The sequence below is a fragment of the Nevskia ramosa DSM 11499 genome, assembly GCF_000420645.1.
In the GTDB taxonomy this organism is placed as follows: Bacteria; Pseudomonadota; Gammaproteobacteria; order Nevskiales; family Nevskiaceae; genus Nevskia; species Nevskia ramosa.
In genome coordinates, this window is the sequence record NZ_ATVI01000011.1 from 1 (window position 1) to 55862 (window position 55862).

58 protein-coding genes and 1 pseudogene (1 of these 59 running past the window's edge) are annotated in these 55862 nt (G+C 64.6%); 28 read left to right on the top strand and 31 right to left on the bottom strand.

What is annotated here, in order from left to right; all coding sequences use genetic code 11:
• Positions 1-250, bottom strand: a 250-nt coding sequence (locus tag G513_RS0117785; protein WP_169560474.1) for a transposase, incomplete at its 3' end; no start/stop codon positions are given.
• A gap of 344 nt (positions 251-594) precedes the next feature.
• On the opposite strand from G513_RS0117785, the gene G513_RS0117790 reads away from it, so the two are divergent.
• A complete protein-coding gene (locus G513_RS0117790; protein ID WP_022978216.1) occupies positions 595-1830 on the top strand; it encodes an acetyl-CoA C-acetyltransferase in 1236 nt (411 codons plus the stop codon).
• A gap of 26 nt (positions 1831-1856) precedes the next feature.
• On the opposite strand, the pseudogene G513_RS26495 reads toward G513_RS0117790, so the two are convergent.
• The 8 genes and pseudogenes from G513_RS26495 to G513_RS0117825 form a co-directional block, all read right to left on the bottom strand.
• Positions 1857-1910, bottom strand: a pseudogene (locus G513_RS26495) (DUF924 family protein); the annotation flags it as partial.
• Positions 1911-2006: 96 nt separating this feature from the next.
• Complete coding sequence (locus G513_RS0117795) at positions 2007-2309, bottom strand: type II toxin-antitoxin system RelE/ParE family toxin (RefSeq protein ID WP_022978217.1); 303 nt, start codon at positions 2307-2309, stop codon at positions 2007-2009.
• Entirely contained in the window at positions 2306-2497 is a 192-nt protein-coding gene (locus G513_RS0117800; RefSeq protein WP_022978218.1) for a hypothetical protein, read from the bottom strand. The genes G513_RS0117795 and G513_RS0117800 overlap by 4 nt, the downstream gene beginning before the upstream one ends.
• A 103-nt stretch (positions 2498-2600) precedes the next feature.
• Positions 2601-3197: a DUF924 family protein gene (locus tag G513_RS0117805; protein ID WP_022978219.1), complete on the bottom strand. Its 597-nt coding sequence runs from the start codon at positions 3195-3197 to the stop codon at positions 2601-2603.
• 41 nt (positions 3198-3238) lie between these two features.
• A complete protein-coding gene (locus G513_RS23905) occupies positions 3239-4078 on the bottom strand; it encodes a hypothetical protein (protein WP_211219707.1) in 840 nt (279 codons plus the stop codon).
• A 46-nt stretch (positions 4079-4124) separates the two neighbouring features.
• Positions 4125-4898: an SDR family NAD(P)-dependent oxidoreductase gene (locus tag G513_RS0117815; protein ID WP_022978221.1), complete on the bottom strand. Its 774-nt coding sequence runs from the start codon at positions 4896-4898 to the stop codon at positions 4125-4127.
• A gap of 24 nt (positions 4899-4922) precedes the next feature.
• Positions 4923-6110, bottom strand: a complete 1188-nt coding sequence (locus G513_RS0117820) for a DUF1214 domain-containing protein (RefSeq protein ID WP_022978222.1) — start codon at positions 6108-6110, stop codon at positions 4923-4925.
• Positions 6107-7312, bottom strand: coding sequence for a sulfotransferase family protein (locus G513_RS0117825; protein WP_022978223.1), 1206 nt, complete (start codon positions 7310-7312; stop codon positions 6107-6109). The genes G513_RS0117820 and G513_RS0117825 overlap by 4 nt, the downstream gene beginning before the upstream one ends.
• Positions 7313-7554: 242 nt before the next feature.
• On the opposite strand from G513_RS0117825, the gene G513_RS25165 reads away from it, so the two are divergent.
• Positions 7555-8472 carry a helix-turn-helix domain-containing protein gene (locus G513_RS25165; RefSeq protein WP_022978224.1) on the top strand — a complete coding sequence of 306 codons (918 nt, stop codon included), beginning with the start codon at positions 7555-7557 and terminating at the stop codon, positions 8470-8472.
• Between the two features lie 15 nt (positions 8473-8487).
• Here the strand turns inward: G513_RS25165 and G513_RS0117835 are convergent, their stop codons facing one another.
• Together G513_RS0117835 and G513_RS0117840 are read right to left on the bottom strand one after the other, a co-directional pair.
• On the bottom strand, positions 8488-9792 hold the full coding sequence (locus G513_RS0117835) for an NADH:flavin oxidoreductase/NADH oxidase family protein (RefSeq protein WP_022978225.1): 1305 nt from the start codon (positions 9790-9792) through the stop codon (positions 8488-8490).
• A gap of 7 nt (positions 9793-9799) precedes the next feature.
• Positions 9800-10201 carry a nuclear transport factor 2 family protein gene (locus G513_RS0117840; RefSeq protein ID WP_028475715.1) on the bottom strand — a complete coding sequence of 134 codons (402 nt, stop codon included), beginning with the start codon at positions 10199-10201 and terminating at the stop codon, positions 9800-9802.
• A gap of 197 nt (positions 10202-10398) precedes the next feature.
• On the opposite strand from G513_RS0117840, the gene G513_RS0117845 reads away from it, so the two are divergent.
• Positions 10399-11298: an alpha/beta hydrolase gene (locus tag G513_RS0117845; RefSeq protein ID WP_022978227.1), complete on the top strand. Its 900-nt coding sequence runs from the start codon at positions 10399-10401 to the stop codon at positions 11296-11298.
• A gap of 4 nt (positions 11299-11302) precedes the next feature.
• Here G513_RS0117845 and G513_RS0117850 read toward each other — a convergent pair whose 3' ends face one another.
• Complete coding sequence (locus tag G513_RS0117850) at positions 11303-12550, bottom strand: acyl-CoA dehydrogenase family protein (RefSeq protein ID WP_022978228.1); 1248 nt, start codon at positions 12548-12550, stop codon at positions 11303-11305.
• A gap of 174 nt (positions 12551-12724) precedes the next feature.
• Here G513_RS0117850 and G513_RS0117855 point away from each other — a divergent pair, with 174 nt between their 5' ends.
• Entirely contained in the window at positions 12725-13681 is a 957-nt protein-coding gene (locus G513_RS0117855) for a helix-turn-helix domain-containing protein (protein ID WP_022978229.1), read from the top strand.
• Positions 13682-13691: 10 nt separating this feature from the next.
• Here G513_RS0117855 and G513_RS0117860 read toward each other — a convergent pair whose 3' ends face one another.
• Both G513_RS0117860 and G513_RS23915 read right to left on the bottom strand, forming a co-directional pair.
• Positions 13692-14102, bottom strand: coding sequence for a GlcG/HbpS family heme-binding protein (locus G513_RS0117860; protein ID WP_022978230.1), 411 nt, complete (start codon positions 14100-14102; stop codon positions 13692-13694).
• 100 nt (positions 14103-14202) lie between these two features.
• Positions 14203-15099 carry a LysR family transcriptional regulator gene (locus G513_RS23915; protein ID WP_022978231.1) on the bottom strand — a complete coding sequence of 299 codons (897 nt, stop codon included), beginning with the start codon at positions 15097-15099 and terminating at the stop codon, positions 14203-14205.
• A 103-nt stretch (positions 15100-15202) separates the two neighbouring features.
• On the opposite strand from G513_RS23915, the gene G513_RS0117870 reads away from it, so the two are divergent.
• The 8 genes from G513_RS0117870 to G513_RS0117905 all read left to right on the top strand — a co-directional run bounded on the left by G513_RS0117870 (position 15203) and on the right by G513_RS0117905 (position 22396).
• Positions 15203-15919 (top strand): pirin family protein, encoded by a 717-nt coding sequence (locus tag G513_RS0117870; RefSeq protein ID WP_022978232.1) that lies wholly within the window; start codon positions 15203-15205, stop codon positions 15917-15919.
• A 105-nt stretch (positions 15920-16024) separates the two neighbouring features.
• Positions 16025-16726: a hydrolase gene (locus tag G513_RS23920; protein WP_022978233.1), complete on the top strand. Its 702-nt coding sequence runs from the start codon at positions 16025-16027 to the stop codon at positions 16724-16726.
• A gap of 96 nt (positions 16727-16822) precedes the next feature.
• Complete coding sequence (locus G513_RS23925) at positions 16823-17098, top strand: XapX domain-containing protein (protein WP_022978234.1); 276 nt, start codon at positions 16823-16825, stop codon at positions 17096-17098.
• The gene (locus G513_RS0117885) at positions 17095-18951 is read left to right on the top strand and encodes an amidohydrolase (protein ID WP_022978235.1); all 1857 of its coding nucleotides are present in this window, start codon (positions 17095-17097) and stop codon (positions 18949-18951) included. Before G513_RS23925 ends, G513_RS0117885 begins: the two co-directional genes overlap by 4 nt.
• Positions 18952-18953: 2 nt before the next feature.
• Entirely contained in the window at positions 18954-19673 is a 720-nt protein-coding gene (locus tag G513_RS0117890) for a YoaK family protein (protein WP_028475717.1), read from the top strand.
• The gene (locus tag G513_RS23930; protein WP_022978237.1) at positions 19670-20077 is read left to right on the top strand and encodes a DoxX family protein; all 408 of its coding nucleotides are present in this window, start codon (positions 19670-19672) and stop codon (positions 20075-20077) included. Before G513_RS0117890 ends, G513_RS23930 begins: the two co-directional genes overlap by 4 nt.
• The gene (locus tag G513_RS23935) at positions 20059-21519 is read left to right on the top strand and encodes an alginate export family protein (protein WP_022978238.1); all 1461 of its coding nucleotides are present in this window, start codon (positions 20059-20061) and stop codon (positions 21517-21519) included. The genes G513_RS23930 and G513_RS23935 overlap by 19 nt, the downstream gene beginning before the upstream one ends.
• A 55-nt stretch (positions 21520-21574) precedes the next feature.
• The gene (locus tag G513_RS0117905) at positions 21575-22396 is read left to right on the top strand and encodes an alpha/beta fold hydrolase (protein WP_022978239.1); all 822 of its coding nucleotides are present in this window, start codon (positions 21575-21577) and stop codon (positions 22394-22396) included.
• A gap of 54 nt (positions 22397-22450) precedes the next feature.
• On the opposite strand, the gene G513_RS0117910 is transcribed toward G513_RS0117905, so the two are convergent.
• Positions 22451-23152 carry an SDR family NAD(P)-dependent oxidoreductase gene (locus G513_RS0117910; protein ID WP_022978240.1) on the bottom strand — a complete coding sequence of 234 codons (702 nt, stop codon included), beginning with the start codon at positions 23150-23152 and terminating at the stop codon, positions 22451-22453.
• Positions 23153-23175: 23 nt separating this feature from the next.
• Positions 23176-23775 (bottom strand): TetR/AcrR family transcriptional regulator, encoded by a 600-nt coding sequence (locus G513_RS0117915; protein ID WP_022978241.1) that lies wholly within the window; start codon positions 23773-23775, stop codon positions 23176-23178.
• Positions 23776-23920: 145 nt separating this feature from the next.
• Here G513_RS0117915 and G513_RS0117920 point away from each other — a divergent pair, with 145 nt between their 5' ends.
• From G513_RS0117920 to G513_RS23940, 3 genes are read left to right on the top strand one after another with little or no spacing between them, the layout of a single operon-like run.
• A complete protein-coding gene (locus G513_RS0117920) occupies positions 23921-24484 on the top strand; it encodes a flavodoxin family protein (protein WP_022978242.1) in 564 nt (187 codons plus the stop codon).
• A 36-nt stretch (positions 24485-24520) separates the two neighbouring features.
• On the top strand, positions 24521-25315 hold the full coding sequence (locus G513_RS0117925; RefSeq protein WP_022978243.1) for a glutathione S-transferase family protein: 795 nt from the start codon (positions 24521-24523) through the stop codon (positions 25313-25315).
• A 52-nt stretch (positions 25316-25367) separates the two neighbouring features.
• Positions 25368-26018, top strand: a complete 651-nt coding sequence (locus tag G513_RS23940; RefSeq protein WP_022978244.1) for a glutathione S-transferase family protein — start codon at positions 25368-25370, stop codon at positions 26016-26018.
• 42 nt (positions 26019-26060) lie between these two features.
• Here the strand turns inward: G513_RS23940 and G513_RS0117935 are convergent, their stop codons facing one another.
• Positions 26061-26966, bottom strand: a complete 906-nt coding sequence (locus G513_RS0117935; protein ID WP_022978245.1) for a LysR family transcriptional regulator — start codon at positions 26964-26966, stop codon at positions 26061-26063.
• Positions 26967-27075: 109 nt separating this feature from the next.
• On the opposite strand from G513_RS0117935, the gene G513_RS0117940 reads away from it, so the two are divergent.
• From G513_RS0117940 to G513_RS0117980, 8 genes are all read left to right on the top strand, one after another.
• Positions 27076-27738 carry a peroxiredoxin-like family protein gene (locus G513_RS0117940; RefSeq protein ID WP_022978246.1) on the top strand — a complete coding sequence of 221 codons (663 nt, stop codon included), beginning with the start codon at positions 27076-27078 and terminating at the stop codon, positions 27736-27738.
• A 31-nt stretch (positions 27739-27769) separates the two neighbouring features.
• Complete coding sequence (locus G513_RS0117945; RefSeq protein WP_022978247.1) at positions 27770-28300, top strand: peroxiredoxin-like family protein; 531 nt, start codon at positions 27770-27772, stop codon at positions 28298-28300.
• A 232-nt stretch (positions 28301-28532) separates the two neighbouring features.
• Positions 28533-29849, top strand: coding sequence for an OmpP1/FadL family transporter (locus tag G513_RS0117950; RefSeq protein ID WP_084711613.1), 1317 nt, complete (start codon positions 28533-28535; stop codon positions 29847-29849).
• Between the two features lie 91 nt (positions 29850-29940).
• Positions 29941-30522 carry a TetR/AcrR family transcriptional regulator gene (locus G513_RS0117955; protein WP_022978249.1) on the top strand — a complete coding sequence of 194 codons (582 nt, stop codon included), beginning with the start codon at positions 29941-29943 and terminating at the stop codon, positions 30520-30522.
• 112 nt (positions 30523-30634) lie between these two features.
• Positions 30635-31486, top strand: coding sequence for an oxidoreductase (locus G513_RS0117960; RefSeq protein WP_022978251.1), 852 nt, complete (start codon positions 30635-30637; stop codon positions 31484-31486).
• 25 nt (positions 31487-31511) lie between these two features.
• Entirely contained in the window at positions 31512-32780 is a 1269-nt protein-coding gene (locus G513_RS0117965) for an NADH:flavin oxidoreductase/NADH oxidase family protein (RefSeq protein ID WP_022978252.1), read from the top strand.
• Positions 32781-32983: 203 nt separating this feature from the next.
• On the top strand, positions 32984-33766 hold the full coding sequence (locus G513_RS0117975) for an SDR family oxidoreductase (RefSeq protein ID WP_022978254.1): 783 nt from the start codon (positions 32984-32986) through the stop codon (positions 33764-33766).
• Between the two features lie 79 nt (positions 33767-33845).
• On the top strand, positions 33846-34298 hold the full coding sequence (locus G513_RS0117980; RefSeq protein WP_022978255.1) for a PaaI family thioesterase: 453 nt from the start codon (positions 33846-33848) through the stop codon (positions 34296-34298).
• 17 nt (positions 34299-34315) lie between these two features.
• On the opposite strand, the gene pcaF is transcribed toward G513_RS0117980, so the two are convergent.
• The 13 genes from pcaF to paaA form a co-directional block, all read right to left on the bottom strand.
• Complete coding sequence (gene pcaF / locus G513_RS0117985) at positions 34316-35521, bottom strand: 3-oxoadipyl-CoA thiolase (protein WP_022978256.1); 1206 nt, start codon at positions 35519-35521, stop codon at positions 34316-34318.
• Positions 35522-35654: 133 nt separating this feature from the next.
• Entirely contained in the window at positions 35655-37004 is a 1350-nt protein-coding gene (paaK, locus tag G513_RS0117990; RefSeq protein ID WP_022978257.1) for a phenylacetate--CoA ligase PaaK, read from the bottom strand.
• Between the two features lie 127 nt (positions 37005-37131).
• The gene (gene paaI, locus G513_RS0117995; RefSeq protein ID WP_022978258.1) at positions 37132-37593 is read right to left on the bottom strand and encodes a hydroxyphenylacetyl-CoA thioesterase PaaI; all 462 of its coding nucleotides are present in this window, start codon (positions 37591-37593) and stop codon (positions 37132-37134) included.
• On the bottom strand, positions 37590-38060 hold the full coding sequence (locus G513_RS0118000) for an acyl-CoA thioesterase (protein WP_022978259.1): 471 nt from the start codon (positions 38058-38060) through the stop codon (positions 37590-37592). The genes paaI and G513_RS0118000 overlap by 4 nt, the downstream gene beginning before the upstream one ends.
• Positions 38053-39618: a 3-hydroxyacyl-CoA dehydrogenase gene (locus G513_RS23945; RefSeq protein ID WP_022978260.1), complete on the bottom strand. Its 1566-nt coding sequence runs from the start codon at positions 39616-39618 to the stop codon at positions 38053-38055. The genes G513_RS0118000 and G513_RS23945 overlap by 8 nt, the downstream gene beginning before the upstream one ends.
• Positions 39615-40406 carry a 2-(1,2-epoxy-1,2-dihydrophenyl)acetyl-CoA isomerase PaaG gene (gene paaG / locus G513_RS0118010; protein ID WP_022978261.1) on the bottom strand — a complete coding sequence of 264 codons (792 nt, stop codon included), beginning with the start codon at positions 40404-40406 and terminating at the stop codon, positions 39615-39617. Before paaG ends, G513_RS23945 begins: the two co-directional genes overlap by 4 nt.
• Before the next feature lie 64 nt (positions 40407-40470).
• Positions 40471-42501, bottom strand: coding sequence for a phenylacetic acid degradation bifunctional protein PaaZ (gene paaZ, locus G513_RS0118015; protein ID WP_022978262.1), 2031 nt, complete (start codon positions 42499-42501; stop codon positions 40471-40473).
• A gap of 42 nt (positions 42502-42543) precedes the next feature.
• The gene (locus tag G513_RS0118020) at positions 42544-43332 is read right to left on the bottom strand and encodes an enoyl-CoA hydratase-related protein (RefSeq protein WP_022978263.1); all 789 of its coding nucleotides are present in this window, start codon (positions 43330-43332) and stop codon (positions 42544-42546) included.
• Between the two features lie 3 nt (positions 43333-43335).
• On the bottom strand, positions 43336-44412 hold the full coding sequence (paaE, locus tag G513_RS0118025) for a 1,2-phenylacetyl-CoA epoxidase subunit PaaE (RefSeq protein WP_022978264.1): 1077 nt from the start codon (positions 44410-44412) through the stop codon (positions 43336-43338).
• 196 nt (positions 44413-44608) lie between these two features.
• Positions 44609-45139, bottom strand: coding sequence for a 1,2-phenylacetyl-CoA epoxidase subunit PaaD (gene paaD, locus G513_RS0118030; RefSeq protein WP_022978265.1), 531 nt, complete (start codon positions 45137-45139; stop codon positions 44609-44611).
• Between the two features lie 12 nt (positions 45140-45151).
• Complete coding sequence (gene paaC, locus G513_RS0118035; RefSeq protein WP_022978266.1) at positions 45152-45907, bottom strand: 1,2-phenylacetyl-CoA epoxidase subunit PaaC; 756 nt, start codon at positions 45905-45907, stop codon at positions 45152-45154.
• On the bottom strand, positions 45904-46188 hold the full coding sequence (gene paaB, locus G513_RS0118040) for a 1,2-phenylacetyl-CoA epoxidase subunit PaaB (RefSeq protein WP_156891794.1): 285 nt from the start codon (positions 46186-46188) through the stop codon (positions 45904-45906). Before paaB ends, paaC begins: the two co-directional genes overlap by 4 nt.
• An 82-nt stretch (positions 46189-46270) precedes the next feature.
• Entirely contained in the window at positions 46271-47257 is a 987-nt protein-coding gene (gene paaA / locus G513_RS0118045) for a 1,2-phenylacetyl-CoA epoxidase subunit PaaA (RefSeq protein WP_022978268.1), read from the bottom strand.
• A 124-nt stretch (positions 47258-47381) separates the two neighbouring features.
• Here paaA and paaX point away from each other — a divergent pair, with 124 nt between their 5' ends.
• Complete coding sequence (gene paaX, locus G513_RS0118050) at positions 47382-48314, top strand: phenylacetic acid degradation operon negative regulatory protein PaaX (RefSeq protein WP_022978269.1); 933 nt, start codon at positions 47382-47384, stop codon at positions 48312-48314.
• Here paaX and G513_RS0118055 read toward each other — a convergent pair.
• Positions 48301-50445, bottom strand: coding sequence for a glycoside hydrolase family 3 N-terminal domain-containing protein (locus G513_RS0118055; protein WP_028475722.1), 2145 nt, complete (start codon positions 50443-50445; stop codon positions 48301-48303). The genes paaX and G513_RS0118055 overlap by 14 nt on opposite strands.
• 405 nt (positions 50446-50850) lie before the next feature.
• On the opposite strand from G513_RS0118055, the gene G513_RS23950 reads away from it, so the two are divergent.
• The 4 genes in view from G513_RS23950 to G513_RS0118075 are tightly spaced (each overlapping or abutting the next) and all read left to right on the top strand, a layout consistent with a single transcriptional unit that may run on beyond the window.
• A complete protein-coding gene (locus G513_RS23950; RefSeq protein ID WP_022978271.1) occupies positions 50851-52194 on the top strand; it encodes a glucoamylase family protein in 1344 nt (447 codons plus the stop codon).
• Entirely contained in the window at positions 52191-53519 is a 1329-nt protein-coding gene (locus G513_RS0118065; RefSeq protein ID WP_022978272.1) for a glycoside hydrolase family 15 protein, read from the top strand. Before G513_RS23950 ends, G513_RS0118065 begins: the two co-directional genes overlap by 4 nt.
• Positions 53494-55305 (top strand): ABC transporter ATP-binding protein/permease, encoded by a 1812-nt coding sequence (locus tag G513_RS0118070; RefSeq protein ID WP_022978273.1) that lies wholly within the window; start codon positions 53494-53496, stop codon positions 55303-55305. Before G513_RS0118065 ends, G513_RS0118070 begins: the two co-directional genes overlap by 26 nt.
• Positions 55302-55862 carry the 5' end (the start) of a CocE/NonD family hydrolase gene (locus G513_RS0118075; RefSeq protein ID WP_022978274.1) on the top strand. 1707 nt of this gene lie beyond the right edge of the window, so 561 of the gene's 2268 nt are visible here — the first part of the coding sequence; the start codon lies at positions 55302-55304; its stop codon lies off the right edge, out of view. The genes G513_RS0118070 and G513_RS0118075 overlap by 4 nt, the downstream gene beginning before the upstream one ends.

Below are 55862 nucleotides of genomic sequence, written 5' to 3' on the forward strand. Positions count from 1 at the left end.
CCAGACGCCGGCTCGACTGGATGCGGTTCATGTATCCGTAGATGTAGATCCGCAGCAGCGTCGACGGGTGGTAACCGGGTCTGCCAGTCTCCTCGGCGTGTACGCCCTCGAAGCCGAGAGCGGCGAGATCGAGCTCTTCAACGAATGCATCGATAGCGCGAACCGGGTTGTCCTCGCCAATGTAGTCATCGAGTCGCTCAGGAAACAGCACACTCTGAGACCGATCCTCACCTTCGATGAATCGCTTCATCGGCAACTCCATCACGACAATGACGGAATAACAATCAGCAAACTTCACACCACGTTTTCACACAGTCTCGGCTAATACCGGCCTTTGGAATGTGTTCTGTGCGCGCCAGCAGCAGACGCGTCTCCCACATCCACTCTCGGGAACCCTAATCGATGTTCATACAGGAGTTTCGCTTTTCGGCACACCCGAAATCGGGCTCGCCCGATCTGCCCTCATCCCACGGCACGGTCCCTCTGAAGCACGCGGACCGGCGCGGTGAACGTGTCCCCAGAGCAGCCAACCTTAGGATGGGGCGTGCTGGCCGAGTAGCAGCCATGCTTTTCCTTTGATCAGGAGAGAGTGGAATGAGCGAAGCGTGGATCATCGATGCCTGCCGCACCCCGCGGGCGATCGGCAAGGCGGGCAAGGGCGCGTACACCGGCATTCATCCGCAGCGCCTGGGCGCAACGGTGCTCAAGGCACTGGCCGAGCGCAACGGCCTCAATACTGCGGAGGTCGACGACATCATCTGGGCCACCAGTTCCCAGCGTGGCCAGCAGAGCGGCGATCTGGGGCGCATGTCTGCGCTGGATGCCGGCTACGACGTTCGCGCCAGCGCCGTGACGCTGGACCGCTTTTGCGGCTCGGGCATCACCAGCGTCAATCTCGCCGCGGCGTCGGTCCTTTCCGGCATGGAAGACTGCGTCATCGCCGGCGGCACCGAGATGATGTCCAACTACGGCTTCGGCGGAAATGATCTGCCGGCGTTTCTGGACAACGGCAATCTCCATCTGCGCCAGCTGCACCCGCAGCCGCATCAGGGTGTCTGCGCCGATGCGATCGCCGCGATGGAAGGCATCAGCCGCGAAGACTGCGATCGGGTCGGCCTGGTCAGTCAGGAACGCGCGGCGCGCGCCATCGCCGAAGGACGTTTCGCGAAGAGCCTGATCCCGGTGTTTCGCGATGACGGCTCGCTGGCGCTCGACCGCGATGAGTACCCGCGCGCCGGCACCACGCTGGAAAGCCTGGGCCAGCTCAAGGCAGCGTTCGGGCAGTTTGCCGATCGCCCGCTTGATGAAACCGGCACGACCTATCGCCAGCTGATTCAGACCGTGTACCCGGATCTGGCCTTCGACGCAGTCCACCATGCCGGCAATTCGTCGGGTGTGGTCGATGGCGCGGCCGCACTGCTGCTGGCGTCGCCTCAGTACGCCCGTGCGCAGGGATGGAAGCCGCGCGGGCGCATCGTCGCCACCGCGAACATCGGCGACTCGCCTACCCTGATGCTCAACGCACCGGTACCGGCCGCGCGCAAGGTGCTCGCGAAGGCAGGCCTGAAGATCGAAGACATCGATCTGTTCGAGATCAACGAAGCTTTCGCGGTGGTGGCGGAGAAGTTCATCCGCGATCTGAACCTCGACCGCGACAAGGTCAACGTCAACGGCGGCTCGATCGCGCTGGGCCACCCGATCGGCGCCACCGGCGCGATGCTGATCGGCACCGTGCTCGACGAACTGGAGCGCCGCGGACTTCGCCACGGCCTGGTGACGATGTGTGCGGCCGGCGGCATGGCACCGGCGATCATCATCGAGCGCCTTTGATCAGCGGCTTTCGATAAGCCCAGATACGCCCGCTCCTCCGCCGTGTTTTCACGGCCGAGGAGCGCATTGCGGTGTGGGAAGCGTCCGAGGAGGGGAGCGGGCGGTAAAGCTGAATTCCACGAGGCGCAAGTTTCTCGAAGTCACTCGGCAGACTCGTCACCATCCATGACCCCGGATTACAACTCCGTCAAATCGCTCGACAGAAGCTGGCGGTAATGCCGCACGGTAAGGACATCGACGCGCCCTTGATCTGGTAGAACGACATAGATGATCGGGTAGGGTCGCTCAAGCAGTTCCCGAAGATCGTCTTGCTGGTACTCGGGCACCGATCGCCCCGACCACGGCAGTTCAGCCAGCTGACGCGAACGCTGGACAAGACGCCGCACGACTTTGGGTGCCGCCAGCGGAGCATCCTGAGCGATGTAATCGTGGATTTCCCGCAGACGCGCCTTGGCGCGATCGGTCCAGAAGACCTTCATTCGTCGGTCAGGCCGAGTTCCTTGAGAACGTCCTCGACCGGGGTGACCCGACTCGCACGGCTATCGGCCAAGCCCGCCTCAATATCGGCGCGCACTGCGGCACGGTAGGCCACGTCACGCCAGGTCGCGTCGTCAGGCAAATGATCGATGAGCTGATGCGCTTGCTGCTTCAGCGTTTGAGGTTGCATCGTCTATCTCCGATCCGTCGCGGACCCTATAGATTTACGGGTTTTACAGTGACAGCTTACAAACTCCCCGCCCGATCGATGCAATCTTCGGTCATTTGAGCGCTCAGACTGCCGGCGAGCCCAAGTAATCCCGCTCCTCAGCCGTGTTTTCACGGCCGAGGAGCGCATTGCGATGCGGGAAACGCCCGAAGCGCTCGATCACTTGCTGATGCTGCAGCGCATGGCCGAGATAGTTCTCGAGCTGGTTGCGGAGCGGCTCTGAGGCTTCGGCAACCAGCTGCCGGTTGAGGCTGACTGAGCGCGCCTGCTCGTCGAGCGATTCCGCATGTTCGAGCGGCAGGTAGAAGAAGGCGCGTCGGACCGGCGACAGCTGGAGATCGTCGCCGACGGCGATGCCGTCCGAGCACAGCTGCTGCCCCAGCGTCTGCCAGGCATAGGACTGCCCGTCGCCGCGAAACAGATGGCGGGAGAACTGGTCGACGACGATGATCGCCGCCAGCCGGCCTTCGGGCGCCGCCAGCCAGCCGTCCCGTTCGCCATTGACCACCGCACTATGCAGCGCGCCGAAACGGTCGCGGATCTGCTCGTCGATCGCCGGCTCGGCGTTCCACCACAGATCGGACTGGGTGCGGATCGCTTCCAGATCGTCATCGCCCGGCCCAAACCAGAATTCGAGCACTGCCTGTACTTCTGTCGTCATCGGTGTGCTGCCTGCCAAGAGCCTGTGAACAAGGCTTGGGCCTAGCTCGGGCGGAACAAGATGCTGCCGACGACGTGGTCTTCACCCAGCGTCAGCAGCACGTCGGCGCGCGCCGGCAGCACTCGCAGCGCGTGCGTGGTGAGCCGCTCGTAGTGCTGGATGAAGCGGTCGAGCTGGGTTCGGGACTGCAGGCCGATGGCCGAGCTACTCGCTGCGCTGGCGGTGTCCTGCTCCTGCTGCCATCGCCAGCGGCGGACGCAGTCGATGTCGGGAACGCGCAGGAACACCAGGGCATCGAGCCGCGAGAACCATTCGGCGTAAGTCGTGCGCAGTTGCTCGTTGACGATGCTGCGCCAGCGGCCGTCGGCGTCCTCGCGGCCCTCGAGATCGTTGACGGGTTCAGTCAGCTCCGCCGATGTCTGCGGCGGCGTGCCGACGCACCAGCCTTCGAACAGCACGATGTCGACCGGGCCGGAGACGCTGGGCCAACGGCTTGCCGGCATCCGATCGTCTTCGGCTTTCGAGAACTGTGGCAGTGCTAGAGAATCTTCCGTGCGAAGCACGCGCAGCTTGTCGAGCGTGTCGATCCCCAGCTGCACATCGTGCGTGCCGGGCACGCCGCGCGTCGCGAACAGCGGATGGACGTCGCGGGCGAGACGTTCGCGGTCCGCGCGCGGCAGATAGAAATCGTCGAGCGATAGCACCACGGCGCGCAGCCCGTGAGCGGATAGCAGCTCGTCCTTCAGGAAAGCGGCAGCCGTGCTCTTGCCAGAGCCTTGTCCGCCGTTGATCCCGATAATCGAACCGCGTTGGCCACGCCCGCGTCCGGCCATCCAGGGGGCCAGTTGGCGATAGAACGCTAGTGTCCGCTGGTCTAGCATGAAAGGGCTCCGTACCTGGGGGAGTCCAGGCACGGAGCCCCGCGATTCAGTAGAGCTGAATCGAATGCCCGGCGTCGACCGTGACGATCGAACCATTCATGTGCCGGGAGGCCTCGCTTGCCAGTAGCAGTAGCGGCCCGTCCAGCTCCTCGACCTGACCGAGGCGCTGCAGCGGGTGGCGTTCGACATAGCTCTTGCCGATGTCGGAATCGAACAGCGGCCCCGCCATCTCGGTTTCGAAATAACCCGGCGCGATCGCGTTGACGCGGATGTTGTGGCCGAACATGTCACGCGCCATCGACTTGGTCAGCTGGTTGGCAGCGGCCTTGAGCGTGCAGTAGGTCGGCACGCCGGCCATCACCTGGGTACCGATGATCGAGGTGATGTTGACGATCACACCGGGCTCGCCAGCGGCGATCAGGCGCGTCGAAAAGCTGCGGCAGGTGCGCATCATTCCGGACAGATTGACGTTGATGAGGTTTTCCCAGTTCTCGTCCTTCAGATCCGGAAACAGGCCGAAATCCACTTGCGCCGCGCAGTTGACCAGCAGATTGACTCGGCCGAACGCCTTCTCCGCGGCATCGAAGATCGCTTCCACCGACGCGCTGCTGCCGACATCACCGGCAACGGCCACCGCGTCCGCGCCGTTCTTGCGCAGGTCGGCGACGACCTTTTCCAGCCGCTCCTGATTGCGGGCGACGCAGACCACCTTGGCACCTGCCGCCGCCAGCGTCCCGGCAAAGCGCTTGCCCATGCCGGTGCCGGCACCGGTTACCAGCGCAACCTTGCCCTTCAGCGAAAACAGACTCTCGATATTCATCGACGAAGCTCCAGGAGTCATGGATCAGATCCGGCCGAGACGCGGCATCGACCAGGCCCGCTCGCGCAGGATCTTCTGGCGTTCTTCGGCCGACAGGCGCGGTGTCGACGCCGGCAGCAGGGCATCGAGCTGCGAGCGCTTGACCTTGCGGATCGTCGGCAGCGGCAGGGTGTCGGCCTCGTAGTAGCGAATGGTGATCAGGCCCGAAGGATGACCGCCGGCATCGAGCCAGTTGGCGATGCCTGGATCATCGTGCGAGATCACCGCGCGAAAGATGCCGCCTTCGTCGACTCTCGCCTGATGGCCATTCAGCGAGGTCTGGCGCAGGTGGTAATCGCGCGCTTCCCAGAAATGGCTGCCGATCTGGACGTTCCAGTACTGGGTCTTCGGCAGCTGGCATTCGAGGATCAACGCTTCGTCCAGCGCGCACTCGTACGGGCCCTTGCCATACTGGATCGCGCGCCAGCCGTAGTCGATGCCATCGAAGGCCAGGGTGTTCGCCGGCGCCGTGTAATAGGTTTCCACAGAGCCGCGGAAGATCGCGGTGGCCTGGCTCAGGAAGTCGCAGAACAGCGCCGCATTGCGACGAATATCGGCCTGGGTCAGCGGCGGCGGCGGGTACTTCGCGCCTTCGTTGATGATGGTCAGGCGCGCGGCCTGTTCGGTGGTCCAGTCGTAGAAGTACTGGCGGAAGATCAGCTCGCCCGGGCCTTCCGGCAGTTCCAGCCAGTTCGTCGCATCGGCCGGCCGCTTGCGGCTGAGCACGATGTCGACGTGGTTGTTCGGCCCCACCTCGGCCTTCGGCAGACGCGCGTGCAGGGTCCATTCGCCAAGCCGCGCGAACTGGTTGCGGCGCGATTCGATGTCGAACATCTTCGCGGTGCCGCGATCGCCGCTGATGCGGTAGACGTTGTCGCCGTGCACGGGCGCCCACTGGTAGTGGCAGTCCGCGGACGGCAGGCCCCATTGCAGATGCGTGCTGAGCAGTTGCAGGAAGCGCGGATAGTTCGGATTCGACTCCTCCATCGTGATCGGCAGCGCACCGGCGATCAGGCGAGTCAGATAGCGCAGGCCTTCAGCGCGGGTCAGGTCGTCGGTCACCCGGGGGTCTTTCCAGACCAGGGCTTCCAGCTCGCCCATGGCCTTGACCACTGCGCGCCAGATATCCGGCTGGGTGAATTTCAGATGCTCGAAGGAAGTGTGTGCCGTCATGCGGAGATGCTCCGATCTGTCGTGATGTAGCGGCGGAAGCGCTCGCCATAGGCGGCGAAGCGTCGGTCGATGGTGTCGCTGGCGTAGCCATAGTCAGCGGCGGAATAGCTGTAATGGCCGAGGTAATGCGGCGGGCGCTGTTCTTCCCAGGCGCCGATCAGCTGGGCGGTTTCCGGCGTGAATGTCCGGCCGGCACGCTCGTAGATGCGGCGCACCACGTCGAGCGCGTTGTCGACCACTTCCTCGTAGCGGACATCGAGGATGCGATCCGATGGCAACTGATCGCGCAGCTCCAGGTAGCGGTCCATCGAGCGGCCGAAGTAGTCGAGCATCTCGTCGCCCAGCACCTTGCGATCGACGTGATCGCTGTGGATGCGGCGCATCTCTTCGACCAGGCCGGCGATCGAGGGCAGCAGCTTGTTGACGTCGCGATGGCAGTGCACCAGCACGGCGTCCGGGAAGGTTTCCAGCAGGATGTCGATCAAGCCGGTATGGCAGGGCGATTTCAGCACCCAGCCGCGGCCTCGTGCGCCGCCTTCCTGCCATTGCAGGTACTGCATCTGGCTGAACAGATACTGGTACACCGGCCGCCGATCTTCGTTCATGACGTGGTCGTAGAACGAGGTCGAGCGCGCGAACAGCCAGGTGACCACGCAATCGAAGGAGCCCTGCATCAACAGCACTTCCTCGTCCGGTTGCAGCGCTTCGGTGGGATGGCGCGCGACGAAGGCCGGATACAGCTCGGTGAGCATCGCCACGGCGGCCTGCGCGGCTTCGATGCGTCCCTTCGGATTGCCCGGTTCCTCGTCCGGAAACGGCGCCGGATTCATCATCTTCCAGTACATCATCCCCTGCGCCTGCGGATCGGCAGACAGAATGCGCTGCAGCTTGGTGGTGCCAGTGCGCGGCAGGCCGAGCACGACGATCGGCTTGACGATCTTCTCGTCCAGGATCTCCGGATGCGCCTTCACGTCGCGCACATAGCGCAGGCGGTTGACCAGCATGTTGATCACGCCGCCGTAGGCCAGCTGTTCGCCCATCGCGCTGAACTGCGCTTCCTCGCGGAAGCCGGCGATCAGTACTTCGAGCGCCTTCATGAAACTGAGGTCGCCAAAATCCTCCAGCCCCGCCATTGCGCGAGCGGCGGCCAGCAGTTCGGGCACGGTCTTGGGCAGCACGGCTGCCTCGATTGTTTCGGTCATCGCTCCTCCAGCACATTCAATTTTTTGGGAATCGCCTCTGTGGGCGTTCGCCGATAGTTGTAGCGGGTCGCCGATTGCGGCACTGTCAGATTCGTACGCTGCGGCCTGAACAGAATCGTCCAACGATCGGGGCCTAGGGCCTGTCACCAATTACTTTGCTCGCTGCGGCGGAGGTCGTTTTTTCGCAGTGCAACTTGAGATGACAGGCCCTAAAGCGGTGCTGGTGCAGAAGGAGAAGACAGATGGCCCATGACATCGGAGTCCGCGGCGTCGACGTCTACAGCCAGGCGTGCCGAACGACACCGTTGGTGGAACGCAAGAGCGCCGAGCGCACCGGCATCAGCCTGTATGGCTGGGGCGTGAAACCGGACAAGGAGCTGTTCGTCTCGGAATCGCAGGAGCTGACGCTGGCTGTGCACCTCAGCGGCGCGCGCCGCGTGCGGGTGTTCACCGACGGCGGCCTGAGCCGGCGCTTCTCACGGCCGGGCGACATCACGCTGATTCCGCGCGGCCAGTCGATCAGCTATCTCACCGATGGCGAAGTGGAGTTCGCCACGGCGCACTTCCCCCTCGATGCCGCGAAGATCTTCCGCGACGTCGCCGGCGATCGGCTGCTCAATCTGCCGCATTGCCTGTTCGCGATCCGTGACGATTACGTGGTCTCCAGCGTCCGCACCCTGATGCGCGCGCCGGCGCTGTCATCGCGCAACACGCGGCACTACGTCACCCATCTGCTGAACTCGCTGGCCTGGCATCTGGTGCGGGTCGTCGCCGATGGCAATGCCGAACCGGTGCGACTCGCGCAGTGGCAGCCAACGACGGACGGCGCGATGCGCGAACCGGACTTCGATGCGGCGATTGCGCAGATCGACGCAAGGCTCGGCGATCGCATCGGCCTGCAGGAACTGGCCGATCACGCCGGCATGGGCCGCACCCGCTTCTGCGAGAAATTCACCCAGCGTTTCGGCTGCTCGCCGCATCGCTTCATCCTGCGGCGCCGCATCGAGAAAGCCAAAGCCCTGCTGCGCGAAGGCCGCAGCAATGTCACGGCGATCGCCTACGAACTTGGCTTCAGCAGCCCCTCGCATTTCTCGGTGGCGTTCAAGGCGGCGACCCATGTGTCGCCGCTTGAATTCGCCGCGCTGACCAACGCCGGGTAAGGCGGCTTTCGGTGTTTAGCCCGGCCGCTGCCAGCGCGCCAGCGCCTCGGTTTCGTTCTGCTCGTAGCCCATCAGCGCGTCAAACACCGAGAGCTTCAGATCCGCTTCCTGGCCATCGCCGAGGCGGATCAGCTGCAGACAGAACCAGCCGAGCAGGCCGAAGGATTCGACGGTCTTGAAGGTTCGGTCGTCCATGTCGGGGCCGAGCGCATCGCGCGGCATGCCCAGCCCGTGCTCGATGGTCGGCAGTTCGTTGCCCTGCCCGCCCAGCAGCAGCGGCCCGCAGTCTTCCGATGCGTAGCAAGTGGGCCGGCCGATGCCGATGACATCGCAGGCGCCGGAGGCCAGCGCGTCGTCGATCGTCTTCAGGCTGCGCATGCCGCCGGTGATCATCAGCGGCATCTTCACCAATGGCCGCACGCGCTGCGCGAAGTCGAGAAAGTAGGCTTCGCGCGCCGCGGTGCTGGCGGCGACCTTGCGGCCGGTCTTCGGCGCTTCTTCGCCGAGGCCGACCATCGACATCTGCTCGTAGCTGCCGCCGGAGATTTCCAGCAGGTCAAGGCCGGCATCGGACAGCCAGCGCACCACCTGCATCGACTCGTCCTGACTGAAGCCGCCACGCTGGAAATCGGCTGAATTGAGCTTCACCGAAATCGGAAAATCGTCGCCGACCGCGCGCCGCGTCGCCGCCACGATCTCCAGCAGCAGCCGCGCCCGGTTGGCCAGGCTGCCGCCGTAATCGTCAGTGCGGACATTGGCCAGCGGGCTCAGGAAGTTGGACAACAGATAGCCGTGCGCGGCGTGTATCTGCACGCCGGTGAAGCCGCTGTCGCGGGCGACGCTGGCCACGTGCACGAAACGACGCTGGACATCGCGGATGTCGTCCAGAGTCATCGCCTGCGCCTCGCCACAACCCGCCTCGGCAACCGGCAGCGAGATCGCCGAGGGCGACAAGGGCCGGGGATGGATCGCCGCCGAGGTCTGCCGGCCCGGATGATTGATCTGCATCCAGAAATGCGCACCTTCGCGAGTGCCGATCGCCGCCAGCTTGCGCAGCGCTTCCAGGCCGCCGTTGTCATCAATGGCAATGTTGCCCGGCCGTTCCAGCTGACGCCGATCGACCTGCACGTTGCCGGTGAGCATCAGGCCGAAGCCGTTGCGCGCCCAGCGCTCGTAAAGCCGGAAATGCCGCTCGCTGACCCGATTCATCGGATCGGCCAGACCTTCGGTCATCGCCGCTTTGGCGAGGCGGTTCTTGAGTACGGCGCCGCAGGGCAGACGCAGTTCGGTAGCAACGAGGTTACGCGGGGCTGAATTCACGATGCGCTCAGCCTTTAAGAACATCGGCGGTATGCATGGTGTCCAGATACTCCTTGACCGCCGCGATCTTGCCGTCGCGAACCTCGACCAGGAAGTGGTACTCGTTGTTGTAGGTCCGGCCGTTGCCGAGCACGCCGTAGGACTCCGCCTCGCAGGCCACCTTGCTGCCTTCGGCGATCATCGCTTTGGGCGTGATCTTCAGGCCGTCTTTGGTCCCTGGCACCAGGCTGTTCAGCAGCTCTCCGATCTCCGCCTTGGTCTTCAAGCCGCAAAGTGGAAACAGCGCCGGCTTGCCGCCGATCCACCAGGTGGCATCGGCCGTCATCATGTCCAGAGCACCCTGAACATCCTTGCGTCCGAAGTGGGCAAAGAAATCGGCCACCAGCTGCTTGTTGGTTTCCAGGCTCATCATTTCGTCTCCTCGTCGTTGTCGTGTTTCTCGTTATGGGCCCGATGCTACGACAGGAACCCCGACCGTCGCCCCGAGGGATTGCCCTCGGGTGCATGAGGGCTCGGCCTCGTATCGGCGCCTTCGGTCCCGGGGTTAGGTTTCCGTCAGCTGCCGAAGTGCAGCCTCGCGAAAAGACCGAACCGAGGAGACGAACCATGTCAGCCCAGCAACTGGACGCGGTGATCGCGGACATTCACGCCTGCTTCGGCGCCTGGTCGCCGGACACGCCACTGCCGCAGATGCGCCGCGATTGGGACGAGGTGTTCGGCAAGGTTCCGTGCAAGGTCGGCGCGCGTTGCGAGGCCATCGACATCGGCGGGCTGCCGGCGTTGAAGGTCAGCGCGTCGAACGCCGCGGCCGATCGCGCCATCCTCTACCTGCACGGCGGCGGCTACGTGTTCGGCTCACCGCGGTCGCATCGCGATCTCGGCGAGTTCCTGTCGCAGGCCGCGCAGGCGCAGGTCTACATGCTCGACTACCGCCTGGCGCCGGAGCATCCGTTCCCGGCGGCGGTGGACGACGCCACCGATGCCTGGCGCTGGCTGCTGGCGCAGGGCTTACAGCCTGGAAAGCTGGTGATTGCCGGCGACTCCGCTGGCGGGGGTCTGACGCTGGCCACGCTGTTGTCGATCCGCGATCACCGCCTGCCGATGCCGGCCTGCGCGGTGACGCTATCGCCCTGGGCCGATCTCGAATGCAGCGGCGAAACCATGGTCAGCAATGCCGCAATCGATCCGATGGTCGGCAAGGACTTCACGCGCCAGCTCGCCAATCTCTATGTCACCGCCGGCAACAGCCTGCGCAATCCGCTGGCCTCGCCGCTCTACGGCGAGCTGTCCGGCCTGCCGCCCTTGCTGATCCAGGTCGGCGAACGCGAAACCCTGCTCGACGACAGCCGCCGCGTCGCTGCCCGTGCGAAGCAGGCCGGGGTCGACGTGAGCCTGGAAATCGAGCCTGGCCAGATTCATGTGTTCCAGATCTTCGCCAACCGGCTCGATGAAGCCGTCGCCGCAATCGAGCGGATCGGCACCTTCGTGCGCAAGCACTGCGGCTGATTGTTCAGCGCCCTTCGGCCGACGCCATCGGGTCGTAGCCCGGCGCCTGGAACTTGCGGTGCAGCTGCCGGCGACGCACGCCCATGTTGCCGCCGTCGTAGAGCGGGAAGCACAGCGCGTCCTGCATCAGGCCGGACAGTGGCGACAGCACGGTGTAGCTGTCGACGCCGACCAGACGCATCGCGTCGTAGACCGCCTGCACGCAGAGTTCCGAGCTGTACACCTTGGTCATCACCGCCAGTTCGTCGCTGCGGCGGTCGGTGACGTCGAGCTGGTGGCAGGCCTTCCAGGTCAGGTAGCGCGCGGCCTCGATGCGCATCTTGATGTCGGCCAGCATGTAGCCGACGTTCTGGTGCTCGATCACCGGCACATTGCCGGAGCGCTTGTCGTTCTTGGCGAAATCGAAGGCAATGTCGAAGGCGGCGCGCATCACGCCGGTGCAGGCGGCGCCGATCAGCGCTGCGGTCCAAGTGAACGCGTACTGGCAGATGGCGATGCCGTCGCCCGGCTTGCCGAGGATGTTGCCGGCCGGCACCCGGACGTTGTTGAAATGGATGCGCGGCGACACCACCGCCCGATGCCCGACGGTATCGAGATAGCCGACCACTTCGACACCCGGTGTCGAGCCCGGCACCACGATCACCGCCAGCGATTCAGCCGGCGGCTTGCCTGGATCGGTGCGGCAGACCACCGAGATCAGATGCGCGCCCTTGCCATCCCAGCCGCAGCCGTTGGTGGTGTAGTGCTTTTGCCCGTTGATGACCCATTCGTCGCCTTCCAGCCGCGCGAAGGTCTGCACGCCGGCACTCGGGTCCGGGCAGTCGTAGTTCGAGCCGCCGGTGACTTCGGTGAACGCCAGTGCGGCCAGCCGATCGCCCGGCGCTTCGAGGATTTCGCCGATCCAGCGGCGCTTCTGCTCCTCGCTGCCGTAGCCGATGATCGGCTCCATGCCGAGGCCGGTGGAGAGCAGGGTCGACGGGACGTTGATGTCGGCCACGCAGAGCTCCTCGGCAGCGAGCGCGAAGTCGACGATCGACATGCCGCTGCCGCCATAGGCCTTCGGAAACAAGGCATGGACGAAGCCGGCCTGGGCCATCTGAGCATAGAACGGCCGCGTCGCGAAGAAGCGGTCCTCGTGCGCCGGATGCAAGGCGATCGTCGCCTTGACCTGGCTCAGCACGCCGGCGGCGAACTGACGGGCGCCGGCTTGCAGGGCCTGCTGTTCGGGGCTCAGGGAAAAGTCGATGGCCATCGGATGCGTCCTCGATCGGGTGTGCAGTGAAGTCCGTAGATTGAACGCCGCGGAAGACATTGGCTTGGCGGATGCCGAATGCGCAGTTGGCGGATTGCGCACGCAACTGGCAAAGATCATGCGGAGGATCGGAACGTATGATCGGCAGGCGATGGACCGATAGCGAGGGCAACGATGCGAACCTGGACCACCGAGGATCGGCCGCCGGCCCAGCAGTACCCGTACTGGCGCGAAGTGCTGTGCGAAGCCTTTACCGCGCTGGATCCGGTCGCCGAATCCGTTGGCTCGTTCGAAAGCACGGTGGCGATCAAGGACCTGCTCGACGTCACCGTGTCCGACGTCCGATCCAGAGCCCAGACCGTGTTCCGCAGCGAGCGCGAAATCCGCCGCAATCCCAGCGAGTACTTCTTCGCCAACATGCAGCTGGAAGGCAGCTGCATCGTCAAGCAGGACGGCCGCGAGACGCTGATGCGTCCGGGCGATTTCTACATCGTCGACACCACGCGCAGCTACGATCTGGTGTTCGAGGACTGGCGAATCCTGTGCATCCGCATGCCGCGGCATTTGCTGATGCCGCGTCTGAAGGCGCCGCGCGCAGCCACCGCCGTGCGCCTGCATGACGACGGCGCGCTGGGCACCGTCGCCGGCTCGTTCATGCGCTCGTTGCTGCACTGCTCGGAAGCGATTCCCCCGGCTGCGCAGCTGTCCCTGGTCGACACGCTGGCCAACCTGCTGTCGATTGCCTTGGGCGCCACCACGGAAACCCGCGAGCACGGCAAGCACGCGGTTCGCGAAACCTTCCGCGATTCGATTGCCGCCTACGTGGCGACGAACATCGCCAACCCGGAGCTTTGCGTGAACATGGTGGCCAGCCGCTTCCAGATCTCTCCGCGCTACCTGCACAAGCTGTTCGAGGACCAGGGGCAGTCGTTCTCGCAGCGGGTGCAGGAAAGCCGCCTGGAACGCTGCGCGCGTGATCTGGCTGACACGGCCCAGGGGCAGGCGTCGATTTCCGAGATCGCCTACCGCTGGGGTTTCAACGACCTGTCCAACTTCTGCCGTGTCTTCCAGAAGCGCTACGGCATGTCGGCCGGTGATTTCCGGCGCCGCGGCGCGGACGCGGTTCGCTGATCGACCTGCTTCAGCCGAACGCGGCGACACCGGCCTCGGCAACCGACTGATCCTGTTCGCCCGAGCCACCGCTGACGCCGACGGCGCCGACCACGTGGCCGTTCTTCTTCAGCGGAATGCCGCCGGCGAAGATCATGATGCGGCCGTGATTCGAGCCGTGGATGCCGAAGAACTGCTGGCCCGGCTGCGAGTTGTCGGCCAGATCCTTGGTCGCCAGATTGAAGGCACGTGCGGTGAAAGCCTTGTTGATCGAGATGTCGACGCTGCCGATCCAGGCGCCATCCATGCGTGCATGGGCGATGAGATTGCCGCCGGCATCGACCACCGCAACGTTCATCGGCTGGCCGATGTCCGCAGCCTTCTTTTCGGCGGCGGCGATGATGGTCCGGGCGTCCTTCAGCGAGACGAGCGTGATTTCCATGGGGCGGATTCCTGGTGGGTGAAGAGAAATAGCGAAGGGCCAACAGGCCAGCTTGCTGCCGAACACCAGGCTTCTCAATCCCCGTGGCAGCCCTGGGACGCTACTGCTTCACCACCGGCACATGGCGCTGGAAACACTCCGCCGCCGCGCGCGCCGCCGGCCCGGCCAGTTCCGGGCGGACCAGCACCAGATACAGCTCCATGTTGCGCAGGCTGCCGACCGCGAGCGGCAACGGCCGCACCGTGCCCTCGCGCAGGGCCGGCGCGAGCAGGTGCTCGGGCAGCCAGGCGTAGCCGAGGCCGGCTTTCACGGTCGCCAGCGAGGCCTCGATGCTGCTGACCGTGCAGCGGCGATCGGCACCGAGCCAGCCTTCGTTGCGCGGATGCTTCTGACCAGAGTCACGGACCACCACCTGGACGTGGCGAGCCAGATGTCCGACGGTCAGCGGCACTTCGACCTCGAACAGCGGATGGTTCGGGCTGGCCACGGCGACGAAGCCGATGTCCATCAGGAAATCACCGAGAAAGCCCTGCGGCACGCGCGTGGTGATGACGACATCGGCGGTGCTGTCCTCGATCGCCTGCTCGGCACCGGACAGCACGGCATCGGACACCTGCATCTGGGTGCTCGGGCAGAGCTGCTGCAGCTCGGCAACGATGTTCATCAGCAGCTCCCGCGGGAACGCCACGTCGACCACCAGGCGCAGGTCCGGCTCCCAGCCCTGCTTGAGCTTGCGCGCCAGCAGTTCCAGGGTTTCGACCTCGCGCAGCAGCGGCCGGGCGCGCTGCAGCAGCACGCGGCCGTGTTCGGTGAGCACCGCCTTGCGGCCTTCGACGACCAGCAGCGGCACGTCCAGCGCCTCCTGCAGCCGGGCGATCGCATAGCTCACCGCCGGCTGGCTCTTGTTCAGCGCCGCCGCCGCCTGCGCGTAGCCGCCGTGATCGATCACCGCGGCCAGCACGGCCCATTGTTCGAGCGAGGTTCTTGCGAGTGCCATGGCTCAAATTATCAATTTTGTTGATGGATGGCATCCGAAAATCGAGCTTTTTTATCCGATCGCCGAGTTCTATCTTGCTTCCACACCCACCGGAGACAAGGCCATGAACCAGATCAGACTCAGCAGCGACCGCGGCCACGCCGACCACGGCTGGCTGAATTCCCACCACAGCTTTTCGTTCGGCGACTACTTCGACGCCGAGCACGTCGAGTTCGGCCCGCTGCGGGTGATCAACGAGGACCGCGTCTATGCCGGCGGCGGCTTCGGCACTCACGGCCACCGCGACATGGAAATCATCAGCTACGTGCTGTCCGGCGAGCTGGCACACAAGGATTCCATCGGCAACACCTCGGTGATCCGTCCCGGCGATGTGCAGCGGATGAGCGCGGGCACCGGTGTGCGCCACAGCGAGTTCAATCCTTCGCAGGCCAATCCCGTGCACTTCCTGCAGATCTGGATCCAGCCGAACCAGCAGGGCATCGCGCCGAGCTACGAGGAGAAGCGCTTCGAGGAAGCCGAAAAGCGCGGCCGCCTGCGGCTGATCGCATCGCCGGATCAGGCCGAAGGCTCGGTGCTGCTGCACCAGGACGCCCGCCTCTACGCCGGCCTGTTCGATGGCGCCGAGACCGCGAGCCTGAGTCTGGCAGCCGGCCGCCGCGCCTATGTGCATCTGGCTCGCGGTGCGATCACCGCCAACGGCGTGAAGCTGGCCGCCGGTGACGCGCTGAAGATCGAAGCGCTGGGCGAACTGAGCCTCAGCGATGGCAGCGATGCCGAAGTGCTGGTCTTCGATCTGCCCGGCGCGCAGCGCAGGTCCTGATTCAAACGCCGGATTCAAACGTCTGGCTCGGCTCGAACAGAGCCGGGCCGGACATTGCCAACGCAGCAGCCGCAGCACCTCACACCGCACAAAGGGGAAACCACCATGTCGCAAACCAACACACTCGCCAAGCGCTCCGAAAAGGGCCTGCTGACTCCGGACAACTGCGTACTGGCGATGATCGACCTGCAGCCGCAGATGCTGTTCGGCGTCTCCAGTCACGATCGCCAGACGATCATCAATAACAATGTATTGCTGGCCAAGGCAGCCAAGGTGTTCGGCATTCCGGTGGTGCTGTCGACCGTCGAGAGCAAGTCGTTCAGCGGCAACACCTGGCCGCAGCTGCTGGCGGCGCTGCCCGGCGTCGAGCCGATCGAGCGCACCTCGATGAACTCCTGGGACGACGCCAACTTCGTTGCCGCCATCGAGAAGACCGGCCGCAAGAAGATCGTGCTGACCGGCCTGTGGACGGAAACCTGCGTCGCCCTGCCGACCGTGCAGGCGATCCACGACGGCTACGAGGTCTATGTCGCCGAAGACTGCTGCGGCGATGTCAGCCTGCTGGCCCACGACAACGCCATGAAGCGCGTCTACCAGGCCGGCGCCAAGCCGGTCACCGCATTGTCGACCCTGCTCGAATGGCAGCGCGACTGGGCCCAGCGCGACACCTATGACGCGGTGATGGACATCGTCAAGACGCATTGCGGTGCCTATGGTGTCGGCGTCGAGTACGCCTACACGATGGTCCATGGCGCGCCGCCGACGGTGCTCTCGCCGTACGTCCCGGCGTCTGCCGCGCACGGCTGAACCCGGCAGCCCCGGACGATCGGCCAGACGCTGGCTCGATCGTCCGCGGCCTGAAGTTGCATCCCCAATTCCGGGCACGATTCTGGAGACGCCACCATGAAGATGTATCTGCTGTCGCTCGCCGCTGGCTTGCTGGTCGGCGCGATCTACGCGCTGCTGAACGTACGCTCGCCGGCCCCGCCGGTGATCGCCCTGCTCGGGCTGATGGGCATCCTGCTCGGCGAACAAGCGGTGCCGCTGGTCAAGCGCGCGTTCGTTGCCAGGGAGCCAGTGACGGTCAGCTGGGTCAAGGCCCAATGCGGCGAGCACGTATTCGGCGAACTGCCGGGCAACGCCACGGTGAAGCCGCGCGAGACGGGAGACAGGGCATGAGCACCGCACCTACGCTCATTGTCCGCAACGCAAAGATCACCACGCTCGATCGCCAGAATCCACAGGCGACAGCCTTGGCGATCACCGATGGCCGCTTCGTCGCCGTCGGTGCTGAAGACGAGGTGATGAAGCTCGCCGGACGCAATACCCAGATCATCGACGCCGCGAAGCGCCGCCTGATTCCCGGCCTGATCGACTCGCACATCCACGTCATTCGCGGTGGCCTCAACTACAACCTCGAACTGCGCTGGGATGGCGTGCCTTCGCTCGCCGATGCGATGCGCAGGCTCCGCGACCAGGTGGCCCGCACGCCGGCGCCGCAGTGGATCCGCGTGGTCGGCGGCTTCACCGAATGGCAGTTCGCCGAGCAGCGTCTGCCAACCATCGACGAGCTGAATGCCGCGGCACCGGACACACCCGTGTTCATCCTCCATCTCTACGATCGCGCACTGCTCAACGCTGCCGCGCTGCGCGCCGTCGGCTACACACGGGATACGCCGAATCCGCCCGGCGGCTGGATCGTCAAGGACAGCCGTGGCGAGCCCACCGGCCTGCTGCTCGCCGAGCCGAACGCGCTGCTGCTCTATTCCGCACTGGCGAAAGGCCCGAAGCTGCCGATCGAGTACCAGCGCAATTCCACGCGCCATTTCATGCGCGAGATGAATCGCCTCGGCGTCACCAGCGTCGTCGATGCCGGCGGTGGTTTCCAGAATTACCCGGACGACTACCAGGTCATCGAAGACCTGCACGCCTCCGGCGAACTGACCCTGCGTATCGCCTACAACCTGTTCACCCAGAAGCCGAAGGAAGAGGTTTCCGACTTCACGAATTGGGCGAAGCTGGTCAAGCCGGGCCAGGGCGATGCGATGTACCGCCACAACGGTGCCGGCGAGATGCTGGTGTTCTCGGCGGCCGATTTCGAGGACTTCCGCCAGCCGCGCCCGGAACTGCCGGCCGGCATGGAGAACGAGCTTGAAGCGGTGGTCCGCGTACTGGTCAGCAACCGCTGGCCATTCCGCCTGCATGCCACCTACGACGAATCGATCGGCCGCGCGCTGGACGTGTTCGAGAAGGTCAACCTCGAGATTCCCTTCGACGGCCTGCACTGGTTCTTCGATCACGCCGAAACGGTCAGCGATCGCAACATCGAACGCATCGCCAGGCTTGGCGGCGGCATCGCCATCCAGCATCGGATGTCCTACCAGGGCGAATACTTCATCGAGCGCTATGGCGCGAAAGCGGTCGAACGCACGCCGCCGTACAAGCGGATGCTGGAGATGGGCGTCCACGTCGGCGCCGGCACCGATGCAACACGCGTGGCCAGCTACGATCCCTGGAATGCGCTGTGGTGGCTGTCGACCGGCAAGACCGTGGGCGGCACCCGCATGTATCCGCCGGCCAACCTCGTCGACCGCGAAACCGCGCTGACCATGTACACGAAAGCCAACGCCTGGTTCTCCAACGAGGAAGGTGCGAAGGGCCAGATCAAGATCGGCCAGCTCGCCGATTTCGCCTTGCTCTCAGCCGACTACTTCAGCGTGCCGGAAGACCAGATCCGCAATCTGGTCTCGGTGCTGACCGTGGTCGGCGGCAAGCCGGTCTATGGCGATGACGAGTTCAAGCCACTGGCGCCAGCGCTGCCGCCGGCAATGCCGGACTGGTCGCCGGTCAACTTCGGCAGCCAGTACTACAAGCCGGACCGGGAAGCGGCGCACGCGATGGCGCAAGCCAGCTGCGCTTGTGCCTCGAACTGCAATGTCCACGGCCATGCCCATGGCCGTGCCGTCACCTCCGCGACCGACGACCAGAATGGTTTCTGGGGTGCGCTCGGTTGCTCCTGCTGGGCGTTCTGATCATGGCCGACCCCATTTCCATCACACCTCCTGCAATCGCCCGCCCGGGCACCGTTGCGCCGCTGCTGAGCTTCGTCGCCGGCTATGTCGATACCGTCGGCTTCATCGCGCTGTTCGGTCTGTTCACCGCGCACGTCACCGGCAACTTCGTGCTGATCGGTGCGTCCCTGGTGCAGCCCGCGCATGCCGGCGTGCTCGCCAAGCTGCTGGCGCTGCCGGTGTTCATCGCCGCGGTGGCGATGACCACGGCCTTCGTGCGCCGACGGGAGCGCCGGCAACGGCGTTCGCTGACACCGGTGCTGTGGGCGCAGATCGTTCTGCTCGGCGGCTTCCTCGTCGTGGCGCTGCTGGCAGCACCGATCATCCACGCCGATGCCCCAGGCGCGGTGATCGCCGGCTTGCTCGGTGTCGCCGCGATGGGTGTGCAGAACGCAGCGTCGCGGCTGATCTTCACCAGCCTGTCGCCAACCACGGTGATGACCGGCAACGTCACCCAGGTGGTCATCGACAGCGTCGATCTGCTGCGTGGCTCGAATGCCGATAACCGCGCCGTGACCAAGGCCCGCATCAGCAAGATGTGGCCGCCGGTGCTTGCTTTCGCGGTCGGAGCGGCGGCCGGTGCGGTGCTGCTGATGCAGATCGGCATCATCTGCCTGCTGCTGCCGATGCTGGCGATCGTTCTGGTCTCCCGTCTGGCCATTGCTCCGGAAGTGCGCTCATGAACGCCGCCTTCTGGCTGGCCCGCGCGGGGCTCTGTCTGGCCTATGTCTACAGCGGCCTCGCCAAGCTGATCGACTTCCCCGCGGCGATCGCCGAGCAGCAGCACTTCGGCCTGCAACCGGCTGCGCTGTTCGCGGCGGCGACGATCGCCGTGCAGCTCGGTGGCTCGGTACTCGTGTTGTTCGCGCGAGGCCGACTGGCTGCCCTCGGTGCAGCGGCGCTGGCCGGCTTCACGATGATCGCGACGATCATCGGCCATCCGTTCTGGACGATGAGCGGCATCGAGCGCTTCCACAATCTCAATGCCTTTCTCGAACACGCTGGCCTGGTCGGCGGCTTCGGGCTCATCGCCTTGATCGCGCTGCAATCACCTGCGGCAAGCGAGTCATGCACGCCTGCCCACTGAGCCTCATCGCCCTCGCCCTGCCGGCCTTCGGGCTGGCAGCGGCAGAGCCGGCGAAAGTCGATCCCGCGACTTCGGTGCTCTCGGAATACACCAACGCCGCAGCACCCGATCCGCATCCACCGCCTTACACCTTGCTGCGCTTCAACGAGCGTTACGACAGCCTCGCTGATCCGCTCAATCACATTGATTTCTTCGACCCGGCGAAGTACATCGCACTCGATGCCAGCGATCCGCACAGTTACTTGAGCTTCGGCGGCGAACTGCGCGAACGCTACGAGCACTTCGACAACGCCGGCTTCGGCACCGGCAACGAGCCGGACGATCTGTCCTATCTGCTGCAGCGAGTCGCCCTGCATGCCGATCTGCACGTCAACGAGCGGCTGCGCTTCTTCGTCCAGGGCCTGTCGGCACTGCAATTCGGCGATCGCGACAGTGCCTCGCCGATCAACCAGAACCCGCTCGATCTGCAGCAGGCCTTCGTCGACTACACGTTCGGCGATCCGTCCCCGGACGGACCGAAAGTGATCGCCCGTGCCGGCCGCTTCAGCATGAACTACGGCTCCGCGCGGCTGATCGCCACTCGTGCGGCGCCGAACGTGCCGTACAAGTTCGATGGCGTGCAAATCATCGCCGCACAAGGCGCGGCGCGGCTCTATGCCTTCCTGGTCCGGCCCGGACAGGAATCCCGGCATCAGTTCGATGGCGAGAACGATGGCCAGAGCCTGTGGGGCGTCTATGCGTCGACACCGACCCATCTGAAGCTGCCGGCGACCCTCGACCTGTACTACCTCGGTGCCCATTACGACAGCCGGCGCTACATCCGCGGCAGCGCGACCGAGGATCGTCACAGCATCGGCACGCGGCTATCCGGAAGCGCCGGCGGCTGGAGTTACGACTGGGAACCGATCGTGCAGTTCGGAACCTTCGGCGATCGCGATATCCGGGCCTGGACGATCGCCACCGATACCGGCTACAGCTTCCGCTCGCTGCCCTGGAAGCCACGCTTCGGGCTCAAGGCCGATTACGCCAGCGGAGACTCGAAGGGGCCTGATGGCCATTACGGCGGCTTCAATCCGCTGTACTTCAAGTCCGGCTATTTCAACGACGCCAGCATCATCCGGCCGACCAACATCGCCGATCTGCATCCCTCGCTGCAGCTGGTGCCGACGCGCTCGCTGACCGCGACCCTCGCCGTCGATCTGCTCTGGCGCGCCAGTCTCAACGATGGCGTCTATGGCCCGGCCGGCAACATCGAACTGCGGCCGGTTCCCGGTGCATCGCGCTACATCGGCAACACCGCCGAAGCCGCGCTGACCTGGAAAGCCGGCCGGCACTGGGTGTGGACGGCGTCGTACGTGCATCTGTTCGCCAGCGATTACGTCCGCGCAGCCAGTGGCAGCGATGTCGATTTTCTCGGCAGCTGGGCGACCTTCACCTGGTAGTTCGAACAGGCTTCAACGTGACTTCACTTCCATCACGCAGCACAGGAGACAAGCCATGAGTTTCATCAAGACCCAAGACGGCACCAACATCTTCTACAAGGACTGGGGCAGCGGCCAGCCGGTGATCTTCAGCCACGGCTGGCCGCTGTCTGCCGACGCCTGGGACGCCCAGATGCTGTTCCTCGGCGAGCACGGCTACCGCGTGATCGCCCATGACCGGCGCAGCCACGGCCGTTCCGATCAGACCTGGATCGGCAACGACATGGACACCTACGCCGACGATCTCGCCGCGCTGATGACGGCGCTCGATCTCAAGGACGCGGTGATGATCGGCCACTCCACCGGCGGCGGCGAAGTGGCGCACACCCTCGGCCGTCATGGCACAGGCCGAGTCGCCAAGGCGGTGCTGATCGGCGCGGTGCCGCCGCTGATGCTGAAGACCGCCAACAATCCCGATGGCGTGCCGATGCAAGTGTTCGACGACATCCGCAAGGGCGTGTTCGACAACCGCGCGCAGTTCTACAAGGATCTGTCGATGCCGTTCTACGGCTACAACCGGGCCGGTGCCACGGCTTCGGAAGCGATCCGTGAATCGTTCACCCAGCAGGGCCTGATGGGCGGCATCAAGGGCCAGTACGACTGCATCAAGCAGTTCTCGGAAGTGGACTACACCGAAGACCTGAAGAAGATCGACGTGCCGGCCCTGGTCATCCACGGCGATGACGATCAGATCGTGCCGATCGGCACCTCGGCGCTGCTGTCCTCGAAGATCGTCCGGAACGCGACGCTGAAGATCTACGCCGGCGCACCGCACGGTCTGGCGACCACCCACCAGGATCGGCTCAATGCCGATCTGCTGGCGTTCATCAAGAGCTGAGTCGCGGAGAAACGCCACTCATCCCGCTGCGCTCAGGCAGCGGGATGAGCTGGTTCACCAGGTTTCGCAGAACGGCCGGATCTCGGCATTGAAGGTCCAGGCCGAACGGTCCTGATGGGCCAGATGCCAGGCTTCTTCGGCAATCGCCGCGGGCTTGATGAAGAAGTCATCCGGACGACCCGGGAAGGCCTTGCGCGTCCAGGCAAGGTCGATGACTGCATCGATGGTCAGATAGGCGACATGCACGCCCTTCGGCCCGACTTCGCGGGCGATGGCTTCGGCAAGCACGCGTTGTGCGGCCTTGCTCGGCGCGAAGCCGGCGAAGTTGGCCTTGCCGCGAAACGCGGAGGTGTTGCCGGTGGCGAGGATCACACCCTGCCCGGCCGCGATCATCGGTGGGGCCAGCCGCCGGGCGAGGTGCAGCAGCGCCATCGTGTTGATCTGGAAGTTGCGCTCCAGCTCGGCCGGATCGATGTCCAGGAAGTTGCCGAAGGTGCCACCGACGGCGTTGTGGATAAACACCGAGGGATCGCCGAAGCTCTGCCGGACTGCCGCCAGCGTCGCGTCGATCTGGGCAACGTCGGTAACATCGCAGACGAAGGCCTTGCTGTCCTCGATCTCGCTTTCCAGCAGCTTCAATCGCGCTTCATCGCGCGCCAGCATGGCAACGCGATAACCGCCTTCCGAGAAGCGGCGGCTCAAGGCCGCGCCGGTGCCGGGGCCCACGCCGGTGATCAGGGCAACTGGTTTGCTCATGCGCTTCTCCGTGGCGCGCGCGGTCAGCCGCGCGCAGCTTGCTGTAGCGGCAGATCGAGAATGCTCAGGGTCAATGCCGCAACCTGATCCATCGCGCGATTGCTGGCCTTGGTGCGCTCCATGATCCGTGCGCCTTCGATGCCGTTGACGAGGTACTGCGCCAGCACCTCGGCGGTCCAATCGATGCGCACCGTGCCTTCCGCCTGGCCGCGCTGGATGGCCTTGCGGAACAGCGTGGTCAGTGCCGCGAAAGTGTCGCGGACGATGGTCTGCGCCTCGGGATCTTCATCGCCCAGTTCGAGTGCCGAGTTGGTCGCGAAGCAGCCCTTGCGTTCGGTACGCCCACCGCGCGCCATCAGCTTGCGGATGGTGGCGTCGAGCCCGGCGCGGGCATCCGGCGCCTCGTCCAGCATGCCTTGCACGCTGTCGAGCACCAGCTGGCGGTACTGAAGCAGTGTTTCCAGGTAGAGCTTCTGCTTGCTGCCGAAGCTCGCGTAGACGCTGGGCTTCTCGACGCCCAGGGTGCTGGTCAGCATGTCCATCGAGGTGCCGCGATAACCGCGATCCCAGAACAGGGTCAGTGCCCTGTCCAGCGCTTCTTCACGTTCGATCTTTCTGGCCATGGCTGACGATTATCCGGAAAACCTTCTTCTGTGTTGACCAACTGTACCACACGGTATAGCTTGTCTGTACCGATCGGTATAAATGAGAGTCGGCATCGTCCAGGTCATCGCCCAAGTCATCGGACATCCATCGAGGAGATTCGCCATGCAGATTGCAGTCGTGTTCCACAGCGGCTACGGCCACACCGCGCGTCAGGCCCAGGCCGTTGCCGAAGGGGTCGAGCAATCGGGCTATGCCAAGGCGCTGCTCGTCGATGTCGCCAAGGACATTCCCTGGGATGAACTGGGCAGCAGCGCCGGCATGATCTTCGGCTGCCCGACCTACATGGGCGGGCCGTCGGCGGTGTTCAAGAAGTTCATGGAAGACAGCTCGTCGCGCTGGATGAAGCAGGAATGGGCGGACAAGGTGGCCGCCGGTTTCACCACTTCGTCGAGCCAGAGCGGCGACAAGCTCAACACCCTGGTGTCGCTGGCGATCTTCGCCGCGCAGCACGGCATGTTCTGGATCAGCACCGGCCTGATGCCCGGCAACAATGTCAGCACCGGCTCGGTCAACGACATCAACCGGCTCGGCAGCTGGCTGGGCGCGATGGCGCAGGCCAACTTCGATCAGCCGGCGGAACTGGCACCGCCGGAAAGCGATCTGCTGACGGCCCAGAAACTCGGGCTGCGCGTTGCCGCTGCGGCGAAACGCTTTGCCGGCGCCTGAGCCGGCTCGCCGAACCATGAACGTCGAGAGCTTCCGATGAGCGCACTGCGCATCTTTTCCTATCTTCCCAATCCACGGATCGCGAAGGCGACGATCGCGGCGCGCTTGTGCGGCGTCACCCTCGACCTGCGCGGCGCCTCGGTGCCCGAGCTGAAGCACTGGCTCTGGGATTTCGATGCGCATGTGATGTCGGATACCGAGCGCGCGTCGCTGGAGCATCTGCTGCGCACCGCGAAGAAAGGCTTCACCAGCACGCTGTACAAGACCGAAGCCTTTCTTGCAGCGCATCCGTTCGGCACGGTGCCGGCCGCGTTCAGCCCTGATGGCAAGGTCGGCATCTTCGAATCGAACAGCATCATGCGGGCCGTGGCTCGCCTCGGTCACGACCAGGCCAAGCTCTACGGCGACGATCCGTACAGCGCTTCGCGGATCGACAGCTTTCTCGACGCCAGCCTGCTGTTCGCCCGCGATACGCAGATCTATGTGCTCGCGCTGTGGTCGGGATCGCTTGCCGCCGATGTCCATCGCAGTGCCGAGCAGGCGTTCGCGACCTACATGGGTGGCATCGAGCGGGCGCTGCAAGGGCCAGCGGGCTTTCTGGTCGGCGATCGCCTGACGCTGGCCGATATCTGCTTCATCGCCGAGCTGACCCTGTTCCACAACGAGATCAGCCACGTCGAGTTGCTGGAACGACTGGCCCTGCGGCCGATGCTGTCCTCCGCCAGCCGCGCGGACTTCCCCAAGGCCTTCGCTCATTTCGAACGCCTGCGCGCGATGGAAGCGATTGCACCGGACATCGAGCCTTATCTGCAGGCGCTGGGCAAGTACTGAGCAAGCCGCACTGAAGCGGATCCATCCGCCACAAAACGAGGGGAGCACCATCATGAAACTACTGCAGTCATTCGGTCCGAATCCGCGCATGGTGCGGATGTTCATTGCCGAGAAGGGCCTGTCGATCCCGTTCGAAAGTGTCGACCTGTTCGGCGCCGAGAATCGCCAGGAGGCCTACCGCAAGAAGAATCCGGCGGGCGGCATTCCCTGCCTCGAACTCGACGATGGTCATGTGCTCTCGGAGACCGGCGCGATCTGCGAATTCCTCGAAGAACTGCATCCGGCACCGGCCCTGATCGGCAGCAATGCCTGGGAGCGCGCCGAGACCCGCATGAACCTGCGCCGCGTCGAACTGCAGGCCACCGAGTACCTCTACAACGCCTTCCGCTTCGGCCCCGGACTGGCGTTGTTCGAGCACCGCTTCCGCTGCGTTCCGGAAGCTGCCGACGGACTGCGCGCCAAAGGCCTCGACGGCGTTGCCCTGCTCGATTCTCTTCTTGAAGGGCAGACGTACATTTGCGGAGACCGGCTCACAGTCGCCGACCTGACGCTGTACTGCTGCCTCGACTTCTGCCTGTCGACCGGCCTGGTGATCGACCCCGCGCTCAGCAACATCAGCGCCTGGCTGGCACGGATGAATGCCCGACCCAGCGCAGCGGCCTCGCTGTCCGCTGGCTGGCAGGACATCGGCATGAAAGGCTGAGCCAGCGAAGGCTCGAGAAGGTCGTCGAGACCGGCGGCGGGATCAGCGATCCACCCCGGTTTCCTGCTCGCTCAGCGCGGCCCGGAAATAGTCGACAAACGCACGTGCGGAGGGCTTTGCGGCGCGACCGGCTGGAAAGACCGCGTGGATATCAACGGTTTCCATCTTCCAGTCAACCATGACCTCTACCAGGGCGCCGCTTGCCAACTCGGCGCGGCAGCCCCATTCGAGGGTCGACATGATGCCGAGCCCGGCAACGGCTGCGGCGGTTGCGCCTTCGTTGACCGTGGCGATCAGTCGCCCCTCCGCGCGGATGGACGTCGTCCGTCCATTACGTTGGAAGGACCATCCGGCTGGAGTGGCGCCCGAAGGACCCACGATCAGCGAATGACTGGCCAGTTCACCGGGAGACTCAGGCGTTCCAGCCCTTGCAAGGTACGCCGGAGACGCTACGAGCAGCCTGCGCGATTGGCCCAGAGGCTGCGCCACCGCGTTTGAATCGGTCAGCACTCCGAATCGCAAACCGACATCGATGCTTTCGTTCACCAGATCCTGACGCTGGTCGCTCATTTGCAGGGAGACCCGCAATGCCGGGTGCCGATCCATGAACGCCGGCAGACGCGGTGCCAACTCGCGAACGGCGATCGGGGTCGATACCGCAATACGCAGGATACCGCGCAACTCACCGGTGCCACGGGCGGCATGATCCGCCTCCTCCAGGGCAATCAGGATCGGTTCGATTCGATCGAGGTAGTCCCTGCCAGCCTCGGTGAGCGTCACGCCGCGAGTGGTACGGGTCAGCAGGGTTGCGCCCACCTCTTTCTCCAGCTCGGAAATGATTCTGGACGAGGACGGCTGCGACAGCCCCAACTCGCGGCCGGCCAGGGAAAAGCTCCTGAGCCGCGCCACGCGAGAGAAGAGTCGAAGTGAGAAGAATCGATTGTTCATTTGTTTATCAAATAAATATTACTTGAAGAACGGGTCTACCTCTCAGAAATAGAATGACTAACCATGCACTCCAGCGCCAACCTGCGCCCTGAATAACCGGAGATAGACCATGTCATTGCAAGCCAAGCTGGACGCCTTGAAAGCGAATTTCGAAACCAAGGCGGCGCCCGAGACTTTTGCGGCGATGCACAAGGCCACCCTGGAGCTGATTGCCAGCGGCCAGGCTGAACGCGCCCTCAAGGCAGGCGACCGCGCCCCGGCCTTCACCCTCGTCGATTCCGACGGCAAATCCGTTTCCTCGGCCGACCTGCTGCGCAAAGGCCCGCTGGTCGTCACGTTCTACCGCGGCGTGTGGTGCCCGTACTGCAACTTGGACCTGCAGGCGATCGAAGCCGCCGCCAAGGATATCCGTGATCAGGGTGCCGAACTGGTCGCGATTTCGCCGCAAACCGCCGTATTCAGCCGCAAAGCCCAGCGCGACAACAAACTGAGCTTCCCGATCCTGAGCGACCGGAGCGGTGAGACTGCCGCGACCTTCGGCATCCGTTTCGTGCTGCCCGAGTATCTGCGGGAGATCTACAAGATGTTCAAGATCGACTTGGCCGAGACCAATGGCGAGCCGAGTTGGACGCTGCCGATGCCTGGCCGTTACGTGATCGCCCAGGACGGCGTGATCGCCTACGCCGAAGTGAACCCGGACTACACCCGTCGTCCGGACCCGAGCGAGCTGCTTCCGACCCTGAAGCAACTGGCCCGCGCTGTTGCCGCCTGATCTGAACGCCATTCGCACGAGAAGCTCAGCCATGAAAGTACAAGTCGGTCAAACCATTCCGAGCTTCACGGTGCAGACCATTCAAGGAAGACCGCTGACCGTTCCCGAGTCTTCGCCGAAATTCACCCATCTCCAGTTCCGGCGTTTCGCAGGGTGCCCGATCTGCAATCTCCATCTACACACGTTTTTCAAAAGCTACGACCGGATCGAGGCTGCCGGAATACGTGAAGTCATTTTCTTTCATTCTTCAGTAGCCGAAATGAAGAAGTACCAGAAAGACATTGCCTTCGCAGCGGTAGCCGATCCGAGCAAGACCTTCTATGCCCAATTCGGCGTCGAGCGGTCGATATGGGCCAGCCTCCATCCCCGAGCGCTGTGGGCGGCTATCAAAGGCATGCTGCTCGGCAAGATGGGCGTGAAAATGGAAAACGGCCCGCATGGCCTGCCCGCAGACTTCTTGATCGATCAAAAGGGCATGGTGGTTGCCGCGAAGTATGGAACCCATGCCTACGATCAATGGGAAGTCTCCGAGCTGCTGAGTATTGCCAGGGGTGCTGGTTAGCATCTTGGCGGGTCTCATCGCCAACACGTACGCACGTCGTCACCGCCGAACGGCTACGCGAAGGAAAAGAATGCACCTGAGGTCAAGTCTTGCCTGCATGCGCTGACTACACTGATCGCCAGTAGCGGGAGCCAGAGCGGTCCCGATCCGAAAACCTAGAAGCGCTGACTGACAGCGGGCCCGCAACAGGCCGCGAGCCAAGCGCAAGTCAACGTTGGTGCAGGGAGAGATCATGTATTGCTTGAGCTTGAAGGGACGCGCTTGCCTGCTGCTGGCAATCGGTCTGGGGATTTCGATGTCGGCGCAGGCTGGCGGCGGCTACTTCGTACTCGGTTATGGTCCCGAGGCAGCGCAATCTGCGGGAACCTCGACGGCCTTCGGCCTTGATGCGTTCGCCGGCGCTTCCAATCCGGCCAAGCTGTCGGCGGTCGACGATCGTCTCGATCTCGGGCTGATGGCGTTCATGCCGCATCGGCGCGCCGAACGAGAAGACTCCCTCGATCCCTCCTACGATTTCTCGACCACCAGCAAGAACCAGTTCTTCCTGCTGCCCGAAGTCGGTTATGCCGCGCGCATCAACGAGGCACTGTCCTGGGGCCTGACGCTCTACGGCAATGGCGGACTCAACAGCGATTACCGCGGCGAAACCGGCGTCCCCGGCAACAATGCGGCGCCCGACAAATGCGGCAACCAGCCGGGCAATCTGTTGCTCGGCTGCGGCCAGCTGGGCTTCGACCTGAGCCAGCTGATCCTTGCCACGACACTCAGCTGGCAGTACGCACCGGGATACAGCTTCGGCATCGCGCCACTGCTGGCCTATCAGCGCTTCAAGGCGTACGGACTGCAGGCATTTCAGGGCCTATCCGGACACCCGGATGCGGTCACCAACAATGGCTATGAAGGGGCGCTCGGCGCCGGTGTGCGCGTCGGCTGGTACGGGCAACTCCTGCCCTGGCTTAATGTTGGCGCGGCATACTCGACGCGGGTCTACATGCAGAACTTCGAGTCCTATCGTGGGCTGTTGGCCGGCAATGGCTCGTTCGATATTCCTGAGAACTACAGCGTCGGCCTGTCACTGACGCCGATCGAGAAATGGACGATCGGCTTCGACTTTCAGCGCATCAACTTCGGCCACATCAGGGCGTTTGGCAACGGCGTGCTGAATTCTCTGGTCGATCCCCAGGGCAATCCGCTGGGCAGCAATACCGGCAGCGGCTTCAATTGGAGAAGCCAGAGCAACTATCGGTTTGCGCTCGCGTATGACGTGCTTCCCTCCTTGACCCTGCGTGCCGGGCTCGCCTACGGCAGGCGTCCGCAACGCGATTCCAGCGCCAACTCGGTGAGCTTCAACCTGCTGGCGCCGAATCCAGTCCGCAATGTCACGGCCGGCTTCACCTGGGCGTTCACCAAGACCAACGATCTGCAGTTCGCTTATGGGCGTTATCTGAAAGGCACCTACGGCGGTCCTTCGGCCACCGCACTCGGCGGCAATGAAACGCTGACGCCATATGTCGAAACCCTGTACTTCGGCTGGAGTCATCACTACTAGGACTGCGGAAGCCGGCGACGACGCGGCAGATCTGCGGCGATATCGCGGCGCGTCTTGTTTTTCCCGCGGAATTTATTATGATGACCATCATATGAAGAAGCCCGCCACTCGATCCAAGGAAACCACGCATGAGCGCATCGTCGCTGCCGCCGCGCGCGCCATCCGGCGCAGCGGCTATGACGGCACGAGCGTCGCCGACATCATGAAAGAGGCCGGGCTGACCCATGGCGGCTTCTACGCCCATTTCTCCTCGCGCGAAGCCATGCTCGCCGAGGCGGCGGACCGGGCCGGTGCAGACGCAGCCGCCGCATCGGCACGCGTCGCCGCCATGGTGCCGCCGGAGCAGGCCTTGCAGCGAATGATGTCGTTCTATCTTTCCAGGGAACACCTCAAGGCCGTGGAAACAGGCTGTCCGGTCGTGGCGCTGGGTTCGGAGATGTCGCGCCAGGCACCGGAAGTACGCGGCGCGGCGACGCGCCGGATCAAGGAAATGATCGATGTCGTGGCTCGCCATTCGCCCGACTGGGGGCAACCGGAAGCGCACGAACGCGCACTCGTCATCGTCTCCTCGATGGTCGGCACCCTGCTGCTGGCGCGCGCCGTGGACGACCCCAAGCTTGCCGATGCGCTGCTGGCATCGACGCTGAAGCACTTCAGCCCTACTGAATCCTGAACGCGGCAGCACGCAGGTCGGCTTTCGACACGCGCTTGAATATGATGAACATCATAAATTCTTCACCCGATGCAGCACTTCCGCGCATCGTCATCGACAGAGAGGCACTACCATGAGCGTCAACAAATCCATCGCCCTCGTTACAGGCGCCTCCTCCGGCATCGGCAAGGCGACCGCGGAGCGGCTCGTCAAGGCGGGCTACAAGGTCTACGGCACCAGCCGGCGTGGCGGGCAACAGGATTCGTCATCGTTCGAGATGCTGGCGCTCGACGTGACCCGCGATGAATCGGTCGCTGCCGCGGTGAACGAACTGCTGCGGCGGGAAGGCCGCATCGATCTGCTGGTCAACAACGCCGGCTTCGGCGTTGCCCCCGCCGGTGCGGAAGAAAGCTCGATCGAGCAGGCGCATGCGATCTTCGAAACCAACTTCTTCGGCATCGTCAGGATGACCCGCGCCGTGCTGCCGCAGATGCGCAAGCAGGGCAGCGGTCGCATCGTCAACATCGGCTCGATCCTGGGCTTGCTGCCGATGCCCTACGGCGCGCTCTATTCCGCAACCAAGCATGCCGTCGAAGGCTATTCGGAATCGCTCGACCACGAAGTGCGCACCCGGGGCATCCGCGTTTCGGTCGTCGAGCCGGCGTTCACCAGGACGGCGTTCGACGCCAACCTGATGGAACCCGACACGATGCTGGACGAGTACCGCAGCAACCGCGCCGGCATGAACCAGCTGATGGTGGATTCCATCGCCAAGGGCGATGACCCTGCCGTGGTCGCCGACGTGGTGCTGCTGGCCGCCAGCGCGGCTCATCCCAAGCTGCGCTATACCGCCGGCAGCCTCGCCGGCCGGCTGCGGTTCCTGCGCAGATTTGCACCTGCTGCTCTGGTCGACGCCGGCATCCGCAAGGATTTCCGGCTCGATGCGCCTGCGACGCCCGCTCGGGCCTCAGCTGCCGCCAAGTAATTACCGAACGGTACGAGCATCGACCATGGCCGATTCCACTTCCCTGCAAGCCAATTTCCTGACTCAAGCCTTGCGGCTACCCAACGGCAGTACCCTGCGCAATCGCCTCGCCAAGGCTTCGATGAGCGAGGCGCTGGCGACTTACGCCAATCAACCGACGCCGAAGCTCGTCGAACTGTATCGGCGCTGGGCGGCATCGGGCATCGGTCTGCTGATCACCGGCAACGTGATGATCGACCGCCGTGCACTGGGCGAGCCCGGCAACGTCGTGATCGAGGACGAAACGGATCTGCCACTGCTGCGGCAGTGGGCGAGTGCGGCCACCGACCAGGGCGCGGCGATCTGGGTGCAGCTCAACCATCCCGGCAAGCAGGCGACCAAGGGCCTCAACGCCGGCACGCTCGCGCCGTCGGCGGTGCCGTTCCGTGCCGACATGCAGGCGCTGTTCGAAACCCCGCGCGCGGCCACTCAGGCCGAGATCGAGGACATCATCCAGCGCTTCGGCCGGAGTGCTGCGATCTGCAAGAAGGCCGGCTTCAGCGGCGTGCAGATTCACGGCGCACACGGCTATCTGGTCGGCCAGTTCCTGTCACCGCACCACAACCGGCGCGACGATCGATGGGGTGGCAGCGCGGAGAAGCGGCGGCGCTTCGTGCTGGCCGTCTATGCCGAAATCCGCAAACAGGTGGGCGCTGACTTCCCGGTCGGCATCAAGCTCAATTCCGCCGATTTCCAGCGCGGCGGCTTCAGCGAAGAGGAATCGCTGGCGACGATGCAGGCGCTGGTCGACGCCGGTATCGATCTGATCGAAATCTCCGGCGGCACCTACGAAGACCCGGCGATGTCCGGCGCACTTCCTCCGGCACAGAAGGCTTCCACCGCAGCGCGCGAGGCCTACTTTCTCGACTTCGCCGAGAAGGCACGCGCCTCGCTGAAAGTGACGCTGATGGTCACCGGCGGTTTCCGCAGCGCCGCCGGCATGAACGCCGCGCTGCGCTCCGGCGCGCTCGACGTGATCGGCCTCGCGCGCCTGCTGGCCATCGATCCCGATGCGCCGGCGGCCTTGCTGCGCGGACAGGACAGCCCCCAGCAGGTGCGCCCGATCAAGACCGGCATCCCGCCGATCGACCGCATGGGCGTCATGGAGATCTTCTGGTATTCGCTGCAGCTGCGCCGCATTGCCGACGGCGGCGATCCACGGCCCGGCGAAAGCGGCCTGTGGGCCTTCCTCAAGGCAGTGACGAAGAGCGGCTGGGGCACCTTCCAGACGCGGCGTCTTCGCGCCAAGCCCTAGAGATTCCGCTGCCTTTCAGAAGCGACCCATGAGCAAAATGAAATGGAAAGACGTGCCGACCCGGACGATCACGGTGGAGTCTTTCAGCATCACCGCGCATTCGTACCTGCCGTCCTGAATTTCCTAGCGGGCTGATCCGACACGCGCGACGCCCACGGAAAGACGCGGAAGCAACCGACAAGAACACGCATGGAGAAGACGACATGAGCCAGACCGACAACAGCGTTCCCCCAGCCGCAGCCCAGGATGTCGCCCTCATCGTGGGTGGCGGCCCGGGCATCAGTTCCAGTTGCGCGAAACTGTTCGCGGAGAACGGCATGCGCGTCGCCGTCGCCGCCAGGGATCCCGACAAGGCCGTGCTTCTGAAGCTCGAGAAGTCCCACGGGGTGCGACGGTATGCCTGCGATGGCAGTGATCCCGCCGCCGTCGAGTCGCTGTTCCAGGCGGTTGCCCGGGACCTCGGCTCGCCGACACTGGTAGTCCACAACATCGACGGCCGCAGTCTCGGCATCTTTGGCAAGCCGATCACGGAAGCCGACCCGAGCCTGGTGCTCGATGCGCTCCGCAACTCGGCGTTCAGTGCCTTCCTCGTCGGCCAGCAGGCGGCCCGGCTGATGCTTGGCAACGAGGTGAATGCCAACGGCGCAAGAGGAACGCTCATCTTCACCAACGCCAGTGCGGCGCTGAAGGGCTATCCCCGCAGCGGCGCCTTCGCGATGGCCTGTCACGCCAAGTCCGGGCTGGCCCAGAGCATGGCTCGGGAGCTGATGCCGCAAGGGATTCATGTCGCCAACGTGCCGATCGACGCCGCGATCGGCTGGACACAGGAAGACGGCAGCCGCGCACACCGGCTGGCAGGCACCACCGTCGACGACAACATGGCCGACCCCGACCGTATCGCGGAAACCTATCTGCAGATCCATCGCCAGCATCGGTCGACCTGGGCCTACGAGATCGTGCTGCGGCCGTGGACCGAGAAATGGTGAGCGTTCGCGATCTTGCCGATGCTCACCGCACGAAGCTGGCCGAACAGCGCCGGACTTGCCCCCAACACTGGAGAACGACATGAATCTGCTGGAACAACCCGGCGCTGCAAACGGCCTCGAACAGTTGCGCGGCTGGCTTGCGAGCGGCCGGCAACCGGCCATCGGCGAGACGCTGAAGTTTTCGCTGGTCGAAGTCTCGGAAGGCCGCGCAGTGTTCGCGGCGACGCCGGGCGCGCACGCCTATAACCCGATCGGTTCCGTGCACGGCGGCTATGCGGCCACACTGCTCGACTCGGCCTGTGGCTGCGCGGTGCATTCCGCGCTGAGCAGCGAGCAGGGCTACACGACGCTGGAACTGAAGATCGCCTATCACCGCGCGCTGAGCGCGAGCACCGGCCTGGTGCGCGCCGAGGGCAAGGTGGTTTCGATCGGCAAGCGCGTGGCCTTTGCCGAAGCGCGGATCACCGACGAAGCCGGCCGCCTGTATGCGTCAGCGACTTCGACCTTGCTGGTATTCGAGCGCAAGCCCTAGCCGCTTGGGGCCTTTGCTCAAACCCGCTCGATGACCATCGCGATGCCCTGGCCGACGCCGATGCACATCGTGCACAGCGCATAGCGGCCGCCGGTGCGTTCGAGCTGGTTCAGCGCGGTGGTCACCAGACGCGCACCCGAAGCGCCCAGCGGATGGCCGATGGCGATCGCGCCGCCGTTGGCGTTGACGTGGGCGGCATCGTCGGCGAGGCCGAGATCGCGGGTCACGGCCAGGCCCTGCGCCGCGAAGGCTTCGTTGAGTTCGATGACGTCGATCTGCGACAGCTTCAGTCCGGCCAGCGCCAGCACTTTCCTGGTCGCTGGCGAAGGTCCGAAACCCATGATCCGGGGCGCCAGGCCGACAGTCGCCATCGCCAACACGCGGGCTCGCGGCTTGAGGCCGTAGCGTCCTGCGGCGGCTTCCGATGCCAGCAGCACGGCGCAGGCACCATCGTTGACGCCTGACGCGTTGCCGGCGGTGACGCTGCCATCCGGCTTCACGACACCTTTCAGCTTGGCGAGCATCGCCAGGGTGGTATCCGAGCGCGGGTGTTCGTCGGCCGTGAACTGCAGTAATTCGCCCTTCTTCTGCGGAATGGCGACTGGCACCAGTTCGCTGGCGAAGAAACCGGCTGCGTGAGCAGCGGCCCAGCGCTGCTGGCTGCGGATCGCGAAAGCATCCTGATCGGCGCGCGAGATGCCGAACTGCTCGGCGACGTTCTCGGCGGTTTCCGGCATCGAGTCGATGCCGTATTTCGCCTTCAGCAGCGGATTGATGAAGCGCCAGCCGATCGTCGTGTCCTCGATCTTGGCGACTCGCGAGAACGCGCTGTCGGCCTTGCCCATCACGAACGGCGCGCGGGTCATGCTTTCGACACCGCCGGCGATCATCAGCTGCGTTTCGCCCGCCTTGATCGCGCGAGCCGCCATGCCGATCGCATCGAGGCTCGATCCGCACAGGCGATTGATCGTCGAACCCGGCACTTCCTGCGGCAGGCCGGCGAGCAGCGCGGCCATGCGCGCGACGTTGCGATTGTCTTCACCAGCCTGGTTGGCGGAGCCGTAGAGCACGTCTTCGACCGCCGCCCAGTCGACGTTCGGATTGCGCTGCATGAGTGCTGCGATGGGCAGCGCCGCGAGATCGTCGGTACGGACATTGGCCAGCGCGCCGCCGTAACGGCCGAAGGGCGTGCGGATGGCGTCGCAGATGTAGGCGTGGTTCATGGCGAAAAATGGAATCCGTGGAGCAGCAATTCAGTTGGGTCATACCCGCGCAGGCGGGGATCCAGTTCTTCGTTACCAGCGACGCGCGAGCGTCAACACTGGATTCCCGCCTTCGCGGGAATGACGACGTTGTTCAGCGAGTGACGAGTTGAATGGCAGGCGCGCTTTCCTTCGGCCGGCGATCGATTACTCGCTTGGCCTTGCCGATCGAACGCTCCAGCGTCTCCGGGTGGTGCAGCAGCACGCGGACGCTGATGCCGACGTAGGTCTTCACCAGGTGCTGGAGATTGCTGCTCACTTCCTTGCGCAGGCCGTCTTCGATGCCGGCGTCGGCGACCGACAGTTCGACATTGACCAGCAGCTGATCGAGGTTGCCTTCGCGGATCACTTCGATCAGGTAGTTCGGTGTCAGCTGCGGGCAGCGCAGCAGCAGTTCCTCGATCTGGGTCGGGAAGACGTTGACGCCGCGGATGATCAGCATGTCGTCCGAGCGGCCGGTGATCTTGCCCATCCGCCGCATGCTGCGCGCGCTCGGTGGCAGCAGACGCGTCAAGTCGCGGGTGCGGTAGCGGATGATCGGCAGCGCTTCCTTGGTCAAGCTTGTGAATACCAGCTCGCCTTCCTCGCCATCGGCCACCACGTCGCCAGTCGCTGGATTGATGATCTCGGGATAGAAATGGTCTTCCCAGATCGTCGGGCCGTCCTTGGTCTCGATGCACTCGCTGGCGACACCGGGGCCCATCACTTCGGACAGGCCGTAGATGTCGACGGCATCGATGTCGGCGCGGTTCTCGATCTCCTGACGCATCGCGTTGGTCCAGGGCTCGGCACCGAAAATGCCGGTGCGCAAGCTTGATTGCGCCGGATCGATACCCTGGCGATGGAATTCCTCGATCAGGTTCAGCATGTAGCTCGGCGTCACCATGATGATGTCGGGCTTGAAATCCTGGATCAGCTGCACCTGCTTCTCGGTCTGGCCACCGGACATCGGCACCACGGTGCAGCCCAGGCGTTCGGCGCCGTAATGGGCACCGAGGCCGCCGGTGAACAGGCCATAGCCATAGGCGATATGGACCATGTCGCCCGGCCCGCCGCCGGCAGCGCGGATGCTGCGGGCGACGACATCAGCCCAGGTCGAGATGTCCTTCGCGGTGTAGCCAACGACTGTCGGCTTGCCCGTGGTGCCACTCGAACCGTGAATGCGCGAGATCCGTTCCTTCGGCACCGCGAACAGGCCGAAGGGATAGTTGTCGCGCAGGTCCTTCTTGGTCGTGAACGGGAACTTGGCGATATCGGCCAGCGACTTCAGATCATCCGGATGCACACCGGCGGCATCGAAGCTCTGCTGGTAGTGGGCGACGTTGTCGTAGGCATGGCGCAGCGACCAGCGCATGCGCTCCAGCTGCAGCGTCTGGAGTTCATCGCGGCTGGCGCGTTCGATCGGATCGAGCGCAGCGGCTCTGACTGGGTGACGGCTGACCATGGAACTACTCCTCGCAGAAAGGCTGGTGACGTGCAGATGGGGATGCTGCGAACTGTTCATCGTTTCCGGCTAGCGCACATGACCCTAGGTGCAGGGCCGCTGCCGGAACGTGCAATTCGCGCGATCTCTATAAGTTGGGCGCATTGAGAACATCGCCCTTGACGCGGGCGGACTTGCCACGGAACAGCGCCACGACCACACCTTCAGGGTCGGTCAGGGTCACGTCGTAGACGCCGCTGCGGCCGGCCAGCGAGCGCTCGACGGCGGTGGCTGTCAGCAAGGTGCCGACCATCACCGGGCGCAGGTATTCGATGTTGCAGCCAGCCGCTACGGTCGCCTCGTTGCGGCTGTTGCAGGCGAAGGCGAAGGCACTGTCGGCCAGCGCGAACATGAAGCCGCCATGGCAGGTCAGAAGGCCATTGAGCATGTCCGGGCGCACGGTCATGGTCAGGGTCGCGTAGCCGGGGCCGATGTCGATGATGGTCAGGCCCATGGACTGCGAGGCGGTATCACGGCCGAACATCGCGCCGCCGACGGCCATCGCCAGCGCCACCGGATCGGATGAATCAATCGGAATGATGTCGCTCATCGTCCTGCCCTCGCCGCGTTGGCCTTGCGTTGATCACGACGCCACTCGGCAGCGGCGTAGCGAGTGCGCTCTTCATCGGTTTCCAGCTTCAACGGCGGCACCGGAGCCGGTTTGCGATCGGCATCGAGCGCCACCATCGTGAAATAGCAGGTGTTGGTATGGCGACGCACGCCGGTGTGCAGGTGTTCGGCCTCGACCCGGATGCCGACTTCCATGGACGACTTGCCGGTGTAGTTGATCGCCGCCTTGAAGGTCACCAGATCGCCGACATGGATCGGCTCCTTGAAGAACATCTGGTCGACGGCCAGAGTCACGACGTAGTGCTTGCTGTAGCGCGCCGCACAGGCGTAGGCGACGTTGTCGAGCAGCGACAGGATGCGGCCGCCATGGACATTGCCGCTGAAGTTGGCCATGTCCGAGGTCATCAGGACGTTCATCACCAGCTGCTTTTCGGGTCCTTCACTCACGTTTTGCTTCTCCAGAAGATTGGGCTGAAGTGCTCGATGCGAGCACTTGCTGGCGCAAGCGCGGCGAGGCGCGATAACGCGGCTCGCCGTAATGCCCGGCCAGGTGATCGAGCGCCGCAAGCACGGTGCCAGCACCGATGCGCTCTGCCCATTCCAAGGGTCCGATCGGATAACCGACGCCACCACGCATCGCGATATCGACCGCCGCCGCATTGCAGACCTGCTGATGCACGGCATCGCTCGCCTCGTTGGCCAGCATCGCCACCGTGCGCAGCACCGCAAGCCCCGGAGAATCGCCGAGCTGGGAAACCGCGAAACCCGCGGCCTGCAGCAGGCCCGCGACCGCTGCCGGTGCAGCCGGCGAACTCTGCGCGGCAACGGCAATCGCCGCGCGCCTGGCGGTAGCGGCATCAAGCATCAGATCGATGACTACGACTTCTCCGATGCCGAGCGCGGCGGCGCGCGCGGTGGCGCTGCGGCCGTCGCTGACGAACAGCGCCACGCCGTCGACGGTGGCGATCCGGCCATCGCTGGCCTCGGCCATGGTCAAGGCGAGCACGCTGCCGGAAGCATCGAGCCGCTTGGCCAGCGCTGCCGCCAGTGGATCGGCAATCGCCAGCTCGATGCGCGCCGGACGTGGCTGTGGCGCCAGGCTGGCTGGCGCAGCCTTGGTCGCGCCTTCGCGATAATCGTAGAAGCCGCGACCGCTCTTGCGGCCGAGATAGCCGGCCTGCACCAGCTCCAGCTGCAGCAGCGACGGCTGGAAGCGCGGATCGCCGTAATAGGCGTCGAACACCGAGCGGGTCACCGCGTAGTTCACGTCATGGCCGATCATGTCCATCAGCTCGAACGGCCCCATGCGAAAGCCGCCGGATTCGCGCATCACCGCATCGAGTGTGGCGACATCGGCAACACCTTCCTGCAGCAGGCGCAGGGCTTCGGCGTAATACGGCCGGGCGACACGATTGACGATGAAGCCGGGTGTGGAACGCGCATGCACCGGCGTCTTGCCCCAGCGTTCGGCCGTCGCGAATACGGTGGCGGCCAGCGCTGCATCGGTCGCCGCGCCGGAAATCACTTCCACCAGCGCCATCAACGGCGCCGGATTGAAGAAGTGCATGCCGACCAGCCGCTCCGGCCGCTTCAGCTTGGCGGCGATCGCGGTGATCGACAGCGACGAGCTATTGCTGGCGAGAATCGCATCCGGCCCGAGCAAGGCTTCAAGCTGAGCGAACAAGCCGCGCTTGGCTTCGAGATCTTCGACGATCGCTTCGACGACCAGCTTGCAGTCGCGCAGATCCTCGGTCGCCGTGGCTGGTTTCAGCGCAGCGGAAGCAGCATCGAACTGCTCGGCGCTGAGCTTCTTCTTCTCGACCAGCTTGGCAAGCTGGGCGCGGATGCCGGCAATCGCCGTCTCGGCAGCACCGGCGCGCATGTCGTGCAGCCAGACCGGATGGCCGGCGACGGCAGCCAGCTGGGCAATGCCGGCGCCCATCGCGCCAGCGCCGATCACGGCGACGGCAGCGGAGGTCGGCAAACCCTCAGTCGTCGCGATCATTTGCCCGTGAAGCTGGCCGGGCGCTTTTCGAGGAAGGCAGCAACGCCTTCACGATAGTCATCACTGAAGCCGAGTTCGCGCATCGCGCCGGCTTCTGCCTTCAGCGCTTCTTCGAGTGGCACCGAACCATTGTCGAGAATCAGCTGCTTGGTGCGCGCCAGGCCCTTGGTCGGCGCGGTCGACAGATGAGTCAGCAGCTTTTCGACTTCGTCCTTGAACTTGTCGTCGTCGATCGCCTTCCAGATCAGGCCCCATTCCTCGGCCTGCGTTGCAGTCAGCTTGTCGCCGAGCATCGCCAGGCCCATCGCCCGCGCGGTACCGAGCAGGCGCGGCAGGATCCAGGTGCCGCCGGTATCGGGGATCAGGCCGAGCTTGCAGAACGGCTGGATGAAGCTTGCAGAACGTGTGGCGAGCACGAGATCACCGCCGAGCGCGACGTTGGCGCCAGCACCCGCGGCCACGCCATTGACCGCGACCACGACCGGCATCGGCAGCCGACGCAGGCTGGTCACCAGCGGCGCCCACCAGGCTTCGACGGTGTCACCGAGATCAACGGGTTTGTCGCCAGGAGCAACCGCACGATCGGACAAATCCTGACCCGCGCAGAAGCCGCGACCGGCGCCGGTCAGCAGCAGCACTCTGGCGCTCGGATCGGCCTTGACGGTGTTGATCGCGTCGCGCAGCTCGGTGTGCATCGCGACGGTGAAGCTGTTCAGACGATCCGGACGGTTCAGCGTGATTCGGGCGATGCCGTTTTCAAGGCTGAACAGGATGTTTTCGTAAGCCATGCGTGTCTCTCCTCCGCTTTCATTGACCTCCCTCCCCGCTCGCGGGGAGGGAGTTTCTCGTCGCTCAGACTGGCGCTTTTTCCACCATCGTCAGCACGTCATAAGTCGCGACGACCAGGCCATCCTGATTGGTCACCACCGTATCCCAGCGTACTTCGCCGTAGTTCTCGGTGATGCGCGGATTCTTGCCCTTGCAGGTCAAGGTCACGCTCAGGGAATCGCCCGGCTTGGCCGGCGTCACGAAGCGCAGATTGTCGAGGCCGTAGTTGGCGAGCACCGGGCCCGGGTCCGGCTGCACGAACAGGCCAGCGGCGACCGACAGGATGTAATAGCCGTGCGCCACGCGCCCACCGAAGAACGGATTGGCTGCGGCGGCCGCTTCATCCATGTGCGCATAGAAGGTGTCACCGGTGAAGTGCGCGAAGTGTTCGATGTCTTCGAGCGTGATCAGCTTCGGGCCGGCCTTCACCGTATCGCCGAGCTGTAGTTCGCTGAGGTTCTTGCGGAACGGATGGACGCCTTCGGCGCGCGGCGAACCGGCGATCCACTGGCCGGTGATTGCGCTCAGCGTCGCCGGCGAGCCCTGCAGCGCGGTGCGCTGCAAGTAGTGCTTGACGCCGCGCACGCCGCCCATTTCCTCGCCACCACCGGCGCGGCCCGGGCCGCCGTGGACCAGCACCGGCATCGGCGAGCCGTGGCCGGTCGATTCCTTGGCGCAGTCACGATTCACGATCAGCAGGCGGCCGTGATAGCTGGCCGCGCCCATGACCAGATCGCGGGCGAAGTCGTTGTCGTAAGTGAACAGCGAGCCGACCAGGCTGCCTTCGCCCTTGGCGGCCAGCGCGATGACGTCATCGATATCGTCGTACGGCATCACCGTCGACACCGGGCCGAAGGCCTCGATCTCGTGGACGACCGGCGAGGCATGCGGGTTCGCGCAGCGCAGCAGCAGCGGCGACAGGAACGCGCCCTTCTTGGCATCGCCACCGGTGACGGCGAAATCCTGCGGATCGCCGAACACCAGATCGGCGACGTCACGCAGACGGCCAACCGCCTTCAGCACTTCGTCACGCTGGCCGAGCGAAGCCAGCGCGCCCATGGTCACGCCGGCCTGCGAAGGATCGCCGACGACGACCTTGGCCAGCCGCGCCTTCAGCGCCTCGACCACCGCATCCAGTTGCGCACGCGGCACGAAGGCGCGGCGGATCGCCGTGCACTTCTGGCCGCATTTGGTGGTCATTTCGCGGACCACTTCCTTCACGTACAGATCGAACTCCGCCGAACCCGGCACGGCATCGGGGCCGAGGATCGAGCAGTTCAGCGAGTCCGCTTCCATCGTGAAGCGCACCGAATTGCGGACGATCACCGGATGCGATTTCAGCTTCTGGCCAGTCGAGGCCGAGCCGGTGAAGGTGACCAGATCCTGGCCGGTGAGATGCTCGAACAGATCGCCGACCGAGCCGCAGATCAGCTGGAACGAGCCTTCGGGAAAGATGCCGGAAGCGACCATGTCGCGGAACACGCGCTCGGTCAGATACGAGGTCTGGCTGGCCGGCTTGACGATCGCCGGCACGCCGGCGAGCAGATTCACGGCGAGCTTTTCGAGCATGCCCCAGACCGGGAAGTTGAAGGCATTGATGTGCAGCACCACGCCCTTCAGCGGCGTCATGATGTGCTGGCCGACGAAGCTGCCGGTCTTGCTCATCACTTCGGTGTTGCCGTCGACGATGAAGCTGGCGTTCGGCAGTTCGCGACGGCCCTTGCTGGCGTACGAGAACAGCGTGCCGAAGCCGCCGTCGATGTCGATCATCGAATCGTTCTTCGAAGCACCGGTAGCGGCGGACAACGCGTAGTAGACATCCTTGCGCTCGCCCAGATACTGGCCCAGCGCCTTCAGCTTCATCGCCCGCTCATGGAACGTGAGCTTGCGCAGCGCCGGGCTGCCGACCTTGCGACCGTGCTCGAGCATCGCGGCGAAGTCGAGACCCTTGCTCGAGACCTGTGCGACCGGGTCGCCGGTCAGCGCGTTCAACATCGTTTCACCGCCCTCGCCCTGCTGCCATTTGCCGCAGGCGTAGCTTTCAAGCTTGATCATGGTTGTCACTCCTCGGGTTCTGGGCGGCGATCGCGCGCCGGCTTATCGGTTCTTGAATACGGGTTTGCGCTTGTCGAGAAAGGCGGCAATGCCTTCGCGACGGTCTTCAGTGGTGAACGTGGCTTCGAACAGCCGGGCCTCGTGCTTCAGGCCGTCTTCGAGAAAGGTCTCGTGCGCGGCGTTCACGGCGGCGCGGGCCAGTTCGACGATCGGTGCCGAGTAGCCGGCGATCCGTTCGGCCGTCTTCAAGGCTTCGGGTATCAGCTCAGCCAGCGGCAGCACGCGGGCGACGAGGCCGGCGCGTTCGGCTTCATGAGCGTCGATATTGCGGCCGGTCAGCACCATCTCCATCGCCTTGCTCTTGCCGACTGCGCGCACCAGCCGCTGGGTGCCGCCGGAGCCGGGGATGAGACCCAGGCGAATCTCCGGCTGGCCGAACTGGGCGTTGTCGGCAGCGAGTGCGAAGTCGCACATCATCGCCAGTTCGCAGCCGGCGCCGAAGGCCATGCCGGCAACGGCGGCGATCACCGGCTTGTGCATCGCGCCGATCTGGTTCCAGGCGCCGCGCAGTTCGGTGTTGGTGCGGGCGTCTTCCTCGCTCCAGTCCTGCAGCGCGCGGACATCGGCACCGGCGGCGAACACCTTGTCGTTGCCGGTGATGACGATCGCGGCTATGGCCTCGTCGTCATCGAGCGCGATCAACGCGATACGCAATGCTTCGCGCAGCGGCATCGACAGCGCGTTCATTGCTTCCGGACGATTCAGGCGCAGCAGCGCGACCTTGCCAATGCGTTCGATCAGCAGGATGTCCGCATCGCTACCTTGGGCCACGCCTCAGGTCTCCTGATCGAAGTCGAGCGTGAGGCTGTCGCTGACCGGAAAGCTCTGGCAGCTCAGGATGAAGCCGCGTGCCAGTTCGTAATCTTCGAGCGAGTAGTTGGCATCCATGTCGACTTCGCCGGACAAGCGTTTACAACGACAAGTGCCGCAGACGCCGCCCTTGCAGGCGTACGGCAGTTCGATGCCATTGGCCAGCGCCGCATCGAGCAGCGACAGGCCGTTCTTCTTCAGGCTGAACTGCTGGCTGCGGCCATCGTGGATCACGGTGACTTCGCAGCCCGCCTCGCCCTTCACCACCGCTGCGCGCGGCTTGCGTGCCGCGCCATTCATCGCGGTGCCGAACAGCTCCAGCTTGATGCTGGCCTTGGCCACACCGCTGGCGACCAGGCTGTCGCGCACCTGCTCCATCATCACCTGCGGGCCGCAGACGTAGGCGACGTCGATATCCTCGGGATTGACCCACTGCTTCAACAACGATTCGCACTTCGCGGCATCGATGCGGCCATTGAACAAGTCGACGTCCTGCTGCTCGCGGCTAAGGATGAACACGAGATTGAAGCGGCTCATGTAGCGATCTTTGAGATCGGCCAGCTCATCCTTGAAGATCACGCTCGATGAGGCGCGGTTGCCGTAGACCAGGGTGAAGCGGCTGTTCGGCTCGGCCTGCAAGGTGGTCTTGATCAGCGACAGGATCGGGGTGATGCCGCTGCCGGCCGCGAAAGCAACGTGATGGCGCTGCGACTCCGGCAGAAGCTCCACGCTGAAGTGGCCGGACGGCTCCATGACATCGAGCGCAATGCCGGGCTTCAGATGCTCGAAAGCCCATGACGAAAACAGGCCGTCATCGATGCGCTTGATCGCAACCCGCAGGCTCTGCTCCTGCGCCGCCGAGCAGATCGAATACGAACGCCGCACTTCCTCGCCGCCGATATCGGCGCGAATGGTCAGGTGCTGGCCGGCTTCATAGCGATAGGCCTCGCGATGCTCGGGCGGCACGGCGAACGTGACGACGACGGCATCACGCGTCTCCGGGCTGACCTTGGCCACGCTCAATGAATGAAACTTGCTCATGCGGCTCTCCCCGCGTTGGCCCCAGCGTGTAATCGCTTATGCAGCGCACACGACAAAGCGTTAGTAATGGGCCGATGGATCGTGGTGCGAATCAAGGCGCGATGAGGAGCCATAGTTGTTCTATGGCGACGATTCGCAACGCAGAGTCGCGCCGCGAGACGCGGCACAGTGCTGACGGTTTGTCGTACGCGCTGCATCAGTGGCACTTGAAATAATCGAATGGTTCTCGGCAAGCCTTGCAGCGATACAAGCTCTTGCAGGGTGTGGAGCCGAACTGGCTCAGCATCTCGGTGTGGGTCGACGTACAGCGTGGGCAGGCCACGACCGGCGCCGGCGGCGCACGCCGGGTCAGCCGGCTGATGTCGATGCGCTGCTCGCCCGCTGCCAGGCCCACTGGCGGTGCGATGCCGTAATCACGCAGCTTGGCTTTCGCTTCCGGCGTCAGCCAGTCGGTGGTCCAGGCCGGTGACAGCCGGGTTTCCATCTTCGCGTCGGCAATGCCGTGCTCGGCCATCGCGACCCGGATCGACGCCGCGATGACCTCGGTCGCCGGGCAGCCGGAATAGGTCGGCGTCACGGTGACCACCAGCTGTTCATCCTGCCAGCGCACATCCCGGACGATACCGAGATCGGTGATCGAGATCACCGGAATCTCCGGGTCCGGCACTTCGGCCAGCCAATGCCAGACGGTGTCCAGCGAAGGCTTGTCGACGGCGGCGGCGTTCATCGCGAAACGGGCTTACCAGCTCGCGCCGGGATGGCTGCGCTGCAGCACCTGCATCTCGGCCAGCAGCTTGCTCAGATGCTCGCTGTGCAAGCCCTGTTTGCCGCCCTTCGGCATCCAGCCGCCGGCAGCCGGCAGCTTCAAGGTCGCTTCAGCGAGCACTTCACGGACATAGGCCAGCCATTCGTCGTGCAGGCTGGCCGGATCGAAGCCGATGCCGGCCGCGGTCATCTCGGCGTCGACGGCATCGCCGATGAACAGCTCGTGGCTGTACGGCCAGAGCTTGTCGATCGCTGCCTGCAGCATCGCGTGGCTGCGCTCGGTGCCATCGCCGAGGCGCACCATCAAATCGCTGGAACGGCGCAGGTGGTAGCTGACTTCCTTGACCGCTTTCTCGGCGATCGCGGCAAGCGCGGCATCGCCGGAGGTGAGCAGCCGGCGCAGCGCCAGTGACGACCAGGCATCGAACAGGAACTGCCGGGCCAGCGTGTCCGCGTAGTTGCCATTCGGCTGCTCGACCAGCAGCACGTTGCGGAATTCGCGGTCATCGCGGTGATAGGCGAGGCTGTCTTCATCGGCGCCATTGCCGGCCGCTTCCGCCGCCAGGCTCAGCAGCAGACGGGCCTGGCCGAGCAGATCGAGCGCGACATTGGTCAGCGCCATGTCCTCCTCCAGCGCCGGGCCCTTGCCGCACCATTCACCGAGGCGCTGGCTGAGGATCAGCGCGTTGTCGCCGAAGCGCAGCAGATACTCGTGGCGGGCGGTGCTCATAGCCCTTTCACTTCTTCGGGCATCGGGAAGAACGTGGGATGGCGATAGACCTTGCTGTTGGCCGGATCGAACAGTTCGGCCTTGTCATCCGGATGGCTGGCGGTGATGTCGGCGGCCTTGACGATCCAGATGCTGACGCCTTCATTGCGGCGTGTGTAGACATCACGGGCGTTGTTGAGCGCCATCGTCGCGTCCGGCGCATGCAGGCTGCCGACATGACGATGCGCCAGCCCGTGCTGGCTGCGGATGAACACTTCCCACAGCGGCCATTGGTTTTTCACGGTCATCTCCGTAGGGCGGCCCATGGCCGCCGGCACGTTTCGAATTGCTTGCGAAGGCGGCCATGGGCCGCCCTACATCTGATCAAGCCGCTTGTGCGACAGCACGCTGCGCCTGCTTGTCGGCGTGGGCAACGAGGGCATCGCGGAACCACTCGCCATCGGTCCAGGCCTTGTTGCGCACTTCCAGGCGTTCGCGGTTGCAGGGGCCATTGCCCTTGACCACGTTGTAGAACTCTTCCCAGTCGATATCGCCGTAGTCGTAGTGGCCGCGTTCGGCGTTCCACTTCACGGCAGGATCCGGCACGACGAGGCCCAGATGCTCGGCCTGCGGCACCGTCTGGTCGACCATCTTCTGGCGCAGCTCATCGTTGGTGAACAGCTTGATCTTCCAGGCCTGGGACTGGGTGCTGTGCACCGAGTCGCCATCCGGCGGACCGAACATCATCAGACTCGGCCACCACCAGCGATTGAGCGCGTCCTGGGCCATCGCCTTCTGCTCTTGTGTGCCTGCGCAAAGCGCCAGCATGATGTCGTAACCCTGGCGCATGTGGAACGCCTCTTCCTTGCAGACGCGGATCATCGCGCGGGCATACGGCCCGTAACTGCATCGGCACAGCGGGATCTGATTCATGATCGCCGAGCCATCGACCAGCCAGCCGATGGCGCCGACATCGGCCCAGGTCAGGGTCGGGTAATTGAAGATCGACGAATACTTGGCCTTGCCGGTATGCAGGTCGTCGACCATCTGGTCGCGGGTGATGCCCAGCGTTTCGGCGGCGCTGTACAGGTACAGGCCGTGGCCGGCTTCGTCCTGCACCTTGGCGAGCAGGATGGCCTTGCGCTTCAGCGACGGCGCGCGGGTGATCCAGTTGCCTTCCGGCAGCTGACCGACGATTTCCGAATGGGCGTGCTGGCTGATCTGGCGGATCAGCGTCTTGCGATAGCGATCCGGCATCCAGTCCTGCGGTTCGACGCGAATGCCATCGTCGATGCGGCTCTGGAAGCGCGCTTCGCGCTCGTCGAGTGAAGCTGCCGAAGGGGATCCGGTATCGACCATCTGTGCGTACATGACGGCACTCCGCTGAAGACCTAGGCCATTATTCGATACACTATTAATTAAGTCAACACGTTTTTTGTATCGTTAAATGCAGAGCTGTAAAATTGTCGCCATCCCATCCGGACCCCGAGCCTGAATGAGCATCAACGCCTGGATCGAGCGCTATCTGGCAGATGAAGTGCCGAAGTCGAAATCGCTGATCGTCACGGTCTTCGGCGATGCGCTGCTGCCGACCACGCCGGGCATCTGGCTGGGCGAACTGATCGCGCTGATGGCGCCGTTCGGGGTCAGCGAACGCCTGGTGCGCACCAGCTGTTTCCGGCTGATCGACGAAGACTGGCTGGCCGCCCGCCGTGATGGCCGACGCAGCCATTACTCGCTGACCAACGCCGGCAAGCGCCGCATCGAACGCGCCTATCAGCGCGTCTACATGCCGCCGCTGCTCGATTGGGACGGGCAGTGGACTCTGGTGATCACGCCCCGCAGCGGCGATACCCATCCGAACCGCGGTCAGCTCAAGCGCGAACTGGAGTGGGAAGGCTTTGCGCTGCTGACGCCGGGCGTGCTGATCCATCCGGTGGAGAAAGCCGAGGCGCTGCGGCAACTGCTCGACGAACTGGGCCTGCGCGAACGCGCCGCCGTGCTCAGAGCCCGGGACCTCGAAGGTTTCGGCGGCCCCGGCGCTGAAGCGCTGATGATCCAGTGCTGGAATCTCGACGAAGTCGGCGCCCGCTATCGCAGCTTCATCGAACATTTCCAGCCGCTGCTGGCCAAGCTCGGCAAGGCGGTTCTGACGCCCGAACAGGCCTTCCTGATCCAGACCCTGCTGATCCACTCGTTCCGCCGCGCCACCCTGCACGACCCACGCCTGCCGGCCGTGATGCTGCCGACCGCCTGGCCCGGCACCGCTGCCTACGAACTGTGCAAGGCGTTGTACGTGCTGACCGCGCGCGATGCCCAGGCCCACGTGGCCTCGATCTGCGGCGACAGCGAATCGTTCGTCGCGGCCGGCGCCAGCCGAGTGCCGGAACAGGTCAACAGCCGCTTCGGTGGCATCAGCCCAGCTTGACCACGGCCGAGAGCAGCTGCGCCCGGTCCGCACAAGGCCCGACCAGAATCTCGACATCACCGGCCTCGAACACCGGCGCCAGGTCGCGGCCGAGGAACTTCAGATCCGAGGCAAGCAGGCTCAAGCTCACGACGCCGCTTTCGCCGGGCGAGAGATCGATCTTGCCGAAGCCCCGCAGTTCCAGCAGTGGCCGCGCGACGCTGGCGACCGGGTCGCGGGTGAACAGGAACACCGTTTCCTGTGCTGCCCGTGCGCCGCTATTGGTGACCGTCACCTGCACATGGAGGGTATCGGCCGGTGTCACGCGATCCGGCGTCACACGCAGGTCTGCATAAGTGAAGCGCCCGTAGCTCAGGCCGTGGCCGAAGCAGTACAGCGGGTCGTTGGCGACGTCGAGGTATTTACTTGTAAAGAAATCGTCCGGGTTCATCGGCCGGCCGCTGGGGCGCTGGCCGAAGAAGATCGGCACCTGTCCGAGCGCGCGTGGCCAGCTCATCGGTGTGCGTCCACTCGGCGAGACCTTGCCCGAGAGCACATCGGCAATGGCATTGCCGGCTTCGCTGCCGAGAAACCATGCGGCGAGCAGCGCATCGGCTTTTTCCGCGAGCCAGGGGATGACCAGCGGCCGACCCGAAAACAGGATCGCGATGACCGGGATGCCCAGACCTTTCGCCCTCTCGAGTACCGCCTCGGTGAGCGCGCGCTGTTGCCCAGGCAGCTCCGGATAAGCGCGGCTGGCGGCCTCGCCACTCATGTTGTGGGCCTCGCCGATGCACAGCAGGATCGCGTCGGCACCTTCGCAAAGCGCGACGGCTGCGGCGATACCACTGGCATCGTCATCGCGGATGGCGGTGCCGGCCGCGTGCACGATCTCCGCGCCGGGAAAGCCTTGCCGCAAGCCCGACAGCACGCTGACGTGCTTGTCCGGCTCGCCGGCCGCGCCCCAGCAGCCGCCCATTTCCGGGCCGTCGTCGGTGAGCGGGCCGATGACGCAGAGCTTGCCGATGGCAGGGGCGAGCGGCAGCGTGTCGCGGTCGTTCTTCAACATCACGATCGCCCGCGCGCCGACCTCGCGCGCCAGAGTTCGGCGCTGCGCGACCACTTCGGGCGCCTCGGCCGTCGAGCCCCGACGATACGGGTCATCGAACAGTCCCAGCTGCTCCTTGAGCCTGAGCACGCGGCGCACCGAGGTGTCGATCTGCGCCATGCTCACCAGCCCGCGTTCCAGCGCCACCGGCAGGCCCTTGCGGTAGGCGTCGGCCATCATGTCGATGTCGACGCCGGCGTTCAGTGCAAGCGCCGCGGCCTCGACCAGATCGGCGGCAACGCCGTGACGGATCAGCTCGCCGATGGCGTTGTAGTCGCTGATCAGCACGCCTTCGAAGCCGAGCTTGCCGCGCAGGTAGTCGCCGAGCAGTTCGTTGTGCGCGGTCATCGGGATGCCGTTCAGATCGGTGAACGCCGGCATGATCGAGGCGACACCGGCGGCCACCGCCGCTTCGAACGGCGGCAGATGCACCTCGTGCAGGGTGCGTTCGGAGATGTCCACCGAGGCGTACTCGCGCCCGGCCATCACCGGCCCGTAGGCACAGAAGTGCTTGGCGCAGGCGGCGAGCGTATCGGGGCGCGCGAGATCGGCGGTCTGGAAGCCACGGACCTTGGCCGTGGCCAGTTGCGCGCCGAGCCAGGGATCTTCGCCCGGGCCTTCGGCGGTGCGGCCCCAGCGTGGATCGCGGGAGACGTCGAGCATCGGGTTGAAGGTCATCGCCAGGCCGTCGGCCGCGGCTTCGGTGGCGGCCTCACGGGCAGTCAATTCCCAGGCCTGCGGATCGAACAGCGCCATCTCCGCCAGCGGAATGGGGAACAAAGTGCGATGACCGTGGATCACATCAAGGCCGATCAGCAGCGGAATGCCCAGGCGCGATTTTTCCACCGCCAGCCGCTGCATCTCGTGCGTCGGCCCGGTGCCGACCATGTTCAGCAGATTGCCGAGGCTGCCGTCGGCGATCGAATCGGTCGAGTCGCCAGCGATGATCGGGCCGGTCACCGCGTAGCTGGAGGCGGTCATGGTCAGCTGGCCGAGTTTCTCTTCGAGCGTCATCTGGGCCAGCAGCTTGTCGATACGGCTCATCAATCAGTCCTTTGGAAAGTGTCTCGGGGTGTTACCCATCATAGGTCGCCAAAATGAAGCGTTGGCACGCGAGCCCGAGAGCAGGGGCAGATGTACCCGGATCACCCAATGCCGTCAGAATCGGGGCGAGGGTCTGCTGACATTACTTTGCTCGCTGCGGCGGAGGTCGTTTTTCCGCAGTGCAACTTGCGAGGAGCGGCCAATGGTCGACCCATTGGCGCGACGAGCAAGGCAGCAATGCGGAAAAACGGCCCCGCCCCTTTGGGTTGCGGCCAAAAAACCGCCGGACTTCGTTGCGAACCTTGACCATAGGTAGGCTATGGCCTGCGGTTCGCGCCTCGCCCGGCGGCTTTTTGACCTGCAACGCAGCGATCAAAGCAATGTCAACAGACCCTAGGAGGCTTCATGCTGACAGCGGAAAATACCGAGAGTGCCCAGGAGCATCGTCGCCTTGCGGCGACAAGCGCGGCAGCCGAACCATCAGGTGCGGCGCTTGCTGCGCTACCGGACGAGGCGCTGCTGGAGCAGGTCCAGCGCCAGACTTTCGATTTCTTCTGGAAGGGCGCGCATCCGGTCAGCGGTCTGGCACCGGACCGGCGCACGACTCGCGACGAGCCGGTCGACGATCTGATCACCACCGGCGGTACGGGCTTCGGTGTGATGGCGATCATCGTCGCGGTAGAGCGCGGCTGGGTGAGCCGCGAGGCTGCGCTGGATCGCCTGAGCAGCATGCTCGACGTGTTGGTCCGCGCGCCCTGCTATCACGGCGTTTTCCCGCATTTCATGAACGGCCTCACCGGCGCCACCATCGCCTTCAGCCGCAAGGATGATGCAGGCGATCTGGTCGAGACCTCCTTTCTGGTGATGGGTCTGCTGTGCGCGCGCCAGTACTTCCAGCGCGACACGCCGGCGGAAAAGAAGCTGCGTGATCGCATCAACTGGATCAGCGAGGAAGTCGAGTGGGACTGGTACACGCAAGGCGGCCGCAAGCTGCTGTACTGGCACTGGAGCCCGAACAACGGCTGGGCGATGGATCACGAGATCCATGGCTGGAACGAGTGCCTGATCACCTACGTGCTGGCGGCGGGCTCCAGGCGTTACCCGATCGATCCACTGGTCTATCACCGCGGCTACGCGACCGGACGTGACTTTCTCAACGGCAAGTCGTACTACGGCATCGAGCTACCGCTGGGTCAGCCTTATGGCGGGCCGCTGTTCTTCAGTCATTACTCATTCTGCGGCCTCGATCCTCGCGGCCTGAAGGATCGCTATGCCGATTACTGGGACCTGAACTGCCGGCACGTGCAGATCAATCGCGCGCATTGCGCGGCCAATCCGCATCGCTACAAGGGCTACAGCGAGTCCTGCTGGGGGCTGACCGCCAGCGACGATCACGCCGGCTATGGCGCGCATGCGCCGGACAACGATAACGGCACCATCTCGCCGACGGCCGCGCTGTCGAGCCTGCCCTATGCGCCGGCCGAAGTCATGGCAACGCTGCGCTTTTTCCTGCGCGAGCACGGCGACAAAATCTGGAAGCGCTATGGCTTCGTCGATGCCTTCAACGAGCAGCACGACTGGACTGCCGATACCTTCCTGGCGATCGACCAGGGGCCCATCGTGGTGATGATGGAAAACCATCGCACGGGTCTGCTGTGGAAGCTGTTCATGAGCGTGCCCGAAGTGCAGAGCGGCCTGCGTCGGCTGGGCTTCAGCAGCCCGCATCTCGAAACGGGAGCTGCTGCATGACGGAGACCTTCGACCAGTGGCTGGATCGCGAAGTAGCCTTCGCGGCGAGCGCGATGCTGAAGAGCGTGTCGGCGGTGGATCTGGTCAAGACGCGTCCGGGTTTCGGCCAGACGGTGCGTCCGGTCAAGGGCAGCATCATCGCTTCGCCGGTGATCGGCGCCTACGATCCGGATCCGGATTACTTCTTCCACTGGTACCGCGATTCGGCGGTGGTGATTGATGCGCTGCGCCTGCTGGTTCTCGATCGCGTGGTCGGGGCCGAGGCGCTCGAGCATTTCGCCGACTTCCTGCGCTTCGGCCTGTCGCTGCAGAAGCTGGACGGCCGCGCGCTGGCGGCATCGTCCACGCGGCGCGATGGCGTGGCTCCGGATTTCCTGAAGTTCATCCGTGACGACGACGATCTCGCCGCCGTGCACGGTGATGCGGCGTTCGCCGAAACGCGGGTCAATCCCGATGGCTCCCTGGACATCTCCAAGTGGGCGCGGCCGCAGCACGATGGCCCGCCGCTGCAGGCGCTGGCCTTGATGCGCTGGGCGCGCGACGTGAAGCTGGCGCCCGCCGTCAGCGCCGATCTGTCGGCGCTGATTCGCGCCAATCTCGACTTCACCCTGCATCACTGCCACGAGCCGTCCTTCGACATCTGGGAAGAGGAGAACGGGCTGCACTACTACACGCTGCGGGTCTCGGCTGCAGCACTTGAGCAGGGGGCCGAATGGTTCGAGTCGCAGGGCGAGTCCGGGCTGGCGCTGTGCTGTCTTGCAGAGGCTGCAAAGCTCATCAAGGCCCTGGATGGCTTCTGGCTGGCCGAGGAAAACTGCTACCGCTCGCGGACCCTCGTGTCCGGAGCGCGCTCGTCCAAGGAGCTGGATATCGCGGTGATCCTCGCGGCCGTCCATGTCGAAGCCCGCGATCAGAAACACTCGGTCTCCGACCCGCGCATGCAGGCAACCCTGACGCGTCTGGAAACCTTGTTCGACGGGCTTTATGCGATCAACCGCAATCGCCCAGCCGATCGTGGCCCGGCGATGGGTCGCTATCCGGGCGATGTCTATTACTCGGGCGGCGCCTATTACTTCTCGACGCTGGGGGCTTCGGAGTTCTGCTTTCGTGCGGCGATGAAATCGGACCAGGCCACGAGCTGGATCGCCCGCGGCGATGCCTACCTTGCAACGGTGCGCGCCTACACGCCGGCGAATGGCGAACTATCCGAACAATTCGATCAGGGCAACGGCCAGCAGACCTCGGCCAAGCATCTGGCCTGGAGCTACGCCGCTTTCATTTCCTGCATCGCCGCCCGGCGTGCGGCCGTGGGGCAGCGTCATTAACGACAACGCAGCAGCCGATGCCGCCGCGCTGGCGGCGGAGGCCGGTGCCCGCTCGGGTGTGTTCCGTCAGCTCGGCACCTTGCTGCGGGCGCTGTTTGCATCGTCCGTGGGGCGCTCGCTCAAGTACCTGATGGCCAGTCTGCTGGTGGTGATCATCGGCACCTCGTTCGGGCAGATTGTTCTCAATCGCTGGAACAAGCCGTTCTACGACGCGCTGTCGCGCCGCGATCTGCGCGAGTTCCTGGTCCAGCTCGGTGTGTTCTTCATGATCGCCGCGGTGTTGCTGGTGCTCAACGTCTTTCAGAGATGGGTCGTGGAGAGCCTGAAGATCAAGTTGCGCGAAGGCGTGGTGCGCGATCTGGTCGGCCACTGGATGCTGCCGCGCCGCGCGTTCTGGCTATCGACCGCGGGGCCGATGGGCGTCAACCCCGATCAGCGCATGACCGAAGACGCGCAGAAGATGTGTGACCTGTCGACCGATCTCGGCGCCGGCCTGCTTCAGGCCTCGATCCTGTTCATTTCCTTCTCCGGCATCCTGTGGGGCATCTCGGCGGACTTCAGCATCCGCATCGGCGGCATCGACTACGCGGTGCCCGGCTTCATGGTCTGGGCCGCGATCCTCTACGCCGGCACCGGATCGCTGCTGAGTTACTGGGTCGGGCGCAGCCTGATTGCGCGCAACGCCGATCGTTACTCGCGCGAAGGCGAACTGCGCTTCGCGCTGGTGCGCATCAACGAACATCTCGACGGCATTTCGCTCGCCGCCGGTGAGGCCGACGAGAAGCGTCGCGTCGAACGCCATCTGGGCGACGTGATGGCAGCCATGCGCCGGCTGGTCCGCGGCTGGACCAACCTGACCTGGGTCACCGCCGGCTTCGGCTGGACGACCCTGGTGGCGCCGATCCTGATCGCCGCGCCGCTGTATCTGACCGGCAAGATTTCCTTCGGCGGCATGATGATGGCCGCCGCCGCGTTCACCCAGGCGCAGCAGGCGCTGCGCTGGTTCGTCGACAACTTCGGCACCATCGCCGAATGGCGCGCCACCCTGCTGCGCGTGGCCGGCTTCCGCGAGGCCTTGACCGCGAATGCCGAGATCGTTCGCTACGCGAGTCGCATCACCTATACCGACGGCGCCAGCGGCTCGATGCGCATCGACGGCCTCGAAGTGGAATCGGCACCGGGCCGTGATCGGCTGGATCAGGCGAACGTCGTCGTCAAAGCCGGCGAGCGAGTGCTGATCCTGGGCAGCGCCGGCACCGGCAAGACCCTGCTGTTCCGCGCCCTGGCCGGCTTGTGGCCCTGGGGCGTCGGCGAGATCACGCGCCCGATGGACGAGGCCATCCTGTACATGCCGCGCGGCACGCCCTATCTGCCCAGCGGCACCTTGCGCGACGTGCTCGCCTATCCGATGGCCGCTGACCGCTTCGCCCAGAACACCTGCGAGCACGCGCTCAAGCGTCTGGGGCTGGAGCGGCTGGTGCCGCTGCTCGACGCCGAGCTGCGCTGGGATCGCGAGCTGAGTCACGAGGACCAGATGTGCCTGGCGTTCTCGCGGGTGCTGCTGCAATCGCCTTCGTGGCTGGTGATGGATGAAGCCTTGAGCATGCTGGAGGACGAGTCGCTGGAGCGAGTCATCGACGTGCTGACGCACGAGCTGTCGGCGACCAGTATCATCCACATCGGCAAGGCTGCGGAAACCGGCAACCGTCTGTTCTCTCAGGTGCTGCATCTGGTCAAGGCTTCGCCGGAAGTGCCACATCCCGTTCTCGGGAGTGATCGGCCATGAAGCGCTTCTCGTGGCTGGGTCTGCCCCAACTGTTGATCTTGTTGCTGAGCTGGCTGCCGGCCCTGGCGCTGGCGCAGGAATTCGAGTTCCGCCCGCCGCCGACCGCCAACGACGCGTCCGTGCCCGCGGCGATGAGCGATCTCGCAACCCGCATCCTGCCGGTTTACGAGGAGCGCGATACCGATCGCTACCTGACCAACCTCGCCGCGCTGCAGCTGGTGGCCGGTGACTACACAGCCGCCTATGACACACGGCTGTCGCTGCAGGAGCGGCAGCGCACGTCGGACCTGCCGCGTCCGGTCGACAAGGCCGTGCTCTACGACATCTATGCACGAGCAAGGTCCATCGAGGCCACCGAGCGCCTGCCGTTCGCCAATGCCTTCAAGCAGGCCTTCAAGGAAGTGGTGCCGCGACTCAACGATCGTGACGCGCACGCGGTGACGGTCTGGCTGGAGACGCCGCGCTCGGTGTTCGAGCAGGCCCTGCAGAAGTCCTTCGATCAATACCGCGCCCAGGGCAGCGTCAACTTCACCCAGGCGGTGGACCTGATCTGGACT

Coding starts and splice junctions, on each gene's coding strand:
- paaZ (WP_022978262.1), bottom strand. CDS start 42,501: ATGATCAAGCTTGAAAGCTACGCCTGCGGCAAATGGCAGCAGGGCGAG.
- G513_RS23945 (WP_022978260.1), bottom strand. CDS start 39,618: ATGATCGCGACGACTGAGGGTTTGCCGACCTCCGCTGCCGTCGCCGTG.
- G513_RS0117845 (WP_022978227.1), top strand. CDS start 10,399: ATGTCAGCCCAGCAACTGGACGCGGTGATCGCGGACATTCACGCCTGC.
- G513_RS0117945 (WP_022978247.1), top strand. CDS start 27,770: ATGAAAGTACAAGTCGGTCAAACCATTCCGAGCTTCACGGTGCAGACC.
- G513_RS0117820 (WP_022978222.1), bottom strand. CDS start 6,110: ATGACGGCACACACTTCCTTCGAGCATCTGAAATTCACCCAGCCGGAT.
- G513_RS23940 (WP_022978244.1), top strand. CDS start 25,368: ATGAAACTACTGCAGTCATTCGGTCCGAATCCGCGCATGGTGCGGATG.
- G513_RS25165 (WP_022978224.1), top strand. CDS start 7,555: ATGGCCCATGACATCGGAGTCCGCGGCGTCGACGTCTACAGCCAGGCG.
- G513_RS0117925 (WP_022978243.1), top strand. CDS start 24,521: ATGAGCGCACTGCGCATCTTTTCCTATCTTCCCAATCCACGGATCGCG.
- G513_RS23930 (WP_022978237.1), top strand. CDS start 19,670: ATGAACGCCGCCTTCTGGCTGGCCCGCGCGGGGCTCTGTCTGGCCTAT.
- G513_RS0117825 (WP_022978223.1), bottom strand. CDS start 7,312: ATGACCGAAACAATCGAGGCAGCCGTGCTGCCCAAGACCGTGCCCGAA.
- paaK (WP_022978257.1), bottom strand. CDS start 37,004: ATGGTCAGCCGTCACCCAGTCAGAGCCGCTGCGCTCGATCCGATCGAA.
- G513_RS0117960 (WP_022978251.1), top strand. CDS start 30,635: ATGAGCGTCAACAAATCCATCGCCCTCGTTACAGGCGCCTCCTCCGGC.
- G513_RS0117940 (WP_022978246.1), top strand. CDS start 27,076: ATGTCATTGCAAGCCAAGCTGGACGCCTTGAAAGCGAATTTCGAAACC.
- paaC (WP_022978266.1), bottom strand. CDS start 45,907: ATGAGCACCGCCCGCCACGAGTATCTGCTGCGCTTCGGCGACAACGCG.
- G513_RS0117980 (WP_022978255.1), top strand. CDS start 33,846: ATGAATCTGCTGGAACAACCCGGCGCTGCAAACGGCCTCGAACAGTTG.
- G513_RS0117800 (WP_022978218.1), bottom strand. CDS start 2,497: ATGCAACCTCAAACGCTGAAGCAGCAAGCGCATCAGCTCATCGATCAT.
- G513_RS23915 (WP_022978231.1), bottom strand. CDS start 15,099: ATGGCACTCGCAAGAACCTCGCTCGAACAATGGGCCGTGCTGGCCGCG.
- G513_RS0117905 (WP_022978239.1), top strand. CDS start 21,575: ATGAGTTTCATCAAGACCCAAGACGGCACCAACATCTTCTACAAGGAC.
- G513_RS0117950 (WP_084711613.1), top strand. CDS start 28,533: ATGTATTGCTTGAGCTTGAAGGGACGCGCTTGCCTGCTGCTGGCAATC.
- G513_RS0117860 (WP_022978230.1), bottom strand. CDS start 14,102: ATGGAAATCACGCTCGTCTCGCTGAAGGACGCCCGGACCATCATCGCC.
- G513_RS0117935 (WP_022978245.1), bottom strand. CDS start 26,966: ATGAACAATCGATTCTTCTCACTTCGACTCTTCTCTCGCGTGGCGCGG.
- pcaF (WP_022978256.1), bottom strand. CDS start 35,521: ATGAACCACGCCTACATCTGCGACGCCATCCGCACGCCCTTCGGCCGT.
- G513_RS23950 (WP_022978271.1), top strand. CDS start 50,851: ATGCTGACAGCGGAAAATACCGAGAGTGCCCAGGAGCATCGTCGCCTT.
- paaX (WP_022978269.1), top strand. CDS start 47,382: ATGAGCATCAACGCCTGGATCGAGCGCTATCTGGCAGATGAAGTGCCG.
- G513_RS23925 (WP_022978234.1), top strand. CDS start 16,823: ATGAAGATGTATCTGCTGTCGCTCGCCGCTGGCTTGCTGGTCGGCGCG.
- G513_RS0117915 (WP_022978241.1), bottom strand. CDS start 23,775: ATGGCCAGAAAGATCGAACGTGAAGAAGCGCTGGACAGGGCACTGACC.
- paaG (WP_022978261.1), bottom strand. CDS start 40,406: ATGGCTTACGAAAACATCCTGTTCAGCCTTGAAAACGGCATCGCCCGA.
- paaA (WP_022978268.1), bottom strand. CDS start 47,257: ATGTACGCACAGATGGTCGATACCGGATCCCCTTCGGCAGCTTCACTC.
- G513_RS0117890 (WP_028475717.1), top strand. CDS start 18,954: ATGGCCGACCCCATTTCCATCACACCTCCTGCAATCGCCCGCCCGGGC.
- G513_RS23935 (WP_022978238.1), top strand. CDS start 20,059: ATGCACGCCTGCCCACTGAGCCTCATCGCCCTCGCCCTGCCGGCCTTC.
- G513_RS0117955 (WP_022978249.1), top strand. CDS start 29,941: ATGAAGAAGCCCGCCACTCGATCCAAGGAAACCACGCATGAGCGCATC.
- G513_RS0117910 (WP_022978240.1), bottom strand. CDS start 23,152: ATGAGCAAACCAGTTGCCCTGATCACCGGCGTGGGCCCCGGCACCGGC.
- G513_RS0117805 (WP_022978219.1), bottom strand. CDS start 3,197: ATGACGACAGAAGTACAGGCAGTGCTCGAATTCTGGTTTGGGCCGGGC.
- G513_RS0118055 (WP_028475722.1), bottom strand. CDS start 50,445: ATGAGCCGTATCGACAAGCTGCTGGCCCAGATGACGCTCGAAGAGAAA.
- paaD (WP_022978265.1), bottom strand. CDS start 45,139: ATGAACGCCGCCGCCGTCGACAAGCCTTCGCTGGACACCGTCTGGCAT.
- G513_RS0117885 (WP_022978235.1), top strand. CDS start 17,095: ATGAGCACCGCACCTACGCTCATTGTCCGCAACGCAAAGATCACCACG.
- G513_RS0117975 (WP_022978254.1), top strand. CDS start 32,984: ATGAGCCAGACCGACAACAGCGTTCCCCCAGCCGCAGCCCAGGATGTC.
- G513_RS0117920 (WP_022978242.1), top strand. CDS start 23,921: ATGCAGATTGCAGTCGTGTTCCACAGCGGCTACGGCCACACCGCGCGT.
- G513_RS0117840 (WP_028475715.1), bottom strand. CDS start 10,201: ATGAGCCTGGAAACCAACAAGCAGCTGGTGGCCGATTTCTTTGCCCAC.
- G513_RS0117870 (WP_022978232.1), top strand. CDS start 15,203: ATGAACCAGATCAGACTCAGCAGCGACCGCGGCCACGCCGACCACGGC.
- G513_RS23905 (WP_211219707.1), bottom strand. CDS start 4,078: ATGCTAGACCAGCGGACACTAGCGTTCTATCGCCAACTGGCCCCCTGG.
- G513_RS0117815 (WP_022978221.1), bottom strand. CDS start 4,898: ATGAATATCGAGAGTCTGTTTTCGCTGAAGGGCAAGGTTGCGCTGGTA.
- G513_RS0117790 (WP_022978216.1), top strand. CDS start 595: ATGAGCGAAGCGTGGATCATCGATGCCTGCCGCACCCCGCGGGCGATC.
- G513_RS0117855 (WP_022978229.1), top strand. CDS start 12,725: ATGCGAACCTGGACCACCGAGGATCGGCCGCCGGCCCAGCAGTACCCG.
- G513_RS0117795 (WP_022978217.1), bottom strand. CDS start 2,309: ATGAAGGTCTTCTGGACCGATCGCGCCAAGGCGCGTCTGCGGGAAATC.
- paaE (WP_022978264.1), bottom strand. CDS start 44,412: ATGAGCAAGTTTCATTCATTGAGCGTGGCCAAGGTCAGCCCGGAGACG.
- G513_RS23920 (WP_022978233.1), top strand. CDS start 16,025: ATGTCGCAAACCAACACACTCGCCAAGCGCTCCGAAAAGGGCCTGCTG.
- G513_RS0117850 (WP_022978228.1), bottom strand. CDS start 12,550: ATGGCCATCGACTTTTCCCTGAGCCCCGAACAGCAGGCCCTGCAAGCC.
- G513_RS0117965 (WP_022978252.1), top strand. CDS start 31,512: ATGGCCGATTCCACTTCCCTGCAAGCCAATTTCCTGACTCAAGCCTTG.
- G513_RS0118065 (WP_022978272.1), top strand. CDS start 52,191: ATGACGGAGACCTTCGACCAGTGGCTGGATCGCGAAGTAGCCTTCGCG.
- paaI (WP_022978258.1), bottom strand. CDS start 37,593: ATGAGCGACATCATTCCGATTGATTCATCCGATCCGGTGGCGCTGGCG.